55 protein-coding genes and 1 pseudogene (2 of these 56 only partly in view) are annotated in these 54,260 nt (G+C 73.9%); 32 read left to right on the top strand and 24 right to left on the bottom strand.

The window, feature by feature from the left end; all coding sequences use genetic code 11:
- On the bottom strand, positions 1-282 hold the 5' end (the start) of the coding sequence (locus ACZ2G1_RS12915; protein ID WP_470376933.1) for an SDR family NAD(P)-dependent oxidoreductase. It extends 390 nt beyond the left edge of the window; 282 of the gene's 672 nt are visible here — the first part of the coding sequence; the start codon lies at positions 280-282; the stop codon falls past the left edge of the window.
- Between the two features lie 3 nt (positions 283-285).
- Positions 286-1,716 carry a DUF6421 family protein gene (locus ACZ2G1_RS12920; RefSeq protein ID WP_126350492.1) on the bottom strand — a complete coding sequence of 477 codons (1,431 nt, stop codon included), beginning with the start codon at positions 1,714-1,716 and terminating at the stop codon, positions 286-288.
- Positions 1,717-1,839: 123 nt separating this feature from the next.
- Here ACZ2G1_RS12920 and ACZ2G1_RS12925 point away from each other — a divergent pair, with 123 nt between their 5' ends.
- The 4 genes from ACZ2G1_RS12925 to yczE all read left to right on the top strand — a co-directional run bounded on the left by ACZ2G1_RS12925 (position 1,840) and on the right by yczE (position 4,850).
- On the top strand, positions 1,840-2,295 hold the full coding sequence (locus tag ACZ2G1_RS12925) for an Lrp/AsnC family transcriptional regulator (RefSeq protein ID WP_031282182.1): 456 nt from the start codon (positions 1,840-1,842) through the stop codon (positions 2,293-2,295).
- 171 nt (positions 2,296-2,466) lie between these two features.
- The gene (locus ACZ2G1_RS12930) at positions 2,467-3,183 is read left to right on the top strand and encodes an HNH endonuclease family protein (RefSeq protein WP_470376934.1); all 717 of its coding nucleotides are present in this window, start codon (positions 2,467-2,469) and stop codon (positions 3,181-3,183) included.
- Positions 3,184-3,372: 189 nt separating this feature from the next.
- The gene (locus tag ACZ2G1_RS12935) at positions 3,373-4,134 is read left to right on the top strand and encodes an SDR family NAD(P)-dependent oxidoreductase (protein WP_470376935.1); all 762 of its coding nucleotides are present in this window, start codon (positions 3,373-3,375) and stop codon (positions 4,132-4,134) included.
- Positions 4,135-4,211: 77 nt separating this feature from the next.
- On the top strand, positions 4,212-4,850 hold the full coding sequence (gene yczE / locus ACZ2G1_RS12940) for a membrane protein YczE (RefSeq protein ID WP_422386539.1): 639 nt from the start codon (positions 4,212-4,214) through the stop codon (positions 4,848-4,850).
- 78 nt (positions 4,851-4,928) lie between these two features.
- Here yczE and ACZ2G1_RS12945 read toward each other — a convergent pair whose 3' ends face one another.
- Positions 4,929-5,510 (bottom strand): TetR/AcrR family transcriptional regulator, encoded by a 582-nt coding sequence (locus ACZ2G1_RS12945; RefSeq protein ID WP_470376936.1) that lies wholly within the window; start codon positions 5,508-5,510, stop codon positions 4,929-4,931.
- Between the two features lie 90 nt (positions 5,511-5,600).
- Between ACZ2G1_RS12945 and ACZ2G1_RS12950 the strand changes: the two genes are divergently transcribed.
- Entirely contained in the window at positions 5,601-6,782 is a 1,182-nt protein-coding gene (locus ACZ2G1_RS12950; RefSeq protein WP_470376937.1) for an MFS transporter, read from the top strand.
- A gap of 91 nt (positions 6,783-6,873) precedes the next feature.
- Here ACZ2G1_RS12950 and ACZ2G1_RS12955 read toward each other — a convergent pair whose 3' ends face one another.
- Genes ACZ2G1_RS12955 through ACZ2G1_RS12965 form a run of 3 tightly spaced genes read right to left on the bottom strand, consistent with a single transcriptional unit; the run spans position 6,874 to position 9,506 of the window.
- Positions 6,874-8,286, bottom strand: coding sequence for a phenylacetate--CoA ligase family protein (locus tag ACZ2G1_RS12955; RefSeq protein ID WP_470376938.1), 1,413 nt, complete (start codon positions 8,284-8,286; stop codon positions 6,874-6,876).
- Between the two features lie 58 nt (positions 8,287-8,344).
- Positions 8,345-8,860 (bottom strand): signal peptidase I, encoded by a 516-nt coding sequence (gene lepB, locus ACZ2G1_RS12960; protein ID WP_470376939.1) that lies wholly within the window; start codon positions 8,858-8,860, stop codon positions 8,345-8,347.
- 52 nt (positions 8,861-8,912) lie between these two features.
- A complete protein-coding gene (locus ACZ2G1_RS12965) occupies positions 8,913-9,506 on the bottom strand; it encodes a DUF6448 family protein (RefSeq protein WP_470376940.1) in 594 nt (197 codons plus the stop codon).
- 287 nt (positions 9,507-9,793) lie between these two features.
- On the opposite strand from ACZ2G1_RS12965, the pseudogene ACZ2G1_RS12970 reads away from it, so the two are divergent.
- The 7 genes and pseudogenes from ACZ2G1_RS12970 to ACZ2G1_RS13000 form a co-directional block, all read left to right on the top strand.
- A pseudogene (locus tag ACZ2G1_RS12970) lies at positions 9,794-10,061 on the top strand (VIT1/CCC1 transporter family protein); the annotation flags it as partial.
- 373 nt (positions 10,062-10,434) lie between these two features.
- Positions 10,435-11,136 carry a response regulator transcription factor gene (locus ACZ2G1_RS12975; protein ID WP_035924157.1) on the top strand — a complete coding sequence of 234 codons (702 nt, stop codon included), beginning with the start codon at positions 10,435-10,437 and terminating at the stop codon, positions 11,134-11,136.
- Positions 11,133-12,278 (top strand): sensor histidine kinase, encoded by a 1,146-nt coding sequence (locus tag ACZ2G1_RS12980; protein ID WP_470376941.1) that lies wholly within the window; start codon positions 11,133-11,135, stop codon positions 12,276-12,278. The genes ACZ2G1_RS12975 and ACZ2G1_RS12980 overlap by 4 nt, the downstream gene beginning before the upstream one ends.
- Positions 12,279-12,376: 98 nt before the next feature.
- On the top strand, positions 12,377-14,590 hold the full coding sequence (locus ACZ2G1_RS12985) for a copper-translocating P-type ATPase (protein ID WP_470376942.1): 2,214 nt from the start codon (positions 12,377-12,379) through the stop codon (positions 14,588-14,590).
- A 60-nt stretch (positions 14,591-14,650) separates the two neighbouring features.
- Positions 14,651-15,322: a DUF305 domain-containing protein gene (locus ACZ2G1_RS12990; RefSeq protein ID WP_109222971.1), complete on the top strand. Its 672-nt coding sequence runs from the start codon at positions 14,651-14,653 to the stop codon at positions 15,320-15,322.
- Between the two features lie 76 nt (positions 15,323-15,398).
- Positions 15,399-15,671: an SHOCT domain-containing protein gene (locus tag ACZ2G1_RS12995; RefSeq protein ID WP_470376943.1), complete on the top strand. Its 273-nt coding sequence runs from the start codon at positions 15,399-15,401 to the stop codon at positions 15,669-15,671.
- Positions 15,668-17,176 (top strand): multicopper oxidase family protein, encoded by a 1,509-nt coding sequence (locus ACZ2G1_RS13000; protein WP_470376944.1) that lies wholly within the window; start codon positions 15,668-15,670, stop codon positions 17,174-17,176. The genes ACZ2G1_RS12995 and ACZ2G1_RS13000 overlap by 4 nt, the downstream gene beginning before the upstream one ends.
- Before the next feature lie 104 nt (positions 17,177-17,280).
- On the opposite strand, the gene ACZ2G1_RS13005 is transcribed toward ACZ2G1_RS13000, so the two are convergent.
- On the bottom strand, positions 17,281-17,910 hold the full coding sequence (locus ACZ2G1_RS13005) for a DUF305 domain-containing protein (RefSeq protein ID WP_272026329.1): 630 nt from the start codon (positions 17,908-17,910) through the stop codon (positions 17,281-17,283).
- A 92-nt stretch (positions 17,911-18,002) separates the two neighbouring features.
- On the bottom strand, positions 18,003-18,410 hold the full coding sequence (locus ACZ2G1_RS13010; protein ID WP_470376945.1) for a four-helix bundle copper-binding protein: 408 nt from the start codon (positions 18,408-18,410) through the stop codon (positions 18,003-18,005).
- A gap of 285 nt (positions 18,411-18,695) precedes the next feature.
- Between ACZ2G1_RS13010 and ACZ2G1_RS13015 the strand changes: the two genes are divergently transcribed.
- The 10 genes from ACZ2G1_RS13015 (at position 18,696) to ACZ2G1_RS13060 (ending at position 29,086) form a co-directional block, all read left to right on the top strand.
- Entirely contained in the window at positions 18,696-19,511 is an 816-nt protein-coding gene (locus ACZ2G1_RS13015; RefSeq protein WP_470376946.1) for an ATP-binding cassette domain-containing protein, read from the top strand.
- Complete coding sequence (locus tag ACZ2G1_RS13020; RefSeq protein WP_470376947.1) at positions 19,508-20,281, top strand: ABC transporter ATP-binding protein; 774 nt, start codon at positions 19,508-19,510, stop codon at positions 20,279-20,281. The genes ACZ2G1_RS13015 and ACZ2G1_RS13020 overlap by 4 nt, the downstream gene beginning before the upstream one ends.
- Positions 20,282-20,341: 60 nt before the next feature.
- Positions 20,342-21,892: an ABC transporter substrate-binding protein gene (locus ACZ2G1_RS13025; protein ID WP_470376948.1), complete on the top strand. Its 1,551-nt coding sequence runs from the start codon at positions 20,342-20,344 to the stop codon at positions 21,890-21,892.
- Positions 21,893-21,900: 8 nt separating this feature from the next.
- The gene (locus tag ACZ2G1_RS13030; protein WP_470376949.1) at positions 21,901-23,760 is read left to right on the top strand and encodes an ABC transporter permease subunit; all 1,860 of its coding nucleotides are present in this window, start codon (positions 21,901-21,903) and stop codon (positions 23,758-23,760) included.
- Positions 23,761-23,834: 74 nt separating this feature from the next.
- A complete protein-coding gene (locus ACZ2G1_RS13035) occupies positions 23,835-24,656 on the top strand; it encodes a metal ABC transporter ATP-binding protein (protein ID WP_017831879.1) in 822 nt (273 codons plus the stop codon).
- Between the two features lie 2 nt (positions 24,657-24,658).
- Complete coding sequence (locus ACZ2G1_RS13040; RefSeq protein WP_035924571.1) at positions 24,659-25,570, top strand: metal ABC transporter permease; 912 nt, start codon at positions 24,659-24,661, stop codon at positions 25,568-25,570.
- Complete coding sequence (locus ACZ2G1_RS13045; protein ID WP_470376950.1) at positions 25,567-25,962, top strand: Fur family transcriptional regulator; 396 nt, start codon at positions 25,567-25,569, stop codon at positions 25,960-25,962. The genes ACZ2G1_RS13040 and ACZ2G1_RS13045 overlap by 4 nt, the downstream gene beginning before the upstream one ends.
- A 59-nt stretch (positions 25,963-26,021) precedes the next feature.
- On the top strand, positions 26,022-27,017 hold the full coding sequence (locus ACZ2G1_RS13050) for a metal ABC transporter substrate-binding protein (protein ID WP_176337169.1): 996 nt from the start codon (positions 26,022-26,024) through the stop codon (positions 27,015-27,017).
- A gap of 222 nt (positions 27,018-27,239) precedes the next feature.
- On the top strand, positions 27,240-27,953 hold the full coding sequence (locus tag ACZ2G1_RS13055) for a response regulator transcription factor (RefSeq protein ID WP_035924143.1): 714 nt from the start codon (positions 27,240-27,242) through the stop codon (positions 27,951-27,953).
- 53 nt (positions 27,954-28,006) lie between these two features.
- The gene (locus tag ACZ2G1_RS13060) at positions 28,007-29,086 is read left to right on the top strand and encodes a sensor histidine kinase (RefSeq protein WP_136341024.1); all 1,080 of its coding nucleotides are present in this window, start codon (positions 28,007-28,009) and stop codon (positions 29,084-29,086) included.
- Between the two features lie 82 nt (positions 29,087-29,168).
- Here the strand turns inward: ACZ2G1_RS13060 and ACZ2G1_RS13065 are convergent, their stop codons facing one another.
- Together ACZ2G1_RS13065 and ACZ2G1_RS13070 are read right to left on the bottom strand one after the other, a co-directional pair.
- A complete protein-coding gene (locus tag ACZ2G1_RS13065) occupies positions 29,169-30,215 on the bottom strand; it encodes a hemolysin family protein (protein WP_470376951.1) in 1,047 nt (348 codons plus the stop codon).
- The gene (locus ACZ2G1_RS13070) at positions 30,212-31,615 is read right to left on the bottom strand and encodes a hemolysin family protein (RefSeq protein ID WP_470376952.1); all 1,404 of its coding nucleotides are present in this window, start codon (positions 31,613-31,615) and stop codon (positions 30,212-30,214) included. Before ACZ2G1_RS13070 ends, ACZ2G1_RS13065 begins: the two co-directional genes overlap by 4 nt.
- A 218-nt stretch (positions 31,616-31,833) precedes the next feature.
- Here ACZ2G1_RS13070 and ACZ2G1_RS13075 point away from each other — a divergent pair, with 218 nt between their 5' ends.
- The 4 genes from ACZ2G1_RS13075 to ACZ2G1_RS13090 all read left to right on the top strand — a co-directional run bounded on the left by ACZ2G1_RS13075 (position 31,834) and on the right by ACZ2G1_RS13090 (position 35,575).
- Entirely contained in the window at positions 31,834-32,208 is a 375-nt protein-coding gene (locus ACZ2G1_RS13075) for a hypothetical protein (RefSeq protein WP_017831887.1), read from the top strand.
- A gap of 265 nt (positions 32,209-32,473) precedes the next feature.
- The gene (locus tag ACZ2G1_RS13080; RefSeq protein WP_017831888.1) at positions 32,474-33,892 is read left to right on the top strand and encodes a hemolysin family protein; all 1,419 of its coding nucleotides are present in this window, start codon (positions 32,474-32,476) and stop codon (positions 33,890-33,892) included.
- Entirely contained in the window at positions 33,889-34,923 is a 1,035-nt protein-coding gene (locus tag ACZ2G1_RS13085) for a CNNM domain-containing protein (protein ID WP_017831889.1), read from the top strand. Before ACZ2G1_RS13080 ends, ACZ2G1_RS13085 begins: the two co-directional genes overlap by 4 nt.
- A 112-nt stretch (positions 34,924-35,035) precedes the next feature.
- The gene (locus ACZ2G1_RS13090; protein ID WP_470376953.1) at positions 35,036-35,575 is read left to right on the top strand and encodes a hypothetical protein; all 540 of its coding nucleotides are present in this window, start codon (positions 35,036-35,038) and stop codon (positions 35,573-35,575) included.
- Positions 35,576-35,655: 80 nt separating this feature from the next.
- Here ACZ2G1_RS13090 and ACZ2G1_RS13095 read toward each other — a convergent pair whose 3' ends face one another.
- Positions 35,656-36,870, bottom strand: coding sequence for an MFS transporter (locus tag ACZ2G1_RS13095; RefSeq protein WP_470376954.1), 1,215 nt, complete (start codon positions 36,868-36,870; stop codon positions 35,656-35,658).
- A 185-nt stretch (positions 36,871-37,055) separates the two neighbouring features.
- On the opposite strand from ACZ2G1_RS13095, the gene ACZ2G1_RS13100 reads away from it, so the two are divergent.
- On the top strand, positions 37,056-37,880 hold the full coding sequence (locus tag ACZ2G1_RS13100; protein WP_017831893.1) for a PTS sugar transporter subunit IIAB: 825 nt from the start codon (positions 37,056-37,058) through the stop codon (positions 37,878-37,880).
- A 14-nt stretch (positions 37,881-37,894) separates the two neighbouring features.
- Positions 37,895-39,442: a PTS ascorbate transporter subunit IIC gene (locus ACZ2G1_RS13105; RefSeq protein ID WP_229588682.1), complete on the top strand. Its 1,548-nt coding sequence runs from the start codon at positions 37,895-37,897 to the stop codon at positions 39,440-39,442.
- Between the two features lie 82 nt (positions 39,443-39,524).
- Here the strand turns inward: ACZ2G1_RS13105 and ACZ2G1_RS13110 are convergent, their stop codons facing one another.
- Positions 39,525-40,625, bottom strand: a complete 1,101-nt coding sequence (locus tag ACZ2G1_RS13110) for an alanine racemase (RefSeq protein WP_470376955.1) — start codon at positions 40,623-40,625, stop codon at positions 39,525-39,527.
- Between the two features lie 86 nt (positions 40,626-40,711).
- Positions 40,712-41,833 (bottom strand): alanine dehydrogenase, encoded by a 1,122-nt coding sequence (gene ald / locus ACZ2G1_RS13115; RefSeq protein WP_095650705.1) that lies wholly within the window; start codon positions 41,831-41,833, stop codon positions 40,712-40,714.
- 115 nt (positions 41,834-41,948) lie between these two features.
- Here ald and ACZ2G1_RS13120 point away from each other — a divergent pair, with 115 nt between their 5' ends.
- The gene (locus ACZ2G1_RS13120) at positions 41,949-42,392 is read left to right on the top strand and encodes an Lrp/AsnC family transcriptional regulator (RefSeq protein WP_470377731.1); all 444 of its coding nucleotides are present in this window, start codon (positions 41,949-41,951) and stop codon (positions 42,390-42,392) included.
- Between the two features lie 78 nt (positions 42,393-42,470).
- Here the strand turns inward: ACZ2G1_RS13120 and ACZ2G1_RS13125 are convergent, their stop codons facing one another.
- Positions 42,471-43,442, bottom strand: coding sequence for an NAD(P)/FAD-dependent oxidoreductase (locus ACZ2G1_RS13125; protein ID WP_136341761.1), 972 nt, complete (start codon positions 43,440-43,442; stop codon positions 42,471-42,473).
- Between the two features lie 26 nt (positions 43,443-43,468).
- Positions 43,469-44,326: a class I SAM-dependent methyltransferase gene (locus ACZ2G1_RS13130; RefSeq protein ID WP_470376956.1), complete on the bottom strand. Its 858-nt coding sequence runs from the start codon at positions 44,324-44,326 to the stop codon at positions 43,469-43,471.
- 47 nt (positions 44,327-44,373) lie between these two features.
- On the opposite strand from ACZ2G1_RS13130, the gene ACZ2G1_RS13135 reads away from it, so the two are divergent.
- Positions 44,374-45,024, top strand: a complete 651-nt coding sequence (locus tag ACZ2G1_RS13135; RefSeq protein WP_470376957.1) for a helix-turn-helix domain-containing protein — start codon at positions 44,374-44,376, stop codon at positions 45,022-45,024.
- 49 nt (positions 45,025-45,073) lie between these two features.
- On the opposite strand, the gene ACZ2G1_RS13140 is transcribed toward ACZ2G1_RS13135, so the two are convergent.
- The gene (locus ACZ2G1_RS13140) at positions 45,074-46,453 is read right to left on the bottom strand and encodes an MFS transporter (RefSeq protein WP_035930331.1); all 1,380 of its coding nucleotides are present in this window, start codon (positions 46,451-46,453) and stop codon (positions 45,074-45,076) included.
- Between the two features lie 230 nt (positions 46,454-46,683).
- Here ACZ2G1_RS13140 and ppgK point away from each other — a divergent pair, with 230 nt between their 5' ends.
- Positions 46,684-47,544 carry a polyphosphate--glucose phosphotransferase gene (gene ppgK, locus ACZ2G1_RS13145; RefSeq protein WP_035930328.1) on the top strand — a complete coding sequence of 287 codons (861 nt, stop codon included), beginning with the start codon at positions 46,684-46,686 and terminating at the stop codon, positions 47,542-47,544.
- Positions 47,545-47,559: 15 nt separating this feature from the next.
- On the opposite strand, the gene ACZ2G1_RS13150 is transcribed toward ppgK, so the two are convergent.
- A complete protein-coding gene (locus ACZ2G1_RS13150; RefSeq protein ID WP_035930325.1) occupies positions 47,560-47,751 on the bottom strand; it encodes a hypothetical protein in 192 nt (63 codons plus the stop codon).
- A 350-nt stretch (positions 47,752-48,101) separates the two neighbouring features.
- Between ACZ2G1_RS13150 and ACZ2G1_RS13155 the strand changes: the two genes are divergently transcribed.
- The gene (locus ACZ2G1_RS13155) at positions 48,102-48,449 is read left to right on the top strand and encodes a hypothetical protein (protein WP_017831906.1); all 348 of its coding nucleotides are present in this window, start codon (positions 48,102-48,104) and stop codon (positions 48,447-48,449) included.
- Positions 48,450-48,513: 64 nt separating this feature from the next.
- Here ACZ2G1_RS13155 and ACZ2G1_RS13160 read toward each other — a convergent pair whose 3' ends face one another.
- From ACZ2G1_RS13160 to thiE, 7 genes are all read right to left on the bottom strand, one after another.
- Complete coding sequence (locus ACZ2G1_RS13160) at positions 48,514-48,717, bottom strand: hypervirulence associated TUDOR domain-containing protein (protein WP_095650716.1); 204 nt, start codon at positions 48,715-48,717, stop codon at positions 48,514-48,516.
- 87 nt (positions 48,718-48,804) lie between these two features.
- The gene (locus tag ACZ2G1_RS13165; protein ID WP_470376958.1) at positions 48,805-50,478 is read right to left on the bottom strand and encodes an MDR family MFS transporter; all 1,674 of its coding nucleotides are present in this window, start codon (positions 50,476-50,478) and stop codon (positions 48,805-48,807) included.
- Entirely contained in the window at positions 50,475-51,101 is a 627-nt protein-coding gene (locus ACZ2G1_RS13170) for a TetR family transcriptional regulator (protein WP_052133089.1), read from the bottom strand. Before ACZ2G1_RS13170 ends, ACZ2G1_RS13165 begins: the two co-directional genes overlap by 4 nt.
- 84 nt (positions 51,102-51,185) lie before the next feature.
- Complete coding sequence (locus ACZ2G1_RS13175; protein WP_035929510.1) at positions 51,186-51,515, bottom strand: DUF3140 domain-containing protein; 330 nt, start codon at positions 51,513-51,515, stop codon at positions 51,186-51,188.
- A 174-nt stretch (positions 51,516-51,689) separates the two neighbouring features.
- Complete coding sequence (locus ACZ2G1_RS13180) at positions 51,690-52,598, bottom strand: VOC family protein (RefSeq protein WP_095650719.1); 909 nt, start codon at positions 52,596-52,598, stop codon at positions 51,690-51,692.
- Between the two features lie 99 nt (positions 52,599-52,697).
- Positions 52,698-53,747, bottom strand: a complete 1,050-nt coding sequence (locus ACZ2G1_RS13185; protein WP_035929501.1) for a hypothetical protein — start codon at positions 53,745-53,747, stop codon at positions 52,698-52,700.
- Positions 53,748-53,845: 98 nt separating this feature from the next.
- Positions 53,846-54,260 carry the 3' portion of a thiamine phosphate synthase gene (gene thiE, locus ACZ2G1_RS13190; RefSeq protein ID WP_408669331.1) on the bottom strand. It continues 305 nt past the right edge of the window, so 415 of the gene's 720 nt are visible here — the last part of the coding sequence; its start codon lies beyond the right edge, outside the window; its stop codon occupies positions 53,846-53,848.

Raw genomic sequence — 54,260 nt, forward strand, 5'->3', positions numbered from 1 at the left:
GAGCCCACCGCCGCCGCGCCATCCTCCGACGAGGTGGAGGAGCCCGTCGATCGACCAGCCGCGGTCGTGCAGCCGGCGGGAGAGGTCGAGCACGGCGCGCTCGTCGGCGAGGTCCACCGTCTCCGTGTGCGCCCCCAGTGCTGCGAGGGGGACGAGCTTCTCCGCGTGGCGCCCCGTGGTGACGACGAGGGCCCCGGCTGAGGTCAGGGTCCGCGCCGCCGCCAGACCGGACGCACTGGTGGCGCCGGCGATCAGGACGGTGCGCCCGGTCAGGTCGGTCATCGCTCAGGCGTCCGTGGCGCGGATGCCGGCCGTCGACGCGATGACGCCCTTCATCTTCTTCTCGAGCGCCTCGAAGAACATCGACAGCGGGAACTCGTCGTCCAGCACCAGATCCGTGTAGCCTCGCGGCGGCCCGGCCAGCACCTCACGGGGGAGCCCCTCCGCCCACACCGATGCGGGGTTCGGAGGGACCACGGAGGCGATGAGCTCGTACGCCTTCATCCAGTGCACCGTCTTCGGCCGGTCGATCGACTCCCAGTACAGCTGGTCGATGGCTTCGCCGAGCTCGACGACGGCGTCCGCGACCCGGTCCCAGTCGAAGCTGAGCTCGACGTCGCGCCACTGCAGGACGTGCTTCCGGTGGAGCCAGGCGAACAGCAGCTGCCCGCCCAGCCCGTCGTAGTTGCGCACCCGAGAACCGGTGATCGCGAAACGGAAGATCCGGTCGAAGATCACCGCATACTGCACGAGCTTCCCGTGCCGGCGGGTCTGCTCCTCGATCCCGGTCAGTTCTTCACCGGCGGCACTGCGCGCCGTGAGCGCACGCTCGATCGTCACCGACTCCCGGAACGCCGTCAGGTCGCAGCGCAGCTCCTCCAGGGAGTACAGGAAGAACGGCATCCGCTGCTTGATCATGAACGGGTCGAACGGCAGGTCGCCGCGCATGTGCGTGCGGTCGTGGATGATGTCCCACATCACGAAGGTCTTCTCGGCGAGATCCTGATCGGCGAGCAGGGCCGCGGCGTCCTCGGGCAGGTCCAGCTTGGTGATGCCGGCGGCCGCGGTGACCACGCGGCGGTAGCGTGCCGCCTCACGGTCCTGGAAGATGGCGCCCCAGGTGAACGTCGGGATCTCCCGCACGGCGACCGTCTCGGGGAACAGGACCGCGGAGTTCGAGTCGTAGCCCGGGGTGAAGTCGATCAGCCGCAGGGACACGAACAGCTTGTTGCCGTAGTGCCCGGCCTCGAGCTCGGCGATGAACTCCGGCCAGATCGCCTCGACGATCAGGGCCTCGACGTGCCGGTTCGCCGAGCCGTTCTGGGTGTGCATGGGGAACACGACGAGATGCCGGATGCCGTCCACGCGGTGCTGCTGCGGCTGGAACTCGACGAGCGAGTCGAGGAAGTCCGGCTCCCCGAAGCCGCCGTCCGCCCAGCGTGCGAAGTCGCGGGGCAGGGCCGCCAGGTACGCCGCGTCGTGCGGGAACAGCGGGGCGAGCTCGGCGATCGACGCCGTGATCACCTCGACGTGCTCGCGCGCCGTCGGGTGGTCGGCGAGCTCGGGGATCGACCCGTCCTTGACCTGCAGGGCCTGCAGGGCGGTGGCCGCCGACCGGAGCCGGAGCCAGGCCGGGCTCGACTCCACGGTGCGGGCATCCTCCACGACCTCAGGTTCGCCGATGATGGCCTGCACCGCCTGCAGAGACGTGGACATTGAAACCCTCCTGTCGTAGATCAGCGGAAATTTTCCGGTGATGGTGATCACATACAGGAACATTCACATGTGCTCACGGGGCTGTCAACCCCTTCGGCGCGATCAACTGGTAGCGTTCGGCCCATGGACGACCCCATGGACGTGCGACTGGCAACCGAGGTGTCCCACGACCCGCGCGCCACCCTCGCCCAGTTGTCCGAGCGGGTCGGCCTCTCGGTCTCGGCCGTGCAGGCCCGCCTGCGCAAGCTCGAGAGCAGCGGGGTGATCGCCGGGTACCAGGCGATCCTCGACCCCGAGGCCATCGGCAAGCCGCTCGCGGCCTTCATCGAGATCACACCCCTCGATCCCCGCCAGCCCGACAACGCCCCCGAGCTCCTGCAGTCGATCACGGCGATCGAGGCCTGCCACTCGGTGGCCGGGGACTCCGCCTACATGCTGTTCGTCCGGGTGGCCTCGCCGAAGGCGCTCGAGGCCCTCGTCAACGAGGTGCGCCACGTGGCCTCCGTGAACACCCGCACGACCGTGGTGCTGCAGACCTTCTACGAGCACCGCCCGATGCTCTCCCCTGTCGAGGCCTGAGGCGGATTCCGGCGGGAGGTCACGGGGCGGCCGCAGTGGCCGCGGGGCCACCGACATCAAGAGGGTTGTCCCCACAAATGGGACCCCAACACGGTGCATGTATTTGCAATGGCAATGCCAGGATGGGGGAACGCCCGCGCCGGCGCCTCACCCCCATCCTGGAGGCCCCCGATGTTCCTCAGCATGTTCTCCCGTGCCCGCCCTGCCGGCGGCGGCTCTCCCACTCACGGTGGCCCGCTCCGGACCGCCGCGGCCTCGGTGGTCGTGGCCGGTCTGGTCCTCGTCGGTGGCGCGATGCCCGCCGACGCGGCGACGACCTACAGCGCCTCGTTGCGCACCGCCGTGAAGTCCCTGCCCGTGGCCGGGGAGAACAACGCCGGCTACGACCGGGCCAGGCAGTTCGGCGACTGGAACGACGCCAACGGCGACTGCCAGAACACCCGCGCCGAGGTGCTGCAGAACGAGTCCAGGGCGAGCATCAGCTTCACCACCAGCAAGCGCTGCACCGTCAAGGGCGGGCGCTGGATCACCACCTGGGACGGGAGGGTGCACACCTCGGCCACCACGGTGCAGATCGACCACACGGTGCCCGTCCACGAGGCCTGGGGCTCCGGGGCGCGGTACTGGACGAAGGCCAAGCGCGTGGCGTTCTACAACGACCTCGGCGACCACCGCACGCTCAGCGCCCAGACCTCCGCGCTGAACTCGGCCAAGCAGGCCCGGGGCCCCGAGGCCTGGATGCCGCCGCGGAACCGCTGCGGCTACGTCGGGGAGTGGGTGGCGGTGAAGATCCGCTGGGGTCTCAAGGTCGACAGCACGGAGAAGGCCGCCCTGACCCGGATCGCCGCCTCCTGCCCCAACGTCACCCTCACCGTCAGGAAGGCCTGAGCCGGGCGGACGGATCCCGGGCGGGCGCGGCGCGGAGGAGCGGCCAGGTCGTGCAGAGGGGCTGCTTCGATCCCGCCCGGGTGCAGCGGGCGCCACAGCGCCACGATGACGTCGTCGGGAACGGTGCCCTGCCCACCTCTGCCCGAGCCGGTTGTGGCCATCCGGGCTCGGCCCGGCGAGCATGGGGTCATGACATTACTGGGACGAACCCGCACCGCTCTGGTCACCGGCTCCACCAGCGGCATCGGTGCTGCCACCGCACGGACACTGGCCGCTCGAGGGTGGCACGTCGGCGTCACGGGCCGTGACCGCGCCCGCGGGGACGGCGTGGTGGCCGAGATCCGCGACCGCGGAGGGCGGGCGGACTTCATCGCCTCCGAGCTCACCGCCCCCGCGGACGACCTGCGGACCTTCGCCCGCGCCGCCACGCAGACCCTGGGCGGTCACGTCGACACCCTGGTCCACAACGCCGCCGTGTGCCCCGCCGTGGACACCCTCTCCCTCACCGATGCGGATCTCGACGCCGCGCTCGCCGTCAACGTGCGTGCCCCGCACGTGCTCACGGCCGCCCTGGCGCCGGGGATGATCGAGAACGGCGGCGGGGCGATCGTCGTCATCGGCTCGTGGATGGCCCACGTCGGCAGCCCCGTCGTGGGGCTGTACTCGGCGACGAAGGCGGCGCAGATCCAGCTCGCGCGCAGCTGGGCGGCGGAGTTCGGGTCGCACGGTGTGCGGGTCAACACCGTCTCTCCCGGAGCGACACGGTCCCCGGTCAACGCCCCGGCCGACGACGTCATCGCCCGGATCACGGCCGCCACTCCCGCCGGGCGTCCCGGGACCCCGGAGGAGATCGCCGCCGCCGTCGCCTGGATCGTCTCCGACGAAGCCGCCTACCTCCACGGCGCCGAGATCCACGTGGACGGCGGCATCACCAGCACCAGACGGATCTGAAGCCGGGCGGGCCGCGGCCTCGCCGGCGAGGCCGACCCGTGCGTCAGGAGGGCCCCGCCGGTGCGAAGATGATCCGCATGAACTGGAGTCCGCGCGCCCTGGCCCGCTCGATCGACGGCCCGGGGTCGCGCCGGCTGCCCCGGCGGCTCGTGCAGCTCTTCGCCGGGCTGGTGCTCTACGGCATCACCATGGGGATGCTCGTGCGGGCGGAACTCGGTGTCATCCCGTGGGACGTGCTGCACCAGGGGCTGTCCCGGCAGTTCGGGCTGAGCATGGGCACGGTGGTCATCGTGGTCAGCGTGCTGCTGCTGCTTCTCTGGATCCCGCTGCGCGAGCGGCCCGGGCTGGGCACCCTCAGCAACGCCGTGGTGGTCGGGCTGGTGCTCGACGCGACCCTGGCGGTGCTGCCTCCGGTCGAGTCCTTGCCGCTGCGGGTGCTGCTCGTGCTCGCCGGCGTGCTCCTCAACGCCGTGGCGACCGCCGCCTACATCGGGGTGCACCTGGGCGCCGGCCCGCGGGACGGGCTGATGACCGGCCTGGTCAGACGCACCGGGGGATCGGTGCGCGTGGTCCGCACCTCGATCGAGGTGGTCGTGGTGCTCGCCGGGTGGGTGCTCGGCGGCACCGTGGGACTGGGCACGGTGCTCTACGCCCTGGCCATCGGCCCGCTGGTCCAGGTCCTGCTGCCCCGGCTGAGCGTCCGCCTCCACCGCTGACGCCGGGCCCCGACCTGCACGCCCGCACCGAGGTGAACCCGGCGTCGGTGTTCTGAGTCGCCGGCCCCGGGCGGAGGGTCAGGTGCGGCGGTGGGCTCGGACCGCGGCGGAGGCCAGGCGGCGGCCGACCTCGATCGGTGACCGGGGGGTGCCGCGAAGGAAGGCGGCCAGGGTCCCGCCGTAGGCCAGGAGGACCTCGTCGGCCAGGTCCTGGGCGAGATCCCCGGCGAGGGGCCGGGAGAAGTGCAGGAGGCGCTCGGCGAGGAGGGCGGTGTCCGCGGCCAGGACGGCGCCGATCTCGTCCGCGGCCTCGGGGAGCTCGGTGGCCGCGGCCAGGAAGGCGCACCAGCGCGCCGGGTGGGGCTGGTCCCGCCGGTAGGAGGCCAGGGCGTCGAACACCGCGAGCAACCGCGCCGTGTCGTCGGCGGCCGCGACCACGTGCTGGTCCCAGACCGCTCGCCAGTCCGCCAGCCGGACCCGCAGCGCCTCGGCCACCAGGGCGTCCTTGCTGCCGAAGTGCGTGTACAGGGTGGCTGCCGAGACCTCCGCCTCGCGCAGCAGCTCGTCGACGGGCGTGGCCCGGATGCCGCGGTCGAACAGCACCCGGTCGGCCGCCTGCAGCAGCCGGGTGCGCGCGGGGACTCGCGGGACGGTGGTCACCCCACCACTGTATCGACCCCTCATTCCAGAACGAGCGTTTTGGTGTAGCGTTACGATCGTTCTGGTCAGCGACGTGCGAGAGGGAGTCCGATGCGAGCTCTGGTGATCAGCGGGATGGCACTGATCGCGGCGACCTACGGGCTGGCGCGCTTCGGCTACGGGCTCTTCCTGCCCCGGTTCACCGAGACCTTCCAGATGGGCTCGGCCGTCTCCGGGCTCATCCAGGCCGGGAGCTTCCTCTCCTTCTGCTTCGCCGCGGTGCTCGCCTCGCGCCTCGCCGCCCGCCCGCGACTGGTCGTGCTGTGCGCGGGGGCGACCGCCACGCTGGGCACGGCGGGCGTGGCGGCCTCGCCCACCGCGGTCGTCCTCGCGGTGAGCGTCGTGCTGGCCGGCGCCGGCGCCGGGTTTGCCACCCCGGGCCTGGTCACGCTCATCGAGCGCAATCTCGCACCGGAGCGCCAGGAGAGCGCCCAGACGGTCGTCAACGCCGGCACCGGGGCGGGCATCGTCGTCGCGGGCATCCTCATGCTCCTCACGATCGACCAGTGGCGCCTGGGGTGGGCGGCCATCGCCGTCCTGGTGGCAACGGCCACCGTGGCCACCCTCCGGGCGGACCGCTCCGCGCACCGGTCTCCGGCCGCGGAGGGGCCCGCACGGGTGCGGGTCCGTGACCTGGTGCCGCTGGCCCTGCCCATCGCCGCGGCGGCGCTCGCCGGTGCCTCGAGTGCTGCGATCTGGACCTTCGGGCGCACGGCCATGGCCGAGTCCGGCACGGGCGAGGAGTCCTATTCCATCGCGGCCTGGATGGTCCTGGGGGCGTTCGGCGTGCTGGGCGCCGCCGCCGGGAAGATCGTCCAGGTCTGGAGCCTGCGAGCGGCGTGGGTCTCGACCGCGGCGGCCATGGCCGGCGCGACCGTGGTCCTGGGCGCGGCACCGGGGACGCCGCTCGCCGCGTTCGTCTCCGCGGCCGTCTTCGGGGCCGGCTACACCGCCCTGTCCGGCGTCCTCATCGTCTGGGCCGCGCGGGTGGTTCCCGATCGCGTGTCCGAGGGCACCGCCGTGCTGTTCATCGCCCTCGCCGTCGGTCAGGCGGCCGGATCGGTCCTGCTGGGCGTCCTGTTCGACCCCGCGGCCCCGGTCCTGGCCTTCGTCGTGGCCGGTGCGCTCGGGATCCTCGCGGTGCTGCCCGCCCTGAGCGGCCGGTCCGGGGCGCGGTCCTCCCGCACCACCCCGGCACCGCACCCCGCGGGGGCCGGCAGCCCGCGGGCCTGATCCGGCGCACGCAGGCCACGAGGACGAGCACCGGGCAGCTCGATCCGGGTTCGTCCGTCGCAGCCCACGAGCCGGCCGTCCGGCGGAACCGTCACGGTGCGGGGAGCGGGACGACGGTGCGGTACTTGCCGCCGGTGCTCTGCTGCGGTGCCTCCGGGGCCCGTTCGACGGCGACGTGGCCCAGGCCCAGGTCGCCGAGCAGGCCGGTGACGCCGCTCAGCACGGCGGCCCACACCTGCTCGGGGTCCTCGCCGGCCGCGGGGAGCAGCCGGACCCGGAGGGCTGTGGGGGCGGTCTGGACGACCTGGAACAGCTCCACGCCCGGGGTCCGGTCGATGACGGTCCCCAGCGCGAGCGGGGGGACGGCGACCAGACTGCGCCCGTCGTCGTCGGGGAAGGCGAGGACGTCCGAGACCCGGCCCTGCACGCGCAGGGCCGGGGCCGGGTTCCCGCAGCCGCACGGATCCGGCTTCATCAGGACCCGGTCGCCGACGTCGTAGCGGATGATCGGCTGGACCCGGTTGGCCAGGTTCGTCATCAGCACCGTGTGCGAGACGGTCCCGGGCGGGACGGGACGGTGCTCGGCGTCGACGGGTTCGAGAACGACCCAGTCCTCGACCAGGTGCAGCCAGCCCCGGGCGCAGCTCGAGGCCGCGTAGCCGATCTCGGTGCACCCGTAGACCTCCCGCACGGGCGCCCCGAAGGCCCGCTCGATCCGGGTGCGCTCGTCCGGCGGCAGACCCTCGGCGGTGCTGAGCACCAGCACCGGGCGCAGGCGCAGCCGCCCGGCCTCCTGCTCGGAGGCCAGCAGGCGCAGCACACTGGCGTAGGCGCCGAGCATGAGCGGGCCGAAGGCGTTGAGCTCGGCCACCAGCTCGGGCAGCGGCCGGTGGATCGAGAGGATCCTGAGCCGGCGGTGGCGCCGCGGTCGCTCCCGCATCTCCCGGGTGCTGGTGGCCACGGCCAGGAAGTGCCCGCCGGTGGCCACGACCGCGGCGAACCGGCCCCCGCGCACCGTGAGCCGCACCAGGTCCCGCCCGGACAGCCACCCCGCGGACAGCCGGGCCATCATCCCCGAGGTCACCGCCCGGTACCGGTCGTCGAGCACGAAGAGACCCCGGGTGCCGGTGGTGCCGGCGGTGGTGGCCACCAGGTACCTCCCGGCGAACCGCTCCCCGATCCTGGCCGGGTCCGCCACGAACTCCTGGACCGCCGCCAGGGTCACGGCCGGGTCCGTGGCGACCTCGTCGAAGTGGGCCATCAGCTGCCGCTTGTCCGTCACCGGCAGGGCGGTGACGTCCTCGATCCGCTCCGGAAGCCCCTGGTAGAGCCGCCGGTAGTAGGCGGAGTGCTCCCGGGCGAAGGCCACGAGCTCGGCCAGCCGCTCCCGCTGCCGCCGGCGCAGCGCCTCCGGACCCTTCCGGTGGACTCGGCGGGCGTCCCACCACACCCGTGCAGCGCTGGTCCCCCGGGCGTCCGCCGCCGCGCTCCGTCGTGTCCCCATGGCACGACTCTAGGAATCCGGGGCCGGGGGAGACAGGGACCCCGCGCAGGTGACGGAATCAGTCCTCGGTCCCTCGGGCGGGTTGACCGTCCGAGGCCTTGCCCCGGCCGGGGGCGGGCCGCAGCCGGACGGGGCCGGTGAGCACCGTCCCGCGGACGGCCCGCACCGGCAGGTACGGGTCCTGCCAGGTGCGGCTGTCGCTGGAGCGGGCGCGGTTGTCCCCGAGCAGCAGCACGCGTCCCGGCGGGACGTGGAAGACACCGCACGGGCCCCCGGCGTGCACCACGTAGGGCTCGGCCACCGGCCGGCCGTCGACACTGATCCGGCCGCCGGGCTCGATCACCACCCGCTCCCCGGGCAGGCCGACGACGCGCTTGACGACTGTCCGGCCCAGTTCCTGCGAGTCGACGACGAGGATGTCGCCGCGCCGTATCCGCCCGGGGCACCACCGGCGCCGGGTCATCCGGCGCCGGCCCGGCAGCAGGGCGGGAACCATGGACACGGAGTCGACCTGCGTCACGAAGATCAGCCAGCGGCGGACGGCCAGACCGACCAGGACGGCGGTCAGGGCCACCGCCGCCACTGTGACCAGTTCTTGTCCCACGCGCCCGCCCGCCGATGCGGCGTCAGTGCCGGTGCGCGGTGTGCGCGTGATGACCCTCGTGCTCCTCGCCCTCGGCGAGCTTGAAGAAGCTGACGTAGGCCTCGACGTAGTCTCGTCCGGCACTGAGGTCGTCCACGTCGTAGTGCTTGCGCTCCAGCACCGCCGCCAGGCGCCGCTCCAGCTCCGGGACCAGCTCGGTGGGCACCAGACCCGCCAGTGGCTCCAGGGTGCCGGTGTCGACGCAGCGGTCCGCCGCGACCACCTTCTCGTCGACGGGCGCCCCCGAGGGCTTGAGGCCGGTGTACGGGGCGCCCTCGCCGGCACGGTGGGTGCGCACGAGGTTCTCCAGGAACCAGCGGTCGGCCACCTCCCGTGCCTCCTCGCCCTGATCCCGCGCCTTCCGCGCCAGAGCGAAGATCTCCCGCAGCTCGTTCTCCTGCTCCGCGCCCACCCATTTCAGGGCGTGGCTGGGGCTGCCCGTCTCCAGGGCACGCCTGCCGTCCTGGACGGCGGGTCCGTCCATGGTGTCGCAGTGGGCACCGGCCCGCACCGGGCGCAGGACCACCACCGACAGGGCCAACAGGCAGGCGCCGAGAACCAGCAGCACGGTTGTCACGGTTCGTCTCCTTCGTGGGTGGCCTCCGCACGGGCGGGACCGCAGGTGTGCATCACGGCGCCGATCGCCGGTCCTGTGCCGCGGACCTGTCCGCTCGTCCGGGTCGGCACTGCCAGTGTGCGCCGGTGCGTCCCGTGCTGCCCACCACCACCGGCAATGTGACTCCGGCACCGCGCCCGGCGCGGGGGCATCGTCTCCACCGCCGGCCGGCTGGCCGGGGCGGCGGTGAGCACCAACGCCTTGTTGGTTGCCCCGGGGTCGCGGCCGTCGTCGCCGGAGCTCTGTCCATGGCGGTGGGAGAGTACGTGTCGGTCTCCAGCCAGCGGGACTCCCAGAAGGCGGAGCTGGCCCACGAGCAGCTGCAGCTCCACACCGACGCCGCCTACGAGCTCGACCACCTCGCCGGGCTGTTCCCCGCCCAGGGCGTCGACGGCGGCCTTCGTCCTGGGTGCGCTCATCCCGCTGGTCGCCATCCTGACCTCCCCGCGGCCGATCGCCGTACCGGTCACGATGGTGTCCGTGGTCGTCGCCCTGATCGTCACCGGATCGGTCGCAGCCCACTTGGGCGGCGCTCCGCGGACACGGGCCGCGCTGCGCACGGTGGCCGGCGGCCTGTGGGGGTGCCCGAGGAGACCTCGTACCCGGGAGCCTCACAGCAGCGGCTCGGGCAGGTCGGTCCCGGTCCCGGGGTGGCCCGAGGCCGGATGGCGGCCCTCGGGGGTGACGGTGAAGCCCATCAGGTCCACGACCGGGCCCACCTGGGTCAGTTCCCGGTCCTGCTACCTGAACAGGCCCTCGCGGGTGGCCAGCATGATCGTGTCCGTGCCGGCGCGCTCACGACGGCGTGGTCCGTGAAGGTTTGGCGAAGATTCCCGCGCTGACCGCCCCCGGGCGCCGCAGCCCCGCGGCGGGGGAGGACACTGAAGTCATGAATCCTGGCACTGACGCGGCGGCCGGGCGGGTGCTGGTGGTGGACGACGAGAAGCCCCTGGCGCAGATGGTCGCCACCTACCTGACCCGCGGCGGCTACGAGGTCGCCACCGTCCACACCGGCCCCGACGCCGTGGAGGCCGCCCGCGACCGGAGCCCGGACGTGGTGGTGCTGGACCTGGGGCTGCCGGGGATGGACGGCATCGAGGTGTGCCGCAGGATCCGGGGCTTCTCCGAGTGCTACGTGCTGATGCTCACGGCCCGTGGGGACGAGGAGGACAAGCTGGCCGGACTGGCGGCCGGGGCCGACGACTACATCACGAAGCCCTTCAGCGTCCGCGAGCTCGTCGCCCGGGTGGCCGCGGTGCTGCGCCGGCCCCGCACCACGGTGGCCCCGGTCGAGCCCGCCCGGGAGTTCGGCGAGCTGACCGTCGACCTCGCGGCCCACGAGGCACGCGTGGGCGGGGAGGCGGTGGCGCTGACCCGCACCGAGTTCGAGCTGCTGGCCGCCCTGACGGCCCGGCCGCACGAGGCGCTGACCCGCCGCCGGCTCATCGACACCGTGTGGGGGCCCTCATGGGTGGGTGACGAGCGGATCGTGGACGTGCACATCGGGCACCTGCGCCGGAAGCTCGGGGAGGACCAGGCCGCCTTCGTCGACACCGTGCGCGGGGTCGGCTACCGGATGGTGGCGCGATGACCCGGCAACGACACCCCCGCGGCCTGGCCTCCCGGTTCTTCCTGGCCCAGGCCATCGTGGTGGCCGCCGGCATCCTCGCCGCCGTGGCGGTCGCCTCCCTGGCCGGACCCGCGATCTTCCACGAGCACCTGATCATGGCCGGGCACGCCGAGAACTCCCCCGAGCTGCTCCACGTGGAGCGGGCCTACCGGGACGCCGGTCTCATCGTCCTGGGCGTGGCCCTGGGCACCGCCGTGATCTGCGCCGCGGCGGTGACCTGGCTGTTCACCCGCCGCCTCCGGCGGCCCCTCGCCGCGCTCACCGAGGCGGCGCGGGGCGTGTCCCGCGGCCGCTACGACACCCGGGTCCCGGCCCTCGGCGCCGGCGTCGAGGTGGACGCCGTGGCGGCCTCGTTCAACACCATGGCCGAGCGGCTGGAGCGCACCGAGGAGCTCCGGCGGCGGATGCTCTCGGACCTCGCCCACGAGATGCGCACCCCGATCTCGGTGCTCACCGTATACTGCGAGGCGCTGCAGGACGGGGTGGCGCAGTGGGACGAGGCCACCGGCGAGCTCGTGACCGACCAGCTCGGACGCCTCACCCGGCTGGTCGAGGACATCCACGACGTCTCCCGGGCCGAGGAGGGCCGGATCGACCTGGACCGCGCCTCGCAGCCGGCCGGCGACCTGGCCCGCTCCGCTGCGGAGGCCCACCGGGAGGCGTACGCCGCCAAGGGCGTGCGGCTCGTCCTGGACGTCGACGACGACGCCGGGGTGGTGGACGTGGACCGGCAGCGGATGGGGCAGGTGCTGGGCAACCTGCTCACCAACGCCCTGCGCCACACACCGCCCGGCGGGCAGGTCTCCCTCGGCGTCGTCCGGCGGGGTCCGGAGCAGGTGGCCGTCACCGTTGCCGACACCGGCGACGGCATCGCCGCCGAGCACCTGTCCCGGGTGTTCGAGCGCTTCTGGCGCGGGGACAGCGCCCGGGACCGCGACCACGGCGGCTCCGGGATCGGCCTGACCATCTCCCGGGCCCTGGTCGAGGCCCACGGCGGGACGCTGACCGTCACGTCCCCCGGGCCCGGGGCCGGGACGGCCTTCACCGTGGAGCTGCCCTCCCGTCAGCGGGCGGGGCCGGAGCCGGCCGGGATCACCCGATGACACACCTTGCCTTATACCCCCTAGGGGTATATACCTAGGAGGAGCAGGCCCACCTCGGTCCCCACCGAGCGGACACCAGTTCTCGCAGGAGGAAGATCATGCGCTCCCCGCACCAGGACCACGGCCGCCCCGCCGCCCCGGAGCAGCCCGCGGACGCCCACGGCCACGAGCAGCACGCCGATGCCGGCACCCACGGACAGGCCATGCCGCACGAGCACGCCCACTCGGCGGTGGACGAGGACCACCAGGTCCACACCCACGGCGAGCACGCCGGGCACTCCACGGCGATGTTCCGGAACAAGTTCTGGCTCAGTCTCGTGCTGGCGGTCCCCGTGGTGGTCTTCAGCCCGATGGTCGGGCACCTGCTGGGCTACTCCGTCCCCGGGTTCCCGGGCTCCACCTGGGTCCCTCCCGTGCTGGGCACCGTCATCTTCGTCTACGGCGGGGCGCCGTTCCTGAAGGGCGGACTCACCGAGCTGAGGAGCCGGCAGCCGGGGATGATGCTGCTGATCGCCATGGCCATCACCGTCGCCTTCGTCGCCTCCTGGGTCACCACCCTGGGGATCGGCGGGTTCGACCTCGACTTCTGGTGGGAGCTGGCCCTGCTGGTGGTCATCATGCTGCTGGGCCACTGGATGGAGATGCGCGCCCTCGGCGCGGCGTCCTCCGCCCTGGACGCCCTGGCCGCGCTGCTGCCCGACGAGGCCGAGAAGGTCGTCGACGGCGACACCGTCACCGTGCCCGTCGCCGAGCTGGCCGTGGGCGACGTCGTGCTCATCCGTCCCGGGGCCCGGGTCCCGGCCGACGGGGAGATCGTCGCGGGGACGGCCGAGTTCGACGAGTCCATGATCACCGGCGAGTCCAAGGCCGTCAGCCGGGCACCCGGCGACACGGTGGTCGCCGGGACCGTGGCCACCGACACCACCGTGCGCGTGCGGGTGGAGGCCGTCGGCGCCGACACCGCCCTGGCCGGGATCCAGCGGATGGTCGCGGCCGCCCAGGAGTCCTCCTCCCGGGCCCAGGCCCTGGCCGACCGTGCCGCCGCGCTGCTGTTCTGGTTCGCCCTGGCCGCCGGCATCCTCACCGCCGTCGCCTGGACGCTGCTGGGCAGCCCGGACGACGCGGTGATCCGCACCGTGACCGTGCTGGTCATCGCCTGCCCGCACGCCCTGGGCCTGGCGATCCCGCTGGTCATCGCGATCTCCACCGAGCGCGCGGCGAAGGCCGGGGTGCTGATCAAGGACCGGCTGGCCCTGGAGCGGATGCGCACCATCGACGTGGTGCTCTTCGACAAGACCGGCACCCTCACCGAGGGCGCGCACGCGGTCACCGGCGCGGTCCCGGTCCCCGGCACCTCGAAGGGAGAGCTCCTGGCGCTCGCGGCGGCGGCCGAGGCCGACAGCGAGCACCCCGTGGCCCGCGCCATCGTCACGGCGGCCGCCCAGGACCCCGAGGCGCAGCGGCTGGGCCTGCGCGGCACCGACCTCCGGTCGGCCACCGGCCGCGGCGTCCGCGCCACGGTCGACGGCGCCGAGATCACGGTCGGCGGACCCAACATGCTGCGCGAGCTCGGCCTGTCCACGCCCGCGACGATCACCGGGACCACCCGTGAGTGGGTGGCGCGCGGCGCCGGGGTGCTCCACGTCCTCCGGGACGGAGCGGTCATCGGCGCCCTGGCGCTGGAGGACAAGGTCCGTCCCGAGTCCCGCGCCGCCGTGGCCGCCCTGCAGGACAGGGGGGTGCGCGTGGCGATGATCACCGGCGACGCCCGCCAGGTCGCCGAGGCCGTGGGCGCCGAGCTGGGCATCGACGAGGTCTTCGCGGAGGTCCTCCCGCAGGACAAGGACACCAAGGTCGTCGAGCTCCAGTCCCGGGGGATGACCGTGGCGATGGTCGGCGACGGCGTCAACGACGCCCCCGCCCTGGCCCGGGCCGAGGTCGGCATCGCCATCGGCGCCGGCACCGACGTGGCCATGGAGTCGGCCGGGGTGGTCCTGGCCGGCAACGACCCCCGGTCCGTGCTGTCGATGATCGAGCTGTCGCGGGCCAGCTACCGGAAGATGATCCAGAACCTGGTCTGGGCCGCCGGCTACAACGTCGTCGCCGTGCCACTGGCCGCCGGGGTGCTCGCCCCGATCGGGATCGTGCTGTCCCCGGCCGTGGGCGCGGTGCTGATGTCGGCGTCCACCATCGTGGTGGCGCTCAACGCCCAGCTGCTGCGCCGCCTCGACCTCGCCCCGGCCCATCTGGCCGCCGTCGGCACCGAGGACCGCCGGGCCCCCGAGCAGGCCGGCACCGTCCCCGCCCGCTGAACCACCCCGACCCCCGACCCCCGACCCCCGACCCCCGAACCGAAGAGAAGGACACCCACCGTGAAGCGTTCCACCACCCTCACCACCCTCGCCCTGGCCTCGGCCCTCGCCCTGGCCGGCTGCGGCACCAGCGGCGCCCAGGAGGGCGCCGGCACGGACGCGGAGACCGCTGCCCCCGCGGCCTCCGCGTCTGCGGCCACCAGCACCGGTGCGGCCTCCGGCGAGCCGATCGCCGCCGAGCACAACGACGCGGACGTGATGTTCGCCCAGATGATGCTCCCGCACCACGAGCAGGCCGTGGAGATGAGCGAGATGCTGCTGGCCAAGGACGACGTCCCGGCCGAGGTCGCCGAGTTCGCCCAGAGAGTCATCGACGCCCAGGGCCCGGAGATCGAGCGCATGAACGACATGCTCACCGCCTGGGAGGCCGAGCCCCTGGCCGACGCCGAGGACATGGACGGCATGGACCACGGCTCCGGGGCGGGCATGAGCGGGATGATGAGCGAGGAGGACATGTCCGCCCTCGAGGACGCCCAGGGCACCGGGGCCGCCCAGCTGTACCTGGAGCAGATGACCGTCCACCACGAGGGCGCGGTCGAGATGGCCCAGGAGCAGATCGAGCAGGGGCAGAACCCGCAGGCCGTCGAGCTCGCCCGCCAGGTGGTCGCAGACCAGGAGGCGGAGATCGCCGAGATGGAGCAGATGCTCCAGGAGCTGCCGGACGGTTCCTGACCGCCCCGGTGACCGGCGTCGTCGCCCACGGGCGGCCGCCGGCAAAAGCCGACCGACCGATCGAAGGAGGACCGCGATGATGTGGGGCGACGGCATGGGAGGGGGCATGGGCTGGATGTGGATCTTCTGGCTCCTGCTCGTCGTGGGCACGGTCGTACTGGTCGTCGTGCTCGTGAAGCTGCTCACCGGGAACTCGGGCGGCGGGACCCGGCAGGGCGGTTCCGCGCCGCCGACGGGTGCCGGCCCGCGCCGGTCCCGGGAGATCCTCGAGGAGCGCTACGCGCGCGGGGAGATCAGCACCGAGGAGTTCCGGGAGCGGCTGCGGACCCTGGAGGAGGGCGAGCGGTGAGCCCGCTGACCCGCCGGCAGCTGCTGGCCCTGGGTGCGGCCGGCGCCGGCGCCGCGGCCGTGGGCGGGGCCGGGCTGTGGTGGACCGGCGGCGGGGGTGAGGCCATCGGCGGCGGCCGGGAGCTGCTGCAGCCCGAGGTGCTGTCCAGCCGGGACGGGGCCCTGGACCTGGCCCTGGCGGCGGCCCCCGCCCGGGTGCGGATCGGGGCGCGGACCGCGCACGTGCAGGCGTTCAACGGCTCCCTGCCCGGGCCCACCCTGCGGGTCCGCCCCGGGGACACGCTCCGGGTGGCGATGACCAACGGCCTGGACGACCCGACGAACCTGCACGTGCACGGCCTGCACGTCTCCCCGGCGGGCAACGGGGACAACCCCTTCGTGAGCATCGCCCCCGGAGACTCCTTCGACTACGAGTTCGCCCTTCCGGACGACCACCCGCCGGGCACCTACTGGTACCACCCGCACCACCACGGGCACGTGGCCGACCAGCTCGCCGCCGGGCTCTACGGGGCCATCGTGGTCGAGGACCCCGACCCCGTCCCGGTGGCCCGGGAGCGGGTGCTGGTGATCTCCGACCTCACCCTGGACGCCTCCGGCAACCTCGCCGAGGTCTCCCCGCCCGAGCGGATGATGGGCCGGGAGGGGCAGACCGTGCTGGTCAACGGCCAGGTCCGTCCCGGGGCCAGCGCGGCACCGGGGGAGCGGGAGCTGTGGCGGGTCGTCAACGCCTGCCCGGCCCGGTTCCTGCGCCTGAGCCTGGAGGGGCAAGACCTGCGGCTCTCCGGCCGTGACGTCGGCCGGCTGCCCGAGGCGCTCGAGGTCACCGACGTGACGCTGGCGCCGGGCAACCGGGTGGAGCTGCTGGTGGACGCCCGGGCTGGCACCTCCGTCCTGGTGGCCACCCCGGTGGACCGCGGCAGCATGGACGGGATGATGAACGGCATGACGGGCCCGGGCGGGGACCGTCCCGGCTCCGGCGGTCCGGTCGAGCTGCTCACCCTGGAGGTCGCCGGGGACCCGGTCGAGCAGGCCGGGCCCGTGCCCGCGGGGCCGGCGCTGCGGGACCTGCGCGAGGAGCCGGTCGAGGCCCGCCGCACCCTGGACTTCGCCATGGGCATGGGCATGGGCATGGGGATGGGGATGGGCGGGATGATGGGCGGCATGCGCGGTCCCGGGCAGATGATGTCCTTCACGATCGACGGCCGGCAGTTCGACGCCGGGCGCACCGACCAGCGGGTCCGGGTGGGCACCGTGGAGGAGTGGACCCTGGCCAACTCCAGCCCCATGGACCACCCGGTGCACCTGCACGTGTGGCCGATGCAGGTCGTGGCGGAGGCGGGCCGCGAGGTCTCCGGGCCGCGGTGGCAGGACGTGGTCAACGTCCCGGCCTTCGGGGAGGTGACGGTCCGGGTGGCCTTCGACGACTTCGCCGGCCGCAGCGTCTACCACTGCCACATCCTCGACCACGAGGACCTCGGCATGATGGGCACCCTCGAGGTCCGCTGAGGCCCGCTGCGGTCCCTCGGCCCGCCCCCCCCGTGCAGGGCGCGGCGCCGGAGCGCGGGCCGGGGGTCCGGTGGCCCGCGGCGCTCTTCCGGGGAGGGGTCAGGTCATTCCGCGGGGCACTGGCGCTCGGCCGGCTCCTCGTGGTCGGGGACCGGCCGGGACTCCGCCTCCTGGGCCGTGGCGGCCACGCCGTTGCGCTCGATGTCCTCGATCAGCCAGTCCATCTCGAAGATCTCCCGCCGCTGGGCCTCGCTGATCTCGACCGCCAGTTCGCACACCCGCACGTCGGACAGCTCGGCGCGCTCGGACCGGGTGATGGCCAAGGAGTGGTGCGGGATCATCCCGCTCATGAACGACGTGTCCTGCACCGTGGTCTGGCTGCGGTCCAGGAACGCCCCGGTGCCGAACAGCAGGAGGCTGACCACCACGATGGCCACGTTCGCCTTGGTGTTCTTGTACATGTTCAGCATCCAGGCCAGCATGATCAGGCCCATCGTCCCGCCCATGGTCAGGGTCATGAACAGGCGGCTCTCGCTCCAGCGCACGTGGCCCCACTCCCAGGAGCCGATGAACATGGTGGCGTACATCACCACCATGGCCGTCAGGATCATCGCGCCGAAGCGCAGGTACATCGTCATGTCCCCGTGGGACCGGTGCTCCCCGGGGGAGTCCCCGTCCGGCCGGCTCCCACCGTGCTGACGTCCGCCGCTCCTGCCGTCTCCTGTGTTCGACACGGAACTCCTCCGATCTCCGTGGTCCGGTCCGAGGACCCCCGCCGCGGCGGAGCAGCCGCTGCCGCGGGGGTCGGGTCGGTGCTCCGCCGGGCTCAGCCCATCGAGGCGAGGAGGTCGGCGCAGGCCTGCTCGCAGCGGCGGCAGGCCTCGGCGCAGACCTTGCAGTGCTCGTGCATCCCGGCGTGCTCGGCGCATTCGTCCCCGCAGGCCTTGCACGCGGTGCGGCACGCCTCGAGCAGGGCCCGGCCGACCTCGGCGTTGTTGCCGGTCTGACGGGAGAGCGCCTTGCCGGTGGCGGCGCAGACGTCGGCGCAGTCCAGGTTCTTGCGGATGCACTCGGTCAGCTCCGCGACCATGTCCTCGGCCAGACAGGCGTCGGCGCAGGCGGTGCAGGTCTGGGCGCACTCGAAGCACGCCGCGATGCACTCGGCCAGCTTCTGCCGGTCGATGTCCCCCAGGTCCTTCGGGTAGGTCTCGAGCATCGAGGTCACGTGGGTCATGGTCTCGCTCCTTCGTCCGTCCTGCCGTGGTGCGGACCGGTCGGAACCGGACCGCCGTGCAACCGACAGTAAACTGCCGATCCGGCGGAGTGAAGCCCTGGGCGTTGAAGATTCCGTGAAGAAACCCCGGCCGCGGAGGGTGGGCGGACGAGCCGGTCGGCGCCGGCCGCCACCGCCGGTCACGCCGCGGACGCCTTCTGGGCGCGGTGCCGCCGGTTTTGTTTTTGAGAATGAAACTCATTACCATGAAAGCTCGTGGAGACCGGTCCTGGCAAGGAGGGAAGCATGCGCAGTGCGACCGGAGTGGACGTGCGGGGGCTCGAGGTGACCCTGGCCGGACGGCCGCTGCTGCAGGGCGTGGGCTTCCAGGTGCCCCCGGGTCGGCGGGTGGCCCTGCTCGGCGCCTCGGGCTCGGGGAAGTCCCTGACGGTCCTGGCCCTGCTGGGTTTGCTCGGACACCACGTCGACGTGCAGGGCTCCCTGCGGGTCGCCGGCCGTGAGCTGCCGTGGCGGCAGGCTCCCGGGCGGCGTCCGGGAATGGCCGCGGTCTTCCAGGACTCCCAGGCCGCACTGAACCCCGTGGTGTGCCTGGATCGGCAGCTGCTGCCCGCCGTGGCCCGCCGGCGCCGGCTCGGTGCGGCGGCCGCCGGCCGGGTCGTGGCGGATCTGCTCCGCGAGGTCGGCTTCGAGGACCCGGCGCGGATCCTGCGGGCCCACCCCTCCCAGCTGTCGGGCGGGCAGCGGCAGCGGGTGTGCCTGGCGCTCGCCATGGCCGCCGCCCCGGACCTGCTGGTGGCCGACGAGCCGACCACGGCGCTGGACATGATCAGCCAGCGCCACGTGGTCGAGGCCCTGCGCCGGTGCACCGGCGCAGGGCGCGGCGGGCTGCTGTTCGTCACCCACGACCTGGCGGTCGCCGCCGACCTGTGCGACGACGTCGTCGTCCTGGACCGGGGACGGGTGGTCGAGTCCGGCCCGATCCAGCAGGTGGTCCGATCGCCGCAGGCGCCCTTCACCGCGGCCCTGGTCGAGGCGGCCCGCACCGGCCTCCGGTCCGCCGCGGCTCCGCCGGCTGCCGCCCCGCTGGGCGTGGCCCCGTGAGCCGGGCGGCGGAACCCGCCGCACTGCACGGTGTCGGACTCAGCAGAAGCTACGGCACGCGCTCCGGCGCCGTGGCCGCGGTGCGCGATGTCGACCTCGCGGTGCGCGAGGGGGAGTCGCTGGGCCTGGTCGGCCCCTCCGGATCGGGCAAGTCCACGCTGCTGTCCCTGCTGCTGGGCGTCGAGCGCCCGGACCGGGGCGAGATCCTCTTCGACGGCGTTCCCCTGACCGGCCGGCAGCGGATCCGGCGGGCCAGGCAGGCCGTGCAGTACGTCCCGCAGGACCCCGCGTCCAGCCTGGACCCGCGGCGCAGCGTCGAACGCCAGCTGCGGGAACCGCTGCGCCGCTTCGGCATCGCGGGCGACCACGCCCCAATGGTCCGGGACGCCCTGGAGCGGGTCGGCCTGGGCGCCGAGCACCTGGACCGGCGCGCCCACGAGCTCTCCGGCGGTCAGGCCCAGCGCGTGGCGATCGCCCGGGCCCTGGTGACCCGGCCGCGGATCCTCCTGGCCGACGAGGCGGTCAGCGGCCTCGACCTGCCGCTGCGCCACCAGGTGCTGGACCTGCTCCAGGAGCAGCACGTCCAAGAGGGACTGGGGCTGCTGTTCGTCTCCCACGACCTCACCGCGGTCCGCTTCCTGTGCCGCCGCGCGCTGGTGCTCGACCACGGGCAGGTGGTGGAGGAGGGCCCCGTCGACCGGCTCCTCGAGACGCCGCGCCACCCGACCACGCAGGAGCTGGTGGATGCGGTTCCGCACCTGGCCCCCTGAGCCGGCGGCCGCACCATCCCTGTCACCCACCACCGATCACCACACCGAAAGGGCCTCCTGATGCCACCCCGCCCCTCCGCTCCCGGTCCCGCCGCTCGCCGCACCGGCCTCGGCCTCGCCGCGGTCAGCCTGCTGCTGCTCACCGGTTGCTTCGCCGAGGGCTCCGGCACCTCCTCCGCCGGGGGAGCCGGCGGCTCGACCGACGGCCGGATCGAGCTCGCCATGCTGCAGCCGCCGCGCTCGGGGCTGTCCCCGCTGAGCGACGACGCCTTCAAGCTCTCCCGCTGGTCCACCGCCGAGACGCTGGTCCGGCTGGACGAGGCCGGGGACGCCCAGCCGATGCTGGCCACCGCGTGGGAGCAGCTCGACGACACCACCTGGTCCTTCACGATCCGGGACGGCGTCACCTTCCACGACGGCACCGAGCTCACCGCGGAGAACGCCGCCGCCTCCCTGGCCCGGGCGGTGGAGGCGGAGCCGGCCCCGCGCATCCTCGACGGGGTGGAGATGAGCGTGGCGGCCGAGGGCGACACCGTGCGGGTCACCACCGCCGGGACAGACCCGCTGGTCCCGCAGCGGCTGTCCAGCCCGCAGCTGTCGGTCCTGGCCCCGGCCGCCTACGAGGGCACCGCCGTGACCCCGGTGGGCCACGGCACGGGTCCGTTCGAGCTCACCGCCGTGGACGGCACCTCCGGGGCCACCCTGGAGCGCTACGACGACCACTGGGCCGGCGCCGCGGCGGCGGCCGGCATCGACGTGTCCTTTGTGCCCGACGGCACCGCCCGGGCCGCCGCGCTGCGCACCGGCGAGGCCGACGTCGTCGAGGCCGTGCCCGTGGGCCAGGCCGCCGAGGTCGAGGAGGACCTCCTCGAGGAGGTGCCGATGCCGCGCACCAACACGCTCTACCTCAACACCGAGGACGGGCCGTTCGCCGACCCCGCCCTGCGCGCCGCCGCCCGGGAGGCCCTGGACCCGCAGCGCATCGTGGACGGGGTCTACGAGGGCCGGGCCGACGCGGCCGCGGGACTGCTGGGCCCGGCGATCCCCTACGCCGCGGAGGGCCGGGACACCGACGCCTACCGCGAGGCGCTGGCCGACCGCGCCGAGGCCGGGGACCCGGCCGGGCGGAAGATCACCATCGGCACCTTCACCGACCGGGCCGAGCTGCCCGAGGTCGCCGTCCAGCTCCAGCAGCAGCTCGAGGCCGCCGGCTTCGAGGTCGAGCTCGAGGTGCGCGAGTACCAGTACATCGAGGCCGACGCCCTGGACGGCGACTTCGACGCCTTCGTCCTCTCCCGCGCCACGGTGCTCGACTCGGGCGACCCAGTGGCCTACATGGTGAGCGACTTCGGCTGCGAGGGCTCGTTCAACCTCTCCCGGTTCTGCTCCGGGGCCGTCGACGACGCCCTGACCGCCGCGGAGCAGGCCGCTCCCGGCGAGGAGCGCCAGGAGGCGATCATGGCCGCCGAAGCGGCGATCCTGGCCGAGGACGCGGCGATCCCGATGCTCCACGAGCGCGTCATCCAGGGTGAGCAGGACGGCGTGGAGGGCGCGGTCCGCGATCCGCGCGAGCGCGAGCTGATCACGGCCGAGACCGCCGTCTCCGAGTGACGGGCCGAGTGAGGGGACGGGGAGGGGCTGAGGCCCTGATCTCCCGCGCCGCGGCCTTCGCCGCCGTCGTCGTGCTGATCGGGGCCCTGCCGTGGCTCTCGGGCAGCAGCCCGGAGTACACGGTGCTGCGCGCCCGCTACGCGGACCGGCCGGCCACCCCGGAGGTGCTGGCCCAGATCCGGACCGAGCTGGGCCTGGACGGCGGCCCGGTGGCCGTCTTCGCCGACTGGGCGTCCGGCGTCCTCACCGGGGACCTCGGCACCTCCTGGATCAGCGGGCGCCCGGTCCTGCCCGGCGTCCTGGAGTCCATGGGGGTGTCCCTGACGCTGATGGGCGCGGCCCTGCTCGTCGCCCTGCTCGTGGCCGCCGTGACCTGTGTGCCCACCGTCCGCAGCGGGCTCGCCGGGCGCCCCGTCCGCGGGGCCGGGGCGGCGGCCGCCGCGCTGACCGCGCTGCCGGAGTTCCTGCTGGCGGCGGTGCTGCTGATCGTCGTGGCCGTCTGGGCGGGCTGGCTCCCGCCCTACGGATGGCAGGGGCCCGAGCACGTGGTGCTCCCGGCCCTGGCGCTCGGCCTGCCCGGGGGCGGGCTGATCGGCCGGCTGCTCTCGACCGCCCTGGCCGGCGCCTTCACCGAGCGCTGGGTGCACACCTGGGCCGTGGCCGGGCACTCCCGGCCGCGGATCGCGCTCGCGGCGCTGCACCGGGCCCTGCCCGGGGTGATCGGGCAGATCGCTCTCGTCGTCGTCGGGCTCACCGGCGGGGCGGTGCCGGTCGAGGAGGTCTTCGCGATCCCCGGCCTGGGCCGGACCCTGCTCGGGGCCGCGGCGGCCCAGGACATCCCCGCCCTGCAGGCGGGGATCCTGCTCCTGCTCGTGCTCGCCGCGCTGTGCGGTGCCCTGGCCGCCCTGGCCCGCCGGGCGCTGCTGGGGCCGGCCGCCCGCTCCGGGGACCTGCCCGTCCCCGGGCCGCCCCCGGGGCGGCGCCGGGCGTGGTGGACGGTGCCGGTCGTCTCGGGGGCCCTGCTGCTGTGGCTCGTCGTCGCCGGACTGCTCCGGGACCCCTACGCCTCCGCCCACGGGCGGCTCGAAGCGCCCTCCTGGGCGCTCCCGCTGGGGGCCGACGCGTCCGGCCGCGACGTGCTGGCGCGCGTGGGCCACGGCGCCCTGGACACCCTGGGCCTGGCCCTGGTCGTGGTCGCCGCCTGCCTGGTCATCGGTCTGGCCGTCGGGATGACCGGGACGTGGTCCACCGGGCCGGTCGAGGTCACCAACGCGGCACCGCCGATCATCGCCGGCATCCTCGTCGTGGCGGTGGCCGGCCCCTCCGCGGCCGGAGCCGCCCTGGCCGTCACCCTGGTGAGCTGGGCACCGCTGGCCGCCCACACCGCCGCCCTCGTGGCCGAGATCTCGGCCCGGCCCTACGTCCGGGTGCTGCCCCTGCTCGGGGTGGGCCGGACCCGCATCCTGGCCGGGACCGTCCTGCCCACCCTGCTGCCGGAGGTGACCCGGCACGCGGTCCTGCGCCTGCCCGGCACCGCCCTGGCCATTGCCGGCCTCGGCTTCCTGGGCCTGGGGCAGCAGCCGCCGGCCCCGGAGTGGGGGCTGCTGCTGGCCGAGGGCATCGGCTACGTCGAGCGCGCCCCCTGGACCGTGCTCGGGCCCGCGGGTGCCCTGGTGCTCGCCTCCGTCCTGGCAGTCTCACTCTCCAGCGCCGACGTCGCGAGGCGGACGGCCCGTCCTGGGCGGGGGCCTGCCGAGGCGGGACCTGCCGAGACGGGACCTGCCGCCACGGCGTCTCCTGCCGCGCGGTCCGTTCCGCGCCGCGTGGAGGACGCCGTGCGGTCCGCCGTGCAGCCGGCGCGGCGCTGATCCCGGCGGCACCGGTCCGCCGCGGAACCGGTGCCGAATTGACCATCGTTCTCATTTTCTTGAGAATGGCTCTCATGAAACTTCGATCCACGCCGGAGGCACCGGCCCCCGCGGACCGCTCGGCGATCCGCACGGAGGACCTCACCGTGGTCCTCGGCGCCACTCCGGTGCTGCGCGGGGTCGACCTCGCTGTGGCCGAGGGCGAGGCCGTGGCCCTGATGGGCGGCAACGGCTCCGGGAAGTCGACCCTCATCAAGTCCCTGCTCGGGATCGTGCCCGTCGACTCCGGCGAGGCCCGGCTGTTCGGCGCCGACGTCACCGGCGCGCGCCGGGCCGTGCCGTGGTCGCGCATCGGCTACGTCCCCCAGCGCGTCGGCGTCGGCGCCGGGGTGCCGGCCACCGCGCTCGAGGTCGTGGCCTCGGGGCTGACGGGACGCCGGCGCCTCCGCCCCGGCCCCGGGGCCCGGCGCGCGTGCCTCGACGCCCTGGAGCAGGTGGGACTGGCCGACCGGGCGGGCGAGAGCGTGGCGATCTTCTCCGGCGGCCAGCAGCAGCGGGTGCTGATCGCCCGGGCGCTGGTGCGGCGGCCCCGGCTGCTGCTGCTGGACGAGCCCCTGTCCGGGGTGGACCAGGTCTCCAAGGAGGCCATGGCCCGCATCCTGGCGCAGCTGCAGGCCGACGGCACCACGCTCCTGGTGGTGCTCCACGAGCTGGGCGAGCTGGCCCCCCTGCTGGACCGCGCCGTGGTGCTGCGCCACGGGCGCATCGTCCACGACGGCAGCCCTCCGCTGCCGGCCCCCGGGCACGACGCCCCCGATCACGAGCACCTGCACCCCCACGGGGACGAGCACTCCGCCGTCCCGACCGCCCCCGATCTCCACGGAAAGCCCCAGTGACCATGATCGAGACCCTCGCCGCCATGCTGGCCAGTCCGCTGATGCAGCGCGGCCTGCTGATCGCCGCCCTCGTGGGCGTCTCCGCGCCGGTGATCGGCACCTACCTGGTCCAGCGGCGCCTGGCGCTGCTCGGCGACGGCATCGGCCACGTCGCCCTGACCGGGGTTGCTATGGGCTGGCTGGCCGGCTCGGCGGCCGGACTCACCCCGCACGACGCCCTCGCCGTGCCCGGGGCGGTGGTCGCCGCGGTCATCGGCGCGGTGCTCATCGAGGTGATGCGCACCAAGGGGCGCACCAGCGGCGACGTGGCGCTGGCCCTGCTGTTCTACGGCGGCATCGCCGGTGGCGTGCTGCTGATCGGGCTGGCCGGCGGCACGTCGGCGAACCTCACCGGCTACCTCTTCGGGTCCATCGCCACCGTCACCCCCCTGGACGTCTGGCTCACCGCCGGGCTGGCCGCGGTGGTCCTCGGCCTCGGGCTCGGACTGCGCCCGGCGCTGTTCTCCCTGTGCCACGACGAGGAGTTCGCCCTCGCCACCGGTCTGCCGGTGCGGGCGCTGAACATCATGGTGGCCGTCATGGCCGCCCTGACCGTCTCCGTGTCGATGCGCGTGGTCGGCGTCCTCCTGGTCTCCGCCGTGATGATCGTCCCGGTGGCCGTGGCCCAGCTGGTCACCCGCTCCTTCGCCGGGACCATGGGGACGGCCATGGCCGTCGGGGTCGGGGTCTGCGTCACCGGCCTGTCCATCACCTACTTCCACCCGCTGTCCCCCGGGGCCACGATCGTGGTGCTGGCCATCGCCTGCTACGTGCTGGCGCTGCTCCTCCGCCCCCTCCTGGGGCGCGCCCGGCGCCACGGCGCGCCGGATCGCCTCCACGACGTCGAGGACGACCTCCAGCTGCGAGGGGCGTGACCGTGTCCCGGACCACCCGGCAGCGCTCCGCCCTGGCCGAGCTGCTCGAACGGACCCCGGAGTTCCGCTCCGCCCAGCAGCTCCACGCCCTGCTGGGGGAGCAGGGGGAGTCGGTCTCCCTCGCCACCGTCTACCGCAACCTCGGCGCCCTGGCCGAGGCCGGGGAGGTCGACGCCCTCGCCGCCCCCGGCGGGGAGACCCGGTACCGCCGGTGCCGGCGCACCGAGCACCACCACCACCTGGTGTGCCGCCGCTGCGGCCGCACCGTGGAGGTGGCCGAGACCGCCGTCGAGCGGTGGGCCGCCCAGACCGCGCGCCGGCACGGGTTCACGGAGGTCTCCCACGCCATCGAGCTGCACGGGACCTGCGAGACCTGCCGGCAGGACGCCTGAGGATCGGCCCGCCGCGGCTGTTTTGACAATGATTCTCAGATTGACTGAGAATTGTTCTCATGACCCTGTCGCGTGCTCTCGCCGTCCCGCTGTCCCTGACCGCCGCTCTCGCCCTGTCCTCCTGCGCCGCCGGCTCGGGTGATCCCTCGGCCGCCACCGCCGGTGACGCCGCGGAGACGCTGAGCGTGCAGGCCTCCTTCTACCCGCTGCAGTACGTCACCGAACGCGTCGGCGGGGACCTCGTGCAGGTGGAGTCGCTCACCCCCGCCGGGGCCGAGCCGCACGACCTGGAGCTCTCCCCGGCCGCCGTCGACGGACTGCGCACCGCGGACGCCGTGGTGTACCTCTCCGGGTTCCAGCCGGCGGTCGACGACGCCGTGGCCCAGGCCGCCCCCGAGCACGCCCTCGACGCGGTGCACGCCGGGGTGGAGGGCGAGGAGGCCCACTCCGCCGAGGAGCACGGGGCCGCGGAGGAGTCCCACGGCGGAGAGGCGCACAGCGAGGAGGCGCCCGCCGGTGACGACGGCCACGGCCACGGCGGGGAGGACCCGCACTTCTGGCTGGAGCCCGACCGGCTCGCCGCGGTGGCCACGGAGGTCGCCCACGAGCTGGCCGAGGTCGACCCGGACAACGCCGAGACCTACGAGTCCAACGCCGAGGAGCTGGCCACGGAGCTGGCCGCCCTGGACGAGGAGTTCGCCGCGGGGCTGGCCACCTGTGAGCGGGACACCATCGTGGTGTCCCACGACGCCTACGGATACCTGGCGGACAAGTACGACCTCGAGCAGGTGGCCATCGCCGGGCTCGACCCCGACACCGAGCCCTCCCCGGCCCGGCTGGCCGAGATCGGCAAGGTGGTCGAGGCCGAGGGCGTCACCACGGTGTTCTCGGAGTCCCTGGTCAACCCGAAGGTCGCCGAGACCCTGGCGGCCGAGCACGGGATCGAGACGGCGGTCCTGGACCCGGTGGAGAACCAGTCCGACGAGAGCGCCGACTACCAGCAGGTCATGCGCAACAACCTCGAGGCGCTGCGCACCGCGCTGGACTGTGCCTAGGGCTGCACAGCCGCCTTCACGGGGCCCGGGGACGCCCGCGAGGTGACGGACCGTCCCGAGACGGATCCGGCGGTCCCCCACCGCGCACGGGCGCGGTGGGGGAGAATGGGAACCGTGAACAGGACGACGGGGACCACCGTGGGCGCAGCCTCTCCGCACCATGACGCGGTGGACCCGGGCCCCGCCCGCTCCTGAGCGGGCGCCGCCGACGAAGGAGCCACGATGTCCTCACCTCCCGCGGGTCGTGTGCTGGTGGTCGACGACGAGGCCGACCTCGCGCAGCTGGTCGCGGGCTATCTGCGCAAGGCCGGACTCGACGTCGCAGTACGGCACGACGGCACCGACGCGGTGGCCGCGGTGCGGGACTTCGCGCCACAGGTCCTCGTGCTGGATCTGGGGCTGCCGGGAATCGACGGGGTCGAGGTATGCCGTCAGGTGCGGACCTTCTCCGACTGCCACGTGCTGATGCTCACCGCCCGCGACGACGAGATCGACAAGATCGTGGGCCTGTCGGTGGGAGCCGACGACTACGTGACCAAGCCGTTCAGCCCGCGCGAGCTCGTGGCCCGGGTCCAGGCCATGCTGCGCCGGGCCCGCACCGGCCCCGCACCCGCCCCGGCGCGGCCGGACCGGGAGCTCGTGGTCGGGGACCTGGTGGTGGACGAGGCCGCCCGGGAGGTCCGCGTGGGCGGGGAGCCGGTGGCGCTGACCCGGATCGAGTTCGACCTGCTGGCCGCCCTGGCGGCCCACCCGCAGGTGGTGCTCTCGCGCCGGCAGCTGGTGGAGATGGTCTGGGACGCCGCCTGGACCGGTGACGCACACCTGGTGGACGTGCACATCGGGCGGATCCGCAAGAAGCTCGGCGACGAGGCCGCCGGCCCGAAGTTCATTCAGACCATCCGCGGCGTCGGTTACCGGATGGGGGCCGGACGGTGAGCACCAGTGCCCCGTCCCGGACCCGGTCATGGAGATCGCTGACCGTGCGGTTGATGCTGGCACAGACCTCGGTGCTGCTCAGCGGGCTGGTGATCGTGATGATCACCGCGGTCCTGGTCGGGCCGGACATGTTCCACGAAGAGCTCATCGACGCCGGTCACTACGACGAGGCCGACGGACTGGATCACCTGGAGGACGCCTTCCGCTCGGTGAGTCTGATGGCCCTGGCCATCGGCGGGCTCACTGCCCTCTGCATCGCCGGGCTGCTCAGCTTCTACCTCTACCGCATCATCGGGCGGTCCCTGGCGTCCTTCAGCACCGCGGCCGAAGAGGTGGCCGCGGGCAACTACGACGTGCGCGTGACCTCCGCCGCGCTGGGGCCGGAGTTCGACGCCCTGGCCGGCTCCTTCAACGGAATGGCCGCCAAGCTCAGTGCGGTGGACACCACGCGGCGCCAGATGCTCGCCGACCTGGCCCACGAGATGCGCACCCCGCTGGCCAGCCTCAAGGGCCATCTGGAAGGCGTCGAGGACGGGGTGGTCGCCCTGGACGAGCACACCACCGGGATCCTCAACGCCCAGATCACCCGCCTGGAGCGCCTGGCCCACGACATCCGCCAGCTCACGGCTGCCGAAGAGGGCATGACCCGGCCGCAGCTCACGCTCCAGGACCCTCAGCACCTGGCGGGCCAGGCGGTCGCGGCCATCGAGCCCGACGCCGCCGGCAAGGGCGTGTCCATCACCGCGCTGAGCACCGGCCCGGAGACCGCCCCGGTGCCGCTGGACCCGGAGCGGATGGGCCAGGTGCTGAGCAACCTGCTGGAGAACGCCCTGCGCCACACCCCGGCCGGGGGCGCCATCGCCCTGCGCACCGACCACACCGCCGAGGCGGTCACCTACACCGTCACCGACACCGGGGAGGGCATCAGCGCGGAGAGCCTCCCGCACGTCTTCGAGCGCTTCTACCGCGCGAACACCGGCCGGGAGGCCCACCGCGGAGGCTCGGGGCTGGGCCTGGCGATCAGCAGGGCCCTGGTCGAGGCCCAGGGCGGAACGCTGGAGGCCACCAGTGACGGTCCCGGCCGCGGCGCCAGCTTCCGGATCCACCTGCCCCGCCGTCGCCCCGCCGGCTGAGCCCGCCGGACGCCGGCGACCTCCGGGTCCGCCGCCGGCCTCTCGGGGACCGCGCGTGGGGCTGGTGCCTCCGTCCGCAGCCTCAGACGGTCCTGAGCGTGCGGCTGTCGTCGCGGATCTGCCCGACGAGCTCCTCCAGCATGTCCTCCAGGGTGACGATGCCCTCGGTCCTGCCGCGCTCGTCGAGCACGAGGCCGAGGTGGGCCCCGGAGTTCTGCATCAGGGCCAGGGCCCGGCGCAGGGGCATGTCCCGGTCGATCGTGGGCAGCGCGCGGATCAGGGACGGGTCGATCGGGGTGTCCCGGGCGGCCTCGTCGATCTCGATCAGGTCCTTGATGTGCACGTACCCGGCGAGTTCCCCGAAGACGTCGAAGATGGGGAACCGGGAGAACCCTCCGGCGGCCACCGTCTCGGCCTGGGCGGGGGTGACCCCGGCGGGCAGGGTGGTGACCCCGTCCAGCGGGATCACGATCCCGGTCACGCTGCGCTGCTCGAAGGTCAGGGCCCCCAGCAGCAGCCGCTCGTCGTTGGCCTCCAGCAGACCGCCGTGGCGGGACTCCTCGACTAGGGCCGCGACCTCGTCACGGGTGAACACCGAGGTGACCTCGTCCTTGGGCTCCACCTTCAGCAGCCGCAGGATCACGTTGGCGACGCCGTTGAGCAGCCACAGCAGCGGGCGCAGGGCGGTGACGATGCCCACCAGGACGGGGGCCAGGACCACGGCCATGCGCTCCGGGCCGGCCAGGGCGATGTTCTTGGGCACTATCTCCCCGAACACCACGTGCAGGTAGGTCACCAGCGACAGCGCGATCGCGAAGGCGATCGGGTGCACGAAGGCCTCCGGGACGCCGATCGCGGCGAAGGGCACCTCCAGCAGGTGGGCGATGGCCGGTTCGCTGATGTAGCCCAGGGCCAGGGAGCAGATGGTGATGCCCAGCTGCGCGCCGGCCATCATCAGCGAGACGTTCTCCATGGCCCCCAGGGTCACCCTCGCGGCCCAGGACCCGGACAGCGCCCTGGGCTCGATGATGGTGCGGCGGGCGGAGATCAGGGCGAACTCCGCGCCGACGAAGAACGCGTTGGCGCCCAGGAGCACCACGGTCAGGATCAGGCCGGTGATCTCGCTCATCGGGCGGACTCCTTCTGGTGGGCGGGCACTTCCACGGCGCGGTCCTCCGCGCCGTCCTCGGGTGCCGTCCCGTCACCGGGGCGGTGGACGCGGGCGTGCACCGCGGTGATGCGGTGGACGTCCAGCGCGGTGACCTCGAAGGTGATCGTGGCCTCCGGTGCACCGGGCGCGGGGGCGGCCGCCACCGTGACCCGGTCCCCGACCTCGGCCAGCCGGCCCAGGTGCAGGGTCACGAGCCCGGCGAGCGTCTCGTAGTCCTCGTGCTCGGGGACCGCCGCGCCGAGGTGCTCGGCGGCCTCGTCCGGGCGCAGCGCCGCGGAGAGGTCCCAGGACCCGTCCGGCTCCACCGTGACCGGCGCAGGCTCGGGGTCGTGCTCGTCGCGCACCTCTCCGACGAGCTCCTCGACCAGGTCCTCCAGGGTGACCAGCCCGGCGGTGTCGCCGAACTCGTCGATCAGCACCGCCATCTGCAGGCCCCCGGCGCGCAGGGTGTCCATCAGCTCGTCCAGCTCCACCGTGTCCGGGACGAAGGTCACCTCGTCCATGACCGCTCCCACGGTGACGGCGTTCCGCTCGCGGTAGGGCACGGCCAGGCCTTGGCGCACGTGCACCTGGCCCAGGACCGCGCCCTCGTCCGCGTCGAGGACGGGGAAGCGGGAGTGCCCCGAGGCCTTGGCCGCGGCCAGCAGCTCGTGCACGGACACGTCCGGGGCCAGGGTGGTCATCTGACCCCGGGGGGTCATCACGTCGTGGGCGCGGCGGTCGCCGAAGGCGAAGGAGCGCTCGACCAGCTCGGCGGTGGCCGCGGCCAGCGCCCCCCGCTCGGCGGAGTGGCGCACCAGCCCGGCGAGCTCCTCGGGGGAGCGGGTCGAGGCCAGCTCCTCCTGCGGCTCCACCCCGAGGGCGCGCACGATGCGGTTGGCGTTGCCGTTGAACAGCCGGATCGGCCAGGCCAGGGCTCTGGTGAAACCGCGCTGGAACCCGCTCACCGCACGCGCGGTGGCCAGCGGCTTGGAGATGGCCAGGTTCTTGGGCACCAGCTCCCCGAAGATCATGGTCAGGCCGGTCGCCAGCACCAGCGCCAGCACGACGGAGGCGGAGCGGGCCGCCACCGGGGACAGCCCGGCGTCGGTGAGCGGGCCCACGATCAGGGCGGCGATGGCCGGCTCGGCCAGGAAGCCGATGCCCAGGTTCGTCACGGTGATGCCCAGCTGCGCCCCGGAGAGCTGCGTGGACAGGGTCTTCATCGCCCGCAGCACCCCGCCCGAACGGCGGTCACCCGTGGCCGCGGCGGCCTCGACGTCGTTGCGGTTGACGGTGATCAACGAGAACTCGGCGGCCACGAAGGCCCCGCAGGCGGCGATCAGGGCCACCCCGAGGAGGATCGACAGGACTTCCATCAGCCCCACCACCTCGTCACATCTGCACGGCCCGAAGGCCGGGGTCTGTCACAGGGCGCGTCGCAGTGGGCGCTCATGATCTCCGTATCTCACTCGTGCACAGGGCGGCCCAGCATCAGGCCGCAGGAACCAGGAAATCTAGCAATCCCAGCCGGGAGAAGGCTGAGAAAGATGAAAGGCGGATGAGAACCGGCGCAGCCCGCCAGTAGGCTCGGGCCGTGACCGGACTCAGTGGAGCGGCCCTGCTCGAGGTGCTCAGCGCCGCCGCGACCAACGCCGGTCTGGCCCTGGTGGCGGCGGCCGTGATCATCCGCTGCCTGCACGTCCGGTGGCACCGGACCGAGGCGATCCACGTCCTCCGGGACGGGGCGCACTGCCTGCGCTGGCACACCACGCGCTACGAGATCCACGAGGAGCCCTGGCACCACCCGCCGGTGCCCGCTCCCGACTCCGGGGCCGAGGTCGTCGTCTGGTTCCACTCCCGGCACCCCGAGCAGTGGAGACTGAGCACCCCGCACCGCCCGGTCTGGGCGCTGGCGGTCTGCGGGGCGGGCCTGGTGCTCCTGGGACTGCTGATGCCGGTGTTCCAGTAGGCCCCGGCCCGATGCCCCGGTGCACCGCCGAACCTGTGCGTCAGCCCGGAATGTGGGGCGTCGTCACGTGGGGGCGTCCGACGGCAAATAGACTGTGAGGCGTTCCAGACCCCCGATCATGGAGAGCGTGAACCAGCCCGATGGGCCCATCGCCTGCGAGACCCGGGTCGTCCGACGACCCGGGCGACAGTTGTCCTTTTCCCGCAACAGCTGACCCCCGCCGCAGGCTCCGGCCCGGCTCTCCCGATCCAGGAGTGAGCCCCCGATGATCGGAGCGATTCTCACCCTGCTCCTCGGCATCGTCGTGATCCTGGCGATCATCGCCGCCAACGGGTACTTCGTGGCCCAGGAGTTCGCCTACATGTCGGTCGACCGCGTCAAGCTCGGCGCGCGCGCCGAGGCCGGCGACAAGGCCGCCCAGCGCGCCCTGAAGGTCACGCGCCGCACCTCCTTCATGCTCTCGGGCGCCCAGCTGGGCATCACCGTCACCGGTCTGCTCATCGGCTACGTGGCCGAGCCCATGGTGGGGGAGTCCGTGGGCGTGCTGCTCGGCGCCGCCGGGGTGCCGGCCGCGCTGAGCATCTCGGTGGGGACGGTGGGCGCGCTGGTCGTGGCCGCCGTCGTGCAGATGATCTTCGGGGAGCTGTACCCGAAGAACCTGGCGATCGCCAACGCCGAACCGCTCGCCCGCGGACTGGCCCGCTCCACCACGATCTACCTCGGCCTCTTCGGGTGGCTGATCACCGTGTTCGACCACGCCGCCAACGCGCTGCTCCGGCTGTTCCGGATCGAGCCGGTGCACGACGTCGACACGACCGCGACCGTGGAGGACCTCGAGCGCATCGTCGCCGACTCCCGCGAGAGCGGGGACCTGCCCGAGGAGCTGTCGGTGCTCATCGACCGCATCATCGACTTCCCCGACCAGGACGTGGAGCACGCCATGATCCCGCGGTCGCAGGTCGGCACGGTCTCCCCGGACACCACCGTGGGCGAGCTGCGCGTCCTCATGGCGCAGGAGCACACCCGCTACCCGGTGATCTCCGCGACCGAGGAGCCCCTCGGCGTCGTCCAGCTCGCCGATCTGCTGCGCGGCGGCGTGCCCGATGACGCCGCGGTCTCGACCATGATGGCGCCCCCGCTGGTGCTGCCCACGCTCATGTCGCTGCCGGACGCACTGGCGCAGCTGACGGAGTCGCGCAACGAGCTCGCCTGCGTGATCGACGAGTACGGCGGCTTCGCCGGCATCCTGACCGTCGAGGACCTGGCCGAGGAGCTGGTCGGGGAGATCACCGACGAGCACGACGACGAGCCGCCCGCCACCATCACGCCCGAGCACGGGGACACCTGGCGGATGACCGGCGACATCCACGTCGACGAGGTCGAGCGCGCGGTCGGCCACGAGCTGCCCGAGGGCGACTACGAGACCATCTCGGGCCTGCTCATCGCCCAGCGCGGTGAGCTCCCGGTCTCCGGGGAGGTGGTGCGGGTCGAGCTGCCCGACGACCCCCGCGATCTCGTCCTCGACCGGCCCGTCCACCGGGTGCTCGACGTCGAGGTGCTCGAGCTCTCCCGGCACGTGCCCAGCGAGCTGCTCGTGCGGCTCGTCGAGACCACCGCCGAGGGCGCCGACCCCGCGGAGAACACCACCGCCCGGACCGGCGCCGAGAAGGAGGAGGACCGATGAGCGATCCCCTGGTCGTCACCGCCGTGACCGTGCTGCTCATCGTGCTCAGCGCGTTCTTCGTCATCGTCGAGTTCGCCCTGCTGGGCGCGCGCCGCCACCGGCTCGAGGCCGAGGCGGCGACCAACCGCGCCGCCCGCGCCGCCCTGCGCGGCATCAACGAGCTGACCATCATGCTCGCCGGCGCCCAGCTGGGCATCACCGCGTGCACGTTCGCCCTCGGCGCCGTCACCAAGCCGGCGGTCGACGCGTGGCTCAGCCCCGTGTTCGTTTCCTGGGGCGCGCCCGAGGGGCTGGCCGACGGCGCCGCCTTCGGTCTCTCCCTGCTGTTCGTGACGTTCCTCCACCTCGTGGTGGGGGAGATGGCGCCCAAGTCGTGGGCGATCGCGTACCCGGAGACCTCGGCCAAGCTCATCGGCGTGCCCTCGCGCGGCTTCATCTGGGTCGTGCGGCCGCTGCTGGTGTGGGTCAACGCGATCGCCAACCGGCTGGTCGCGGCCAGCGGCGTCACCCCGGTGGACCGGGCGGCCGTCGGCGGCCAGGACGTCGACACGATCCGGCACCTCGTCGAGCACTCGGCCTCCGTGGGCGCGCTCGACCCGTCCTTCCGCACCCAGCTCTCCGGCGTGCTCGAGCTCGAGCAGCTCACCGTCGAAGCGCTGGTCGCACCGGGCGCGACGCCGACCACCGTGCCGGTCCGGGCCACCGCGGCCGACGTGCAGGCGGCCGCCGCCCGCTCGGGGCACCTGCGGATCCTCGTGGAGGACCCCGGCGCCGGCACGCCCGGAGTGGTCCACGTGCGCGACACGCTGCTCGAGCCCCCGGACCGGCCCGTCCGGGACCTGGCCCGCCCCGCGTTCGTGCTCGACGCCGACACCCCGGTCTACGAGGCCCTGGCCCGGATCCGCGCGGCCGGGGAGCAGTTCGCGGCTGTCGTGCACGAGGGCCGCTTCGTGGGAGTGATCACCCTCTCCGACGTCCTGCGGCGGGTCCTGCCCCGGGAACTCGCCGCCGACAGGCCCACGGGCCGGTGAGGAGGACGGGACCGTCCCACGACCGGGCGGCGGCGGCGTAGCGTAGAGCGTCCGGGCGCGACCGCCCCGTCGTCGTCCCACCGCCCCGCCGCCCCGCTAGGAGACATCACCCGTGGAACCCCTGATGCTGGAGCCCCTCACCCGCTTCCTGACCGTGGAGCACGCCGCGGACCTCACCGGGCTGGCCGCGCGCATCCCGGGCTCGGGGTTCCTCTGCTTCTACCCCAACGACGAGGAGTACACGGGCTTCGTCGACGGCACGGGCCGGCTGTGGCTGCGCGGCGACGACGCCACGCCCGCCCGGGAGCTGCTGGAGGTCCTCGAGCCGCCGTTCCGCATCGCCTATCCGGTGGCCCCGGCCGTCACCGGCGACGAGGAGGCGGTCGTCTCCGCCGGGGTGCTCCAGACCCCCGAGGAGCTGGAGGCCTACCGGGCCCGCTTCGCCGACGTCGAGGGCGAGGCGGACCTCGACCACCAGGCCCACGCCGTGGACGCGGTCGGCCAGCACTGGACCCTCATGGCCGGCACCGAGCCGGGGGAGGTGCTCGCCCTGTGCTTCGGCCGGGACGAGGCGGGGGTCCCCTTCTCCGAACAGACCACCTTCACCGCCGAGTCCCTGCCCCTGCCGGTCACCGTGGTGGAGCTCGACTGACTCTCCCCTCGACCGGCCCTCTACCGGCCTCCTCGGAGGCGCCCTCGGACCCCGCGTGCCGGGCTCCGGGGAGGTCGCCCCTAGCGGAGGCGGCGGGTCTCCGCGACGGCCAGAAGCCCTCCGACCAGGAACACCACGGTGGCGGCGAGGACGACCAGCAGCGGGACGGTCCACCCCCCGGTGCCGGCGTTGAGGGCCCCGATCAGCGGCGGGCCGGCCGTCGCGGCGAGGTAGCCGCTGCCCTGGATGCGGGCGGAGGTCGCCGCGGCCTCGGCGTCCGTGCGCACGATGCGCGCGACGATCGAGAAGATCGTGGTGAAGCCCCCGCCCTGGGCGACGCCGCCGACGGCGGACCACACGAGGTAGCCCTCGGGGGCGATCAGCAGCCCGACCGGGAGGGTGATCCACAGTGCCCCGATGACGGCCACCGGCACCCACGCCGGGGCGCGGGCGGCCAGCAGCGGCACCCCGAGGGCGCCGGCGATGGCGGCGACCTGGAACAGGGAGGCCCCGGCCCCGGAGGCCGCCAGGCTCAGTCCGCGGGTGTCGGCCAGCAGGGTGGGCAGCCATGCGGTGACGGAGTAGTAGGAGATGGCCTGCCCGCAGAAGGCCAGCGTCAGCCACCAGCCGATGCGCCGGATCTGGGTGGTGCCCCGGGCCTGGCGCAGCGCCCCGGTGGCGGTGTCTGGCTCGGCGGGGGCGGGGGGCGTGTGCGGTGTGCCGGCCCGGCGGCGGGCCACGACCAGCCAGAACACCAGGGCCACCAGTGTCAGCGCGCCCCAGGAGGTCAGTGCTGCCCGCCAGCCGATCAGCGCGGCGAGCGGGGCGGTGCCCAGGGCGGTGATCATCGACCCGAGGTTGAGGGCGGCGGTGTAGGCGGCGGTCACCACGGGGATCCGGCGCCAGGGGACGTCGCGGCGGATGATCACCGGGACCACGATGTTGCCGACGGCGATCGCGGCGCCGATGACCACGGTGCCGGCCAGGACCACCGGGGCGGGACCGGCCGAACGGACCACGGTCCCGGCCAGCACGCCGCTCAGGCACACCAGGACCGCGGCCTCCGGGCCGAAGCGTCCGATGAGCTTCGAGGCCAGCGGGGTGGCCAGGGCGAACAGCAGCACCGGCAGCCCCGTGAGCAGGCCCGCGGTCGCCGCCGAGAGCCCGAGGTCGGACTGGAGCTGGGTGATCACGGGGGTCGGGGCGATGATCGGCCCGCGCAGGCTCAGGGCGACGAGCACGATGCCGACGACGACCCACGGCAGGGCGTGCGCGGGCACGGAGCGCTGGCTCATCTCGGTCCTCCCCGACAGTGCGGTGATCTGGTGCAGTGATCTCCTGCCGGCGGGGCAGGTGCTCCTGTCAGCCTGCCAGATCCGGCCCCGGCCTCGGGACGGGTTCCCCTGTTCCCGCATGCATCGGCCAAAATGAATGTGATGTGGATCACATAAATGGACGGGAATGGGATACCATGTCAGGTATGTCTCACCTCAGCCGGCTGCTGGACCTCGGATCGATCTGCCTGGACGAACCGGCGGAGGACTGGCGGGCCGCCATCGCGCTGGCCGGTGGGCTCCTCGAGCGCCAGGGCGCCATCAGTGCCGAGTACACGCAGGCCATGATCACCAGCGTCGAGGAGAACGGCCCGTACATCGTGGTGGCGCCGGGCTTCGCCTTCGCCCACGCCCGGCCCTCGGAGGCGGTCCACCGCACCGCGATGTCCTGGGTCCGGCTGGCCCGGCCGGTGGAGTTCGGGCACGCGGCGAACGACCCCGTGACCCTCGTCGTCGCCCTCTCCGCGAAGGACCAGAAGGAGCACCTCCAGGCCATGCGGACGCTGGCCACGCTGCTGGGCTCGCCGAGGACCCGGACCGCCCTGGACGAGGCGAGGACCCCGGAGGAGGTGCTCGCCGTGCTGACGGAGGAGGCCCCGGCGCCGTCCGGGAGACCGTCGACGACGGACGAGGCGCCGGCCGCGGAGCCGGCGGCGACGACAGCGGCGGAGGCGGGCCCGGACAGTCGCAACAAGATCCTCACCGTCTGCGGCAACGGTCTCGGCACCAGCCTGTTCCTCAAGAACACCCTGGAGCAGGTGCTCGACCACTGGGGGTGGGGCAAGTACCTCACGGTCGAGGCGACCGACACCATCTCGGCCCGCGGCAAGGCCAAGGAGGCCGACCTGATCCTCACCTCCGGGGAGATCGCCCGCACCCTCGGGGACGTCGGCGTCCCCGTGAAGGTGATCGAGAACTTCACCAGCACCACCGAGCTCGACGCCGCCCTGCGTGAGCTCTACGACGTCTAGAAGCAGGTGTTCCCGTGAACTGGCTCGTCAGCATCCCCGAGTTCCTGGTCAGCGAGATCCTCGCCGTCCCGGCGTTCCTCATCGGCATCATCACCGCCGTGGGCCTGGCCGCCCTGCGCAAGAGCACCGGCCAGATCATCGGCGGCGCCATCAAGGCGACCCTCGGCTTCCTGCTGATCGGCGCCGGGGCCACCCTCGTCGTCGCCTCCCTGGAACCCCTGGGCGCCATGATCCTGGGCGCCACCGGCGCTCAGGGCGTGATCCCCACCAACGAGGCCATCGCCGGGATCGCCCAGGCCGAGTACGGGGCCCAGGTCGCGTGGCTGATGATCCTCGGCTTCGCCGTGAGCCTGCTGCTCGCCCGCTTCACCCCGCTGCGCTACGTCTTCCTCACCGGCCACCACGTGCTGTTCATGGCCACGATGCTGACCATCATCCTCGCCACCGCCGGGTACGGCAGCTGGGTGACCGTGGTGCTGGGCGCCGTGCTCCTCGGCATCCTCATGGTCTCCCTCCCGGCGCTCGCCCACCCGTGGACCCGCAGGATCACCGGCGACGACAGCGTCGCCATCGGGCACTTCGGCACCGCCGGCTACATCGCCGCCGGCGCCGTGGGCCAGGTCGTGGGGAAGAAGAGCCGGTCCACCGAGGACACGAAGCTGCCGGAGGGACTGCGCTTCCTCCGCGACTCCATGGTGGCCACCGCCCTGTCCATGGCCCTGATGTACGTGGTCCTCGCCGTGCTCTTCCTCGCCCGGGCCGGGACCGAGGAGGCCTTCACCGCGTTCGAGGGCGGCGCCACCGGGGTCGGCAACTACATCATGATGTCGATCACCCAGGGCCTGCAGTTCGGCGTGGCCGTGGCGGTCATCCTCTTCGGCGTGCGCACCATCCTGGGCGAGCTCGTCCCGGCCTTCCAGGGCATCGCCGCCAAGGTCGTCCCCGGCGCCATCCCGGCCCTCGACGCCCCGATCGTCTTCCCCTACGCGCAGAACGCCGTGCTGCTGGGCTTCATCTCCAGCTTCGTGGGAGGCCTGATCGGGCTGCTCGTCCTCTCCGTCTGGCTCAACCCCGCCATCGGCCTCGCCCTGATCCTGCCGGGGCTGGTGCCCCACTTCTTCACCGGCGGCGCGGCCGGCGTCTACGGCAACGCGACCGGAGGGCGTCGCGGGGCCCTCGCCGGCGGCTTCGTCAACGGCCTGATCATCACGTTCCTGCCCGCGTTCCTGCTCTCCGTCCTGGGCGCCTTCGGGGAGGAGAACACCACCTTCGGCGACGCCGACTTCGGCTGGTTCGGGATCGCCGTGGGCTCCGCCGCCAAGATCGGGTCCGTCGGCGGCATCGTGGTCATCTCCCTGATCGGGCTCGGGGTGCTGGTGCTGGCGATCGTGGTGCAGCGCAAGGTGGTCGACACCCACTGGGATCCGGCCGCCGGCCGCGCCTGGCCCGGGACCGCGGGCGCCCCGGAGACCGAGGACGCGGCGACCCCGGGGGCCGCCCGCTCGTTCCCCAAGATCGCGCCGCCGAAGGGCGCGCCCGCTCCGCCGCCGCCCCCGCGCTGAGCCGCCGGGCCGGCTCCGCCGCAGCCTCGCGCCGATCCGCCGTGCCCGGGATCGTTCGGCGGGCGCCCGGCGGGCTGCGGGGTCAGGAGTTGCGGCCCCGCGCGGCCACGGTCCAGCGCTCCAGCAGGGCGCCCTCGCGCACCACGGCCACGTCGTCGACGAGGTTCATGGTCAGGCACACGTGGTTGGGGATGACGCGCAGGCGCTCGCCGAGGGCGGGCAGCGGGGCGTCCTCGGGCCAGACGACGGTGGCGTGGTGCTCGGACAGGGCCGTGATCCGGGCGTCCGGGTGGTCCATCAGCCGCCCGCAGCCGGTGGCCCAGGCGGGCCGGTCGCTGCCGAGGACCTTGCTGCCGGCGTCCAGGACGGTCCGCCGCGGCACCCCGTTGCCGCCCTCGTGCCGGCTGACCACGGTCGCAGCCACGGTGAGGGCGATGTCCTCGAGGGCGCACCGGCCGAGCTCCAGCTGCTGGGCGTCGCCGAAGACGTAGACCCCCGGCCGCACCTCCGTGGCCGTGGCGCTGTCGGTCAGCAGCGCGCTGGGCGTGGAGCCGCCGCTGCGGCGCCGCACCTCGAAGCCCGCGGCCGCCAGCTGCCCGGCCGCCCGGTCCAGGGCCTGCTGCTCCTGCGCGGCCGCCTCGACCGGCATGCCCGGGGCGTAGCTGTGGCCCGGGAAGGTGAAGACGCCCTCCACGCGCAGCCCCGCCCGGGCCGCCGCCCGGGCGACGTCCGCGGCGTCCTCCGGGCGGACCCCGCTGCGGTGGTGGCCGCTGTCGATCTCCACGACCACGGCCACGTCCCCCGCCGCGTCCCCCAGCTGCTCGCCCATGACGGCGGCGGCCTCGGCGGAGTCCACCCCCACGCTGATCCGGGCCGCGGCGCTCAGCCGGCGCAGGCGCTCCGCCTGGCGCGGGCCGACCCACAGCGGGTACGCGACGAAGAGGTCCTCTGCCCCGTGCACGGCGAAGACCTCGGCCTCCCCGAGCGTGGCCACGGTCAGCCCGGCCGCGCCGGCGGCGAGCTGCAGCGCCGCGATCTCCGGGACCTTGTGCGTCTTGGCGTGCGGGCGCAGCAGCAGGCCCCGCTCGCGCACGGCCGCGGCCATCCGCGCGATGTTGCGCTCGAGCACGTCCCGGTCGATCAGGACGTCCGGGGTGTCGACCTCGTCGGGGATGCGGTGCATGGGGCTCCTCGTGCCGGGATGCTGATCTGCTGCGCTCTGCCCATGCTAGGACCTGCGGGCCCACGCTCCCGGCGCGGGCGTGCGGCTCAGGCGGCGGGCAGCAGCTCCGACCGGTCGACGACCTCCAGGCCGTGGGCCTCGCCGACCGAGCGGTGCGTCACGTGCCCGGCCATCGTGTTGAGCCCGGCGGCCAGGGCGGGGTCGGCCGCCAGCGCCGCGGTGACACCCTGGTCGGCCAGGGCCACGGCGTAGCGCAGCGTGACGTTGGTCAGCGCGTAGGTCGAGGTGTTCGGCACCGCGCCGGGCATGTTCGCCACGCAGTAGAAGACGGTGTCGTGCACCGTGAAGACCGGGTCCTGGTGGGTGGTGGGGCGGCTGTCCTCGAAGCACCCGCCCTGGTCCACGGCGATGTCCACCAGGACGCTGCCCGGCTTCATCCGGGCGACCATCTCGTTGGTGACCAGCTTCGGGGCCTTGGCGCCGGGGATCAGCACGGAGCCCACGACGAGGTCCGCCTCGGTCACCGAGCGCTCGATCTCGAACCTGTTCGAGGCGACCGTGCGCAACCGGCCGGCGTACCGGTCGTCGAGCTCGCGCAGGCGGTCCACGTTCACGTCCAGGACGGTGACCTCCGCGCCCAGGCCGACAGCCATCGCCGCGGCGTTGGTGCCGGCCACCCCGGCGCCGATCACGGTGACCTTGGCCGGGCGCACCCCCGGCACCCCGCCCAACAGCACGCCCTTGCCCCCGGCGGGGGCGGTCAGGGCGGCGGCCCCGGCCTGGACGGACAGCCGGCCGGCGACCTCGCTCATGGGGGCCAGCAGGGGCAGCCGCCGGTCGGCGGTCTGGACGGTCTCGTAGGCGATGGCGGTCACCCCGGACTCCAGCAGCGCCGCGGTGAGCTCGGGCTCGGCGGCCAGGTGCAGGTAGGTGAACAGCACCAGGCCCCGCCGGAACCGGTGGTACTCGGAGGCCACGGGCTCCTTGACCTTCAGCACCAGGTCGGCGCGGGCCCACAGCTCGTCGGCGTCGGCCACGAGCTCGGCCCCGGCGGCGGTGTAGTCCTCGTCGGGGATGCCCGAGCCGGTGCCGGCGCCGGCCTCCACGAGAACGCGGTGGCCGTGGGCGACCAGTTCGTGGACCCCGGAGGCGGTGATGGCCACGCGGTGCTCGTTGTTCTTCACTTCACGGGGGACGGAGACGATCATCGGGGTCCTTCTTCCGCAGGAAACGTAGACTGGGTGGAATCAAGCTACGGTTTGCGGCCGTGTCCGTGGGCTTTTTCGCCGATCCTTCGGCAATCGACCGAGAAGTGGCGGAATGATGGACAATGTGAGCCACGACACGCGGCGCCCGTCGCAGGATCTGCGCCCGGCCCCCGAGCTGGACGATCTCGACCGGCGGCTGCTCGCGCTGCTGCGGGAGAACTCCCGGGCGACCAACCAGGCGCTCAGCGAGGCCCTCGGGGTGGCGCCGTCCACCTGTCTGGCCCGGATGAAGGGTCTGCAGCGCTCGGGCGTGATCCGCCGGTTCACGGTCGAGGTGGACCCCCGGGCGCTCGGGAGCACCATCGAGGCTCTCATCAGCGTGCGCCTGCGGCCCGGCGCCCGGCACCTGATGTCCGCGTTCGGTGAGGGGCTGAAGTCGGTGCCCGAGGTGTCCCAGTTCTTCTTCCTGGCGGGCTCGGACGACTTCCTGATTCACGTCACGGCGCGGGACACCGACCACATCCGCCAGTTCGTCCTCGAGCACCTGTCCTCCAACTAGGCGGTGGCGGCCACGCAGACCAACCTGGTGTTCGAGCACGTCCAGGGGTCCGTGGAGCCCTGACCGCCCCCGAAACCCTCAGCCGCGGCGGGGCGTCCCGGTTGCGGCGCCCTGCGCACGGGCCCGCACGGCGGCGGCCGCCTCCTCGGCCACGAGGTCCGCGTTGATCGCGGCGGCCGCGCCGACCCCCGCTCCCGCCGCGGAGGAGACCATGGCCGAGAGGTCGCCGGCGTTGCCGGCCGCCCACACCCCGGGGACGTCGGTGCTGCCCATCGGGCCCGTGGCGATGAGCGCCCCCGCGGGGTGGTCGGTCAGGGTGCCGCCGAGCTGTTCGTACAGCTCGGCCCGGGCCGCGAACCGGGGCGCCACGACCAGGGCGTCCACCGGGACCTCCTGCCCGTCGGCGAGGACCACGGCGCGCAGCGCGTCCCCCTCGGCGCGCAGCCGCTGCACGGGCCCCTCGACCACCCGGATCCCGAGGGCGGAGAGCTGCTCCCAGGCCTCGGGGCCGGGGTCCGGCATCCGGTGCGGGAAGAAGGCGACGTCCTCGCTGAGCTGCCGGAAGAGCAGCGTCTGGTGGATGCTCATGGGTCCCGCGCCGAGCACGCCGATGCGCCGGCCGCGGACCTCCCACCCGTGGCAGTAGGGGCAGTGCAGCACGCTCCGCCCCCACAGCTCGGCCACGCCGGGCACGTCGGGCAGCTCGTCGACCAGTCCGGTGGCGAGCAGCAGCCGCCGCGCGCGCAGCACGCCGCCGCCGGCGAGACCGACCGTGAACCCCTCCTCCTCCGCCCGGGCGGTGACGGCGCGGTCCCGGAGGATCTCCGCCCCGTACTGCTCCGCCTCCCGCCGGCCGGCGGCCAGCAGCTCGAGCGGCGGGATCCCCTCCCGGCCGAGGAGGTTGTGCGCGCCGTCGGCCGGGGCGTTGCGGGGTTCGCCCGCGTCCACCACGACCACCGAGCGCAGGGAGCGCGCCAGGGCGACGGCGGCGCTCAGGCCGGCCGCGCCGCCTCCGACGACGACGACGTCGTACGCGGAAATGCTGTTCATGGTCCGTGTCCTCTCGTGCTGGTGGTTCATGCCCGGTGCGCCGCCCAGACGATGCGTCCGGCGCGCAGCACCAGGTCCTCCCGGTGCAGGGCCGCGCCGGGGGAGTCCTCGGTGAGCAGGTGCTCGAGGGCGAGCAGGTCGTCGGCGGCCAACCGGCCGGCGAGGACCGGGAGGGCGCGGCGCAGCCAGAGGTCCGCCCAGCGCCCCGTGCCGGGCGGGGCCGGCAGCGCCTCGACGCCGAACCGGCGCCGACCCGCCGGCCGGAAGCCGGCCTTCTCCAGACGGGGTCCCCAGTCGGGCACGGCGTTCCAGTGGGCCCGGGAGAGGACCTCGTGGCAGCGGCGCTCCAGGCCCGGGCGGCCGATCCCGATGTCCTCGGGCAGGAACCGCGGCAGCGCGTCCATCTCCACGACCGCCAGGAGACCGCCGGGGCGCATCCCGGCATGGAGCTCGCGCAGCAGCCGGTCCGGCGCGGCGAGCTCGTGCAGCGAGGAGGCCGCCCAGGCGAGGTCGACCGCCCCGACCTCGGGCCAGGCGGTGTCCAGATCGGCCTGCACCGTGCGGATCCGGTCGGACAGGCCCGGCGCCCCGGCCGTGGCGCGGAGCCGTTCGAGCCGCGGTGCCGACCGGTCGATCGCGACGATCTGCGCCGACGGGAAGCGGCGGGCCAGGAGCCGGCTGCCGGGCCCGGTGCCCGCGCCGATGTCCGCGACCGTGCCCGGCGCGCTGCGGACCTGCTGGGCGACCCAGTCGAGGACCTCCTCCAGCAGCGGGCCCAGGATCTCGGCGTCCAGCTCGAGCAGCTCGGCCAGTCCGTCGTCGTCGTGCTGTGCGAGGTGGGTGTGGTGCCCCGCCGTCGGGTGCGGGGAGTCGTGCGGTGTCATGCCTCCACGGTAGGCGCAAAATGCTTTTGAGGCATACACTCTTGCCCATGACGCAAGAACTCGACCTGGACGCCGTGATTCGCCGCCGTATCCGCGGTCTCCGGCTGGCGCGCGGCTGGTCCCTGGACGCGCTCGCGGCCCGGTGCCACCTCAGCCCGTCCACGCTGAGCCGGCTCGAGACCGGGCACCGCAGGATCGCTCTCGACCAGTTGGTGCCCATCGCCCGGGCGCTCGACACCTCGCTCGACCAGCTCGTCGAGTCCCCCGAGGACGAGGACGTGGTGATCCGCCCGCAGCCCAGCAGCACGCCGGGGCTGACCATGTGGTTGCTGTCCTCCGAGCGGGCCCTGCACGGGATGACCGTGGCCAAGATGCGCATCCTGCCGGGCCCGCCCCCCGCACCGGACCGGCTGGCGGTGCACCCGGGCCGGGACTGGTTCACCGTGCTCTCCGGGACCGCCCGTCTGTATCTGGGCGAGCGGGTCGTGGTGGTCGAGGCCGGTCAGGCGGCGCAGTTCTCCACGATGGTCCCGCACGCCATCGTGGCGCAGGGCGGGCCGGTGGAGATCCTCACCGTGCTCGACCACGACGGCGAGCGCGCCCACCTGCACGCGGACGAGCCTGCCGAGGACCGGAGGGCGCCGGCGCCGGCCGACCGCCCGGCACCCGGCCGGGACGGACCCGACCCGGCCGGGTGAGGTGCGGCCGGGGCCGGGGCCGGGGTGCCCGGGCGGCGGGCCGCTCGGCTCAGGCGCCCGGTGCCGCCGGCGCCGTCTCGGCGCGCCCCGACCGCCCGCGCCGCGCGGCCGGACCGGCCGGGCCCGGGAACTGCGGGATCAGCGCCACGGACCCGGCGGCGACCAGGGCCACGGCGGCGAAGACGATGAAGTTCCACTGGAACGGCAGGGCCATCGAGCCGATCCAGCCGCCGATGAGCGGGCCCGAGATCGCGCCGATGCGGGCGAAGGACAGGGCCCATCCGGTGGCGGTGGCGCGGGAGTGGGCGGGGTAGTACTCGGCCACCCAGCCGGTGAGCACCAGCGAGGTGGAGATCGAGCCGATGCCGGCCAGGGCCACGAACACGTAGTTGACCACGATGCTGTTGGGGAACATCAGCAGCAGGATCCCCGCCCCGCCCAGCAGGTAGAAGACCACCAGGATCAGCTTCTTGCCGTAGGCGTCCGCGGCGCGGCCCAGGGCGATGCCGCCGGCGGCGGAGGCGAGGCTGAAGACCACCAGGAACGTCAGGGCCGGGCCGAGCTCGTAGCCGGCCGAGCGCATGATCGAGGGCAGCCACGTGTTGAGGCCGTAGACCAGGACCATGCCGCAGAACAGGGAGACCCAGAAGAACACCGTGGCGGTCAGGTAGCCGCCGGAGAACATCGCCGCCAAGGACTGCTTCCAGCCCACGGACCGCGCCTTCGCCTCCTCGGAGCGCACCGGCGTCCAGTCGCCCTCGACGAACGGGGCCACGTGCAGCCGCTCCGCCAGGCGGGCGGCCTCCTCGCGGCGGCCCTTGCCCATGAGGTACTCGAGGGACTCGGGCAGCAGCCTGGCCACCAGCGGCAGCAGGACCACGGGCAGGAACCCGACGCCGACCACCCAGCGCCAGCCCAGCGTGGGCAGCAGGACGATCGCCACGAGCGCCGCGGCCAGGATGCCGAGGGAGTAGCCGGAGTACATCACGCCGTAGTTGAAGGACCGGCGCCGCGGCGCCGAGTACTCGATGGTCAGGGCCGCGGCCACCGGGATGATCCCGCCCATGCCCAGGCCGCCGAGCAGCCGGAAGAGCCCGAAGACCTCCGGGGTCGGGGCCAGTGCGGCGCCCAGCTGCATGGTGGTGAAGATGGCCATCGAGACCAGCAGCATCCTCCGCCGGCCGATCCGGTCCGAGAGCGTGCCGATGACCATGGCCCCGATGAGCATGCCGACGAGGGCGTAGGAACCGAGGCCGCCGAGCTCCAGCGGGGTGAGGTTCCACTCCCGGTGCTCCGCGAGGGCGGGCAGCACGGCGCCGAGCACGCCGACGTCGTACCCCTCGGCCAGGATCGCGAGCCAGCAGGCGAGCAGCACCCGGTTGGTGGTCTTCGGCGGGACGGGCCACGCGGCGGTGGTGGGACTGGTCATGCGGGGAAGCCCTTCGAAAGGCGGCGGGACGCCGGGGCGCCGGGCGGGGCGCGGGCGCTCGCCGGAGTGACCGGGACCCCTCGATTCTAGGGAACGCCCGGGGCGGGGCGGTGGCGCCGGACGGGTGGCGGGGCCGGCGCGAATAATTGCCGTCCCCGCCCGGTTGTACAGTCGAACAGGCGCCGCCCGCCCGAGGGCGCGCCGTCCCCGCCTCGATCCAGGACCGTGAGATGACCTGTGCCCTGCCGTCCGTCCGGACGCCCCCGACCGTCCCGCCCGTCTCCGCCGGGGGCGACGACGACGCCCGCTGCCTCGGGGTGGACATCGGCGGAACGACCATCAAGTACGCGGTGGTGGACCCGGTCCGCGGCACCACCGTGGGCCCGGTGCGCCGGGTGCCCACGCCCGCGCCGGCCACCCCGGCCGCGGTGGTGGCCGTCCTGCGCGGGGTCCTGGAGAAGCTGGAGCGCGAGCCCGGGCCGGGCGGGCCCCTGGCCGGGGTCGGTGTGGGCGTCCCAGCCATCATCGACCACGGCATCGCCCGCTCCGCCGCCCACCTCGACGACTCCTGGATCGGCACGGACGCACGGGAGCTGCTCGCCGCCGGACTGGGGCGCGAGGTCGCGGTGCTCAACGACGCCGACGCCGCCGGGCTGGCCGAGGTGCGCTTCGGCGCCGCCCGGGGCGCGACCGGGACGGTGCTGGTGATCACCCTGGGCACCGGGATCGGCTCGGCGCTGTTCCTGGACGGGGAGCTGATCCCCAACAGCGAGTTCGGCCACGTGTGGCTGGACGGCCGGGACGTGGACGGCTGGGCCGGCGCCTCCGCCCGGATGGAGGAGGCCCTGGACTGGCCGACCTACACGGACCGGCTCCAGCGCTACCTGTCCCACCTCGAGCGCCTGATCTCCCCGGATCTCATCGTCCTCGGCGGAGGCATCAGCGAACGGCACCAGGAGTTCCTGCCGCACCTGCGGCTGCGCGCCCGCGTGGCCCCCGCGCAGCTGCGCAACGCCGCCGGCATCGTCGGCGCCGGCCGCCAGGCCCACCTCGGCGCCCTGCGGGCGTCCGGCCTCGTCGGCAGCCACTGAGCCGGACCGGGGGCATCAGCCCCTGGTGTGCTCCGGCATCGGAGGCGCCGCCTCGGGCCGCAGGGTGGTCTCCCGGACGGTTTTCCGGGCGTCCAGCGGGCCGGTGCCCGCGGCGGTGGACCGCCGGTCCGGCAGCGCGCCGGGCCGCCCCCGGTCCTGCTGCTCCAGCCGGCAGAGCGCGGCGTTGTTCATGTTGATCGTGATCACGGCATCGACCCCTCGTAGCTCATGTCAGTGAATGTAGGCGCGCGGCAGGGCCGCGGCGCAGACCTCGGGGCGTTCCGTGCGTCACACTCGGCTGTGCCGTCTGTCCGCCCAGGTCAGAAGGGGGTCACGCGCTCGGGAACTGTGACTCTGTGACGCCCGGCGACGCCCGGGGCGCCGGAGTCTGCAAGTTCGTGCACCGCGGCCGGCGGGCCGTGGACCGATGCGAAGGACTCTTCCCCTGTGTGACGTGGCTCTCTATCATGGGAAGGGACAGCGTGGTCGAGCACACCCGCCCGGCACCGGGACCTTCTGCAGCTCCCGATGCGCTCGCACGACTGGAGATCCCCGCCATGAGCCTTTCCGAACTGACCCCTGTTCCCGACGACACGGGACCCCTCGACGTCCTCCCCGGCATCGGCGTGGGTCCGGTGGTCGACCCGATCTCGTCCATCACCGTCTCCCACGTGGCGCGCTACCGGATGCGCACCGACCGCGCGGGGCTGAACCTGCGGGCGGGCGAGATGGTGCTGTGCGCGCCCTACGACCCGGTCGAGCTGGGCATGGTCGTCCTGGTGCGCTGCGAGGCTGACGGGTACAGCCCGGGCGCCCTGGTCCCGGCGTCCGACGTCGAGTACCTCGAACCGGCCGGCCCGTCCTTCGGCCCGTTCGTCTGGGGCACTCCCGGCGTCCGCGGTTGAACGCCGCGTCCCGCCCGACTGCCGCCGCGCCCGTCCTCGGGCCCGCGGCGGGGCAGGTCTCCGGCTAGGCCTCGGTGAGGGCGTCCGCCTTGTGGGTCGCGCGGGCCCCGGAGCTGTCGGACTCCACGATGTAGTGCGGATCGTCCGTGCTCGCGCGGTACGTGCGTCCGTCGAGCTCGAAGTCCTCGGTCTTCTTCTCGACGATCTTCCCCTCGGTCCTGCCCTGCGGGGTGTTCCACGTGACCCTGGTGCCCTTGTTCAGGCTCATCCGCTGCTCCTCTGCTCGTCGGTTCCGGAGCTCGTCCGGTCCGGTGCGCGTGCGCCCCGGGGCCGCCGGCCGTGCGCCGTCCTCAGCCTACGGAGCGCTCCGCGTCCCGGCCAGCGCGCCGCGGGCGTCCCGCGCGTCGTCGTCGGCATCCCGGTCCTCGTCGTCGACGCGCGGCGCGGCGGGCTCGTCGGCGGTGACCACGAGGCGGCCCTCGGCGAGGGCCTCCGGCTCGACGTCCTGGTCGATCGTGGTGGCCAGCGGCTCCTCGGCGACGAAGCACAGCACGGCGGCCGCCAGCAGGCCCAGGGGCATGATCCACAGGTAGATGGGCGTCAGGGCGTCGTTGTAGGAGGTCACGATCGGGTCCTGCAGCGCCTGCGGCAGGGACGCGACCACGGCGGGGGTGAGCGAGTTGGCACCCCCGGCGCCGCCCTCGAGCGCGGCCGCCGGGACGCGCTCGGCCATCAGCTCGGCCAGCCGGCTCGCGAAGACGCTGCCGACCACTCCCGAGCCGAGGGTGGCGCCGATCTGGCGGAAGAAGTTGTTCGCCGCGGTGGCCGTGCCGACCTGGCGCAGGGGGAAGGTGTTCTGCACGATCAGCACGAGCACCTGCATGGACAGGCCGAGACCCAGGCCGAGGACTGCGATGTAGAGGCAGACGTGCCACACCCCCTGCTCGGAGGTCAGGGTGGCGAGCAGCCCCATGGCCGCGGCCACGATCACGCTGCCGGCCACCGGCAGCCACTTGTAGCGCCCGGTCCGGCTCACGGCCTGACCGGCGAGCACCGAGGTCACGAGCATCGTGCCCATCATCGGCACCATCAGCAGCCCGGACCGGGTGGCGTCGACGCCGAAGACCATCTGCAGGTAGGTGGGCAGGTAGCCGAGGGCCCCGAACATCGCCACGCCGGTGAGCAGCCCGGCGAGGGTGGTGAGGACGAAGTTGCGCTCGCGGAACAGGTGCATCGGGATGATGGGCTCGGCGGTGCGCCGCTCCACGGCCACGAACGCCGCGGCGGTCACGAGCGTCCCGGCGATCAGGCCGAGGAGCACGGGGTCGGTCCAGGCGTACTTGCCGCCGCCCCAGGTGGCGAACAGGACCAGGCAGGTCGTGGTCACGGCCAGCAGCACCATGCCGCCGATGTCCAGGCGCGGCCGGCCGCTGTGCCGGGGCAGCTTGAGGAACAGGACGGCCCCGGCCAGCGCGAGCAGCCCGAGCGGGATGTTGATCCAGAAGACCCAGCGCCAGCCGGGCCCCTCGGTGAAGAAGCCGCCGAGCAGCGGGCCGGCCACCGAGGACACCGCGAACACCCCGCCCATGACGCCCATGTACTTGCCGCGCTCCCGGGCCGGGACCACGTCGGCGATGGCGGCCTGGGAGAGGATGATCAGCCCGCCGCCGCCGAGACCCTGGATCGCGCGGGCCGCGATGAGGACCTCGATGGTGCCGGCGAGCGCGCCGACCACGGAGCCGGCCATGAACACCAGGATCGCGCCCAGGAGCAGGGGCTTGCGGCCCATCAGGTCCCCGAGCTTGCCGTACACGGGCATCATGATCGTCGAGGCCAGGATGTAGGCCGTGATCACCCACAGCATCTCGTCGACCCCGTTGAGCTCGCCCACGATCGTGGGCAGCGCTGTGCTGAGGACGGTCTGGTTCAGCGCGGCCAGCAGCATGGAGAGCATCAGGCCGACGAAGAGCAGCGCGAGGTGCCGGGAGCCGGAGCCCGGTGCGGCGCGGTGGGCGGGGGCGCGGGTCATGCGAGCTTCTCCTGGAGACGGTGGAGGAGGGTGAGCGCCGACTCGTGGTCCTCGGTCGGCAGGCCGTGCGCCGGGGAGTAGCCCTCGGCGGTGATGGCGAAGCGCAGCGGGACGCCGCCGAGCAGGACCAGCATCCGGGCGACCTCGTCCACGCGGTGCTCACCGATCCCGGCCGACCACGCGGGGTCCCGGGCCAGCAGCTCCGCGAGGGTGTGGCGCACCAGGGCCTCGGCCTCGAGCATCAGCTCGTGCCGGCGGCGGCCCAGGCTCGGGTGGTCCTGCAGCAGCCTGCGGCGCCGCTCGGCGTCCCGTCCCGCGTAGGCGCTGCGGGAGACGGCCAGCAGCAGGCGCGAGACCTGACCCAGCAGGTCGTGCTCGAGGGCGAAGCCATCCAGCAGCTCCGGGTCCAGCGAAGGGGCCCGCATGCCCAGGACCGCGTCCTCCTTGGCGGGGAAGTAGTTGAAGAAGGTCCGCGGGGAGACGCCGGCCGCCGCGGCCACGGCCTCCACCGTGGTGCCCTCGACCCCGTGCTGCACCGCGAGGGCGGCGGCCGCCTCGTGGATCGCGGACCAGGTCTCGGCCTTCTTGCGGGCGCGCAGGGTGGGAGGGAGGTCGGCATTCATGCCCAAATTTTTGCACTTCTGCAAGTTTTGCACAACTGCAATATCTGCCCGGCCCGCCCGGCGGCGCCGGGCGGGCCCTCCGGCTCAGTCCTTCAGCGGGTCGTGGCCCCAGTTCATCAGGGAGTAGCGCCACCGGGTCTCGCGCACGTCCCCGTCGGGGCGCTGGGCCAGGTGGCGGTGGACGTAGCCGACCACCTTGCGCATGTGCTCGTGGTCGGCCTCGGTGCGCTCGCCCTTCGGCTTCTGCAGGATCTCCACGATCCGCCGCCCGGAGCGGTGGCCCACCGACTCCCCGCCGTCGCCCTGGCCCACCGAGGTGGACTCGTCGGTGTCCAGCCACGTCGACAGCTGCTTTGCGGTCATGTTGACGGCCTCGTCGAAGTCCTTGCCGGTGGTGTCGTCCTGCTCGCCCATGCCCTGCTCCTCGCTCTCGGACCGGGCGGCCGCCGTGTCGCCGCGCGCCCTCGGCGCCCGGGCACCCCGGGCACGAGGCCCAACCTACCGGCGGACCGGGGTGCCGGCGAGCAGTCGCCGGTGTCGAGCGCGGTGCCGCCGGCGGGCGGGTGCGGACGCCGCACCGGGCCGGGGCTACGCCGCGACGCCCACCTGGATCAGGGTGTTCCAGGGGTCCTCGAAGCGCAGCACGGCGCCGTCGTGCCGGGTGGGGATCCGGTGGTCCGCGAGCCGGGACGCCAGGGCCGCGACGTCGTCGGCGTCCGGCAGGTCGATGTTGACCTGGCCGAGCCCCAGCGACGCCGCACGCGGGCCGGCCCCGGCGCTCTGCCAGGTGTTGAGCGCGATGTGGTGGTGGTAGCCGCCGGCGGCGATGAACAGGGCGGAGCCGATGTCGCTCATCACCTCGAAGCCCAGGACGTCCACGTAGAACTGCCGGCCCAGCGGGATGTCACCCACCTGCAGGTGCACGTGTCCCAGGGTGGCCGGCGGCGCCGGGGGCCGCCCGCCCTGCTCGGCCAGGTGCTCCTGCAGGAACCCGTTCGGGTCCAGTGGGTTGGAGGCCAGCGTCAGCAGGCCGGTGGGCTCCCGCCGCCACGTCTCGCGGGGACGGTCCGTGTAGAGCTCCACCCCGTTGCCCTCGGGGTCGTCGAAGTAGAAGGCCTGGCTGTAGAGGTGGTCGGCGCTGCCGGTGAAGGAGCGGGGCGCCACGGTCGCCACGGACGCGAGCGCTGCGGCCAGGGCCGGCTCGTCGTCGAAGACCACTGCGGTGTGGAACAAACCGGCCTGCCCGCGGCGGGCCGGCGGGAGCTCCTTGACCTGGCGCAGCCGCACGACCGTCCGGCCGTCCCGGCCCAGGACCGCGGTGTCCCCGGCGTGGGCGAGCACGTCGAGGGTGACGGCGTCCGAGTAGTAGGCGACCATCGTGTCCAGGTCGGAGACCAGCAGCTCCACCGCGCCCATCCGGGTGTCCGCGGACAGCAGGTCCTCAGCGGGGCGCTTCGTCAGGCTCTGGGGAGCGGGGTTCTGGGGAAAGATCGGCATCGCGGGGTTCTCCGTCGGCAGGGGCGGCGCACTGGTTGATATGTCCCCAAGAATAGCCCCAGAAGCTTTCCTGTGCAAGTAAATGATGGTGCGGTGGGCTCAGAGGATGAAGATCAGAGCGGCGATCACCGCCAGGATGCCCAGGAAGACGAACCCCCACGCCTTGAGGTTGTCGGAGTCGTCCTCCACGGGTTCGGCCGGGCGCGGCGGCCACCCGCCGGGGCCGGGCCCGAACACCGGCCCGGAGGCGCCATGGGTGCTGGCGCCCGGTGCTCCGGGCTGCTGGTCCCCGGGGCCGTACCCGGGGGTGCCGTATCCCGGACCGCCCGGGCCGGGTGCCCCGGGTCCGGGGTACTGGCCCGGAAGCGGCCCTGGCGGCGGCGGGGCCGGGCTCGCGGGGCTCACCCCCCACTGGGGGTTCTCGGGCGAGCCCGCCGGAGGGGCGCCGGGCGGGGGCGTGGCCGGGCGGATGCCACCGTCGGCGGCCGGGCCGGCTGCGGAGGAGGACCCCGCGGTCGGACCCGGCGCCGGTGGAGCCGCCGGCGGCAGGGTCTCGCCCGAGAGCACGGGCCCGTCCTCGCGGTGGCCCCGCTCCGCCTCGTTCAGCAGGGTCACGAACTGCTCGAGCGGCTCGGACCCGTCGTGCTCCCGCGCCAGGAAGCGCTCGGCGCGGCGGCGCACCACCTTGTAGACGCGCCCGTCGTCGGGGATGCCCAGGTCCCGGGCGGCCCGCGCCACGGCCAGCGGGGGCTGCTCCGGCAGGGGGTTGGTGCCCCACTCCAGGAGCCCGGTCAGCAGCGGGCGCTCGAGCACGGCGGCCAGGGCCGCCCGGGCGCCCGGCACCCGGGTCAGCTCCAGCAGCCCGCTCGGCGGCGCGGACGGGCACCCCGGCACGTCGCTGGGCAGCCGGGCGGCGCGCTCCAGCCAGAAGGTGTCGCCGAAGAGGGTGGCGAGCAGCACGGCGGCGGCGAGCCGGTCGTCGCTCGGGGCGGCGTCCTCCGGGAGGCCCTGCTCCCAGTGCGTTCCGAGGGCGCGGCGGGCGGGCTCACCGGCCAGCCGGACGCGCAGCTGCGCGTCCTCCGGACCGCGGGCGGTCTCCGCGGGGCGCTCCACCGCGTGCCGCACCTGGGGGTCGAGCTCGGGGTCCATGGGCCACCTCTCCGTCGTCGTCCTGCGTCCATGCTCTCAGAACGTGCTGGACGGCGGCGGGGAGCCGACGGTGAGGCGGGCGGGGGACCGCCCCGGGCTCAGGCGGGGAGCAGACCGCGCAGCTGCCCGGCGGCGGTGCGGGGATCGGAGGCCTCGGTGACGGCGCGGACGACGACGACGCCGCGCGCCCCGGCCTCCAGCACCTGCGGGAGCCGCGGCTCGTCGATGCCGCCGATGGCGAACCACGGCACGGGCAGGACCTCCGGGTCCGCGTCCAGCCGGGCCTCCGTCAGCTCGGCGACCGCGCGGACGAACTCCAGCCCGGTGGCCGGGCGCCCCGGCTTGGTGGGCGTGGCCCAGACGGGCCCGGTGCAGAAGTAGTCGACGTCCGGGTCCTCGAGCGCCGCCGTGGCCTGTCCGAGGTCGTGGGTGGAGCGCCCGATCAGCACGTCGGGGCCCAGGAGCCGCCGGGCCTGGACAGGGCTGAGGTCGTGCTGGCCCACATGGAAGACG

This window comes from Kocuria sp. KKT182 (genome assembly GCF_055635395.1).

Bases quoted from the DNA above. Each gene is read 5' to 3' on its own strand.
- ACZ2G1_RS13060 (WP_136341024.1), top strand. From the start codon at position 28,007: ATGCTGGCACAGACCTCGGTGCTGCTCAGCGGGCTGGTGATCGTGATG.
- ACZ2G1_RS13125 (WP_136341761.1), bottom strand. From the start codon at position 43,442: ATGAACAGCATTTCCGCGTACGACGTCGTCGTCGTCGGAGGCGGCGCG.
- ACZ2G1_RS13055 (WP_035924143.1), top strand. From the start codon at position 27,240: ATGTCCTCACCTCCCGCGGGTCGTGTGCTGGTGGTCGACGACGAGGCC.
- yczE (WP_422386539.1), top strand. From the start codon at position 4,212: ATGAACTGGAGTCCGCGCGCCCTGGCCCGCTCGATCGACGGCCCGGGG.
- ACZ2G1_RS13160 (WP_095650716.1), bottom strand. From the start codon at position 48,717: ATGAGCCTGAACAAGGGCACCAGGGTCACGTGGAACACCCCGCAGGGC.
- ACZ2G1_RS12930 (WP_470376934.1), top strand. From the start codon at position 2,467: ATGTTCCTCAGCATGTTCTCCCGTGCCCGCCCTGCCGGCGGCGGCTCT.
- ACZ2G1_RS13095 (WP_470376954.1), bottom strand. From the start codon at position 36,870: ATGAGCCAGCGCTCCGTGCCCGCGCACGCCCTGCCGTGGGTCGTCGTC.
- ACZ2G1_RS13185 (WP_035929501.1), bottom strand. From the start codon at position 53,747: ATGGACCCCGAGCTCGACCCCCAGGTGCGGCACGCGGTGGAGCGCCCC.
- ACZ2G1_RS13135 (WP_470376957.1), top strand. From the start codon at position 44,374: ATGACGCAAGAACTCGACCTGGACGCCGTGATTCGCCGCCGTATCCGC.
- ACZ2G1_RS13130 (WP_470376956.1), bottom strand. From the start codon at position 44,326: ATGACACCGCACGACTCCCCGCACCCGACGGCGGGGCACCACACCCAC.
- ACZ2G1_RS12975 (WP_035924157.1), top strand. From the start codon at position 10,435: ATGAATCCTGGCACTGACGCGGCGGCCGGGCGGGTGCTGGTGGTGGAC.
- ACZ2G1_RS12985 (WP_470376942.1), top strand. From the start codon at position 12,377: ATGCGCTCCCCGCACCAGGACCACGGCCGCCCCGCCGCCCCGGAGCAG.
- ACZ2G1_RS13040 (WP_035924571.1), top strand. From the start codon at position 24,659: ATGATCGAGACCCTCGCCGCCATGCTGGCCAGTCCGCTGATGCAGCGC.
- ACZ2G1_RS13155 (WP_017831906.1), top strand. From the start codon at position 48,102: ATGAGCCTTTCCGAACTGACCCCTGTTCCCGACGACACGGGACCCCTC.
- ACZ2G1_RS13165 (WP_470376958.1), bottom strand. From the start codon at position 50,478: ATGACCCGCGCCCCCGCCCACCGCGCCGCACCGGGCTCCGGCTCCCGG.
- ACZ2G1_RS13180 (WP_095650719.1), bottom strand. From the start codon at position 52,598: ATGCCGATCTTTCCCCAGAACCCCGCTCCCCAGAGCCTGACGAAGCGC.
- ACZ2G1_RS13025 (WP_470376948.1), top strand. From the start codon at position 20,342: ATGCCACCCCGCCCCTCCGCTCCCGGTCCCGCCGCTCGCCGCACCGGC.
- ACZ2G1_RS12950 (WP_470376937.1), top strand. From the start codon at position 5,601: ATGCGAGCTCTGGTGATCAGCGGGATGGCACTGATCGCGGCGACCTAC.
- ACZ2G1_RS12995 (WP_470376943.1), top strand. From the start codon at position 15,399: ATGATGTGGGGCGACGGCATGGGAGGGGGCATGGGCTGGATGTGGATC.
- ACZ2G1_RS12920 (WP_126350492.1), bottom strand. From the start codon at position 1,716: ATGTCCACGTCTCTGCAGGCGGTGCAGGCCATCATCGGCGAACCTGAG.
- ACZ2G1_RS12935 (WP_470376935.1), top strand. From the start codon at position 3,373: ATGACATTACTGGGACGAACCCGCACCGCTCTGGTCACCGGCTCCACC.
- ACZ2G1_RS13170 (WP_052133089.1), bottom strand. From the start codon at position 51,101: ATGAATGCCGACCTCCCTCCCACCCTGCGCGCCCGCAAGAAGGCCGAG.
- ACZ2G1_RS13080 (WP_017831888.1), top strand. From the start codon at position 32,474: ATGATCGGAGCGATTCTCACCCTGCTCCTCGGCATCGTCGTGATCCTG.
- ACZ2G1_RS13175 (WP_035929510.1), bottom strand. From the start codon at position 51,515: ATGGGCGAGCAGGACGACACCACCGGCAAGGACTTCGACGAGGCCGTC.
- ACZ2G1_RS13120 (WP_470377731.1), top strand. From the start codon at position 41,949: ATGGACAATGTGAGCCACGACACGCGGCGCCCGTCGCAGGATCTGCGC.
- ACZ2G1_RS13050 (WP_176337169.1), top strand. From the start codon at position 26,022: ATGACCCTGTCGCGTGCTCTCGCCGTCCCGCTGTCCCTGACCGCCGCT.
- ald (WP_095650705.1), bottom strand. From the start codon at position 41,833: ATGATCGTCTCCGTCCCCCGTGAAGTGAAGAACAACGAGCACCGCGTG.
- ACZ2G1_RS13015 (WP_470376946.1), top strand. From the start codon at position 18,696: ATGCGCAGTGCGACCGGAGTGGACGTGCGGGGGCTCGAGGTGACCCTG.
- ACZ2G1_RS13065 (WP_470376951.1), bottom strand. From the start codon at position 30,215: ATGAGCGAGATCACCGGCCTGATCCTGACCGTGGTGCTCCTGGGCGCC.
- ACZ2G1_RS13070 (WP_470376952.1), bottom strand. From the start codon at position 31,615: ATGGAAGTCCTGTCGATCCTCCTCGGGGTGGCCCTGATCGCCGCCTGC.
- ACZ2G1_RS12980 (WP_470376941.1), top strand. From the start codon at position 11,133: ATGACCCGGCAACGACACCCCCGCGGCCTGGCCTCCCGGTTCTTCCTG.
- ACZ2G1_RS13085 (WP_017831889.1), top strand. From the start codon at position 33,889: ATGAGCGATCCCCTGGTCGTCACCGCCGTGACCGTGCTGCTCATCGTG.
- ppgK (WP_035930328.1), top strand. From the start codon at position 46,684: ATGACCTGTGCCCTGCCGTCCGTCCGGACGCCCCCGACCGTCCCGCCC.
- ACZ2G1_RS12955 (WP_470376938.1), bottom strand. From the start codon at position 8,286: ATGGGGACACGACGGAGCGCGGCGGCGGACGCCCGGGGGACCAGCGCT.
- ACZ2G1_RS13010 (WP_470376945.1), bottom strand. From the start codon at position 18,410: ATGACCCACGTGACCTCGATGCTCGAGACCTACCCGAAGGACCTGGGG.
- ACZ2G1_RS12925 (WP_031282182.1), top strand. From the start codon at position 1,840: ATGGACGACCCCATGGACGTGCGACTGGCAACCGAGGTGTCCCACGAC.
- ACZ2G1_RS13140 (WP_035930331.1), bottom strand. From the start codon at position 46,453: ATGACCAGTCCCACCACCGCCGCGTGGCCCGTCCCGCCGAAGACCACC.
- ACZ2G1_RS13110 (WP_470376955.1), bottom strand. From the start codon at position 40,625: ATGCACCGCATCCCCGACGAGGTCGACACCCCGGACGTCCTGATCGAC.
- ACZ2G1_RS13035 (WP_017831879.1), top strand. From the start codon at position 23,835: ATGAAACTTCGATCCACGCCGGAGGCACCGGCCCCCGCGGACCGCTCG.
- ACZ2G1_RS13100 (WP_017831893.1), top strand. From the start codon at position 37,056: ATGTCTCACCTCAGCCGGCTGCTGGACCTCGGATCGATCTGCCTGGAC.